The 56,900-nt window shown below is 69.1% G+C and carries 46 protein-coding genes, 1 tRNA gene and 2 pseudogenes (1 of these 49 running past the window's edge); 15 read left to right on the forward strand and 34 right to left on the reverse strand.

Going from position 1 to position 56,900, the window contains the following annotated elements:
• The 7 genes from AC3WXD_RS32115 to ugpB all read right to left on the reverse strand — a co-directional run.
• Positions 1-256: biotin/lipoyl-containing protein (locus AC3WXD_RS32115; protein WP_492325451.1), on the reverse strand; the 256-nt coding region annotated here is incomplete at its 3' end.
• A 153-nt stretch (positions 257-409) separates the two neighbouring features.
• Entirely contained in the window at positions 410-3,265 is a 2,856-nt protein-coding gene (locus AC3WXD_RS32120) for a 2-oxoglutarate dehydrogenase E1 component (protein ID WP_020206342.1), read from the reverse strand.
• A gap of 403 nt (positions 3,266-3,668) precedes the next feature.
• Complete coding sequence (gene ugpQ, locus AC3WXD_RS32125) at positions 3,669-4,439, reverse strand: glycerophosphodiester phosphodiesterase (RefSeq protein ID WP_454731747.1); 771 nt, start codon at positions 4,437-4,439, stop codon at positions 3,669-3,671.
• 13 nt (positions 4,440-4,452) lie between these two features.
• Entirely contained in the window at positions 4,453-5,556 is a 1,104-nt protein-coding gene (locus AC3WXD_RS32130) for a sn-glycerol-3-phosphate import ATP-binding protein UgpC (protein ID WP_020206344.1), read from the reverse strand.
• 117 nt (positions 5,557-5,673) lie between these two features.
• A complete protein-coding gene (gene ugpE, locus AC3WXD_RS32135) occupies positions 5,674-6,522 on the reverse strand; it encodes a sn-glycerol-3-phosphate ABC transporter permease UgpE (protein ID WP_029044306.1) in 849 nt (282 codons plus the stop codon).
• Positions 6,523-6,534: 12 nt separating this feature from the next.
• A complete protein-coding gene (gene ugpA / locus AC3WXD_RS32140) occupies positions 6,535-7,416 on the reverse strand; it encodes a sn-glycerol-3-phosphate ABC transporter permease UgpA (RefSeq protein ID WP_029044307.1) in 882 nt (293 codons plus the stop codon).
• A gap of 125 nt (positions 7,417-7,541) precedes the next feature.
• Complete coding sequence (gene ugpB, locus AC3WXD_RS32145) at positions 7,542-8,858, reverse strand: sn-glycerol-3-phosphate ABC transporter substrate-binding protein UgpB (protein WP_020206347.1); 1,317 nt, start codon at positions 8,856-8,858, stop codon at positions 7,542-7,544.
• 177 nt (positions 8,859-9,035) lie between these two features.
• Between ugpB and AC3WXD_RS32150 the strand changes: the two genes are divergently transcribed.
• Positions 9,036-9,827 carry an HAD-IIB family hydrolase gene (locus AC3WXD_RS32150; RefSeq protein WP_020206348.1) on the forward strand — a complete coding sequence of 264 codons (792 nt, stop codon included), beginning with the start codon at positions 9,036-9,038 and terminating at the stop codon, positions 9,825-9,827.
• Positions 9,828-9,982: 155 nt separating this feature from the next.
• On the opposite strand, the pseudogene AC3WXD_RS32155 reads toward AC3WXD_RS32150, so the two are convergent.
• The 5 genes and pseudogenes from AC3WXD_RS32155 to AC3WXD_RS32175 form a co-directional block, all read right to left on the reverse strand.
• Positions 9,983-10,225 (reverse strand): annotated as a pseudogene (locus AC3WXD_RS32155) (helix-turn-helix domain-containing protein); the annotation flags it as partial.
• Positions 10,226-10,383: 158 nt separating this feature from the next.
• Positions 10,384-11,521: pseudogene (gene ntrC, locus AC3WXD_RS32160) on the reverse strand (nitrogen regulation protein NR(I)); the annotation flags it as partial.
• Positions 11,522-11,631: 110 nt separating this feature from the next.
• A complete protein-coding gene (glnL, locus tag AC3WXD_RS32165) occupies positions 11,632-12,783 on the reverse strand; it encodes a nitrogen regulation protein NR(II) (RefSeq protein WP_020206350.1) in 1,152 nt (383 codons plus the stop codon).
• 4 nt (positions 12,784-12,787) lie between these two features.
• Positions 12,788-13,351, reverse strand: a complete 564-nt coding sequence (locus AC3WXD_RS32170; protein WP_020206351.1) for a hypothetical protein — start codon at positions 13,349-13,351, stop codon at positions 12,788-12,790.
• Positions 13,352-13,484: 133 nt separating this feature from the next.
• On the reverse strand, positions 13,485-14,900 hold the full coding sequence (locus AC3WXD_RS32175) for a 3-hydroxylaminophenol mutase (protein ID WP_029044310.1): 1,416 nt from the start codon (positions 14,898-14,900) through the stop codon (positions 13,485-13,487).
• Positions 14,901-15,449: 549 nt separating this feature from the next.
• Here AC3WXD_RS32175 and AC3WXD_RS32180 point away from each other — a divergent pair.
• A complete protein-coding gene (locus AC3WXD_RS32180) occupies positions 15,450-15,914 on the forward strand; it encodes a rhodanese-like domain-containing protein (protein WP_020206353.1) in 465 nt (154 codons plus the stop codon).
• Between the two features lie 135 nt (positions 15,915-16,049).
• On the opposite strand, the gene AC3WXD_RS32185 is transcribed toward AC3WXD_RS32180, so the two are convergent.
• The 6 genes from AC3WXD_RS32185 to hrpA form a co-directional block, all read right to left on the reverse strand.
• Positions 16,050-16,883 (reverse strand): competence/damage-inducible protein A, encoded by an 834-nt coding sequence (locus tag AC3WXD_RS32185; protein ID WP_492325452.1) that lies wholly within the window; start codon positions 16,881-16,883, stop codon positions 16,050-16,052.
• A 12-nt stretch (positions 16,884-16,895) separates the two neighbouring features.
• Positions 16,896-17,771 (reverse strand): EI24 domain-containing protein, encoded by an 876-nt coding sequence (locus AC3WXD_RS32190; RefSeq protein ID WP_492325453.1) that lies wholly within the window; start codon positions 17,769-17,771, stop codon positions 16,896-16,898.
• Positions 17,772-17,865: 94 nt separating this feature from the next.
• Positions 17,866-18,840 carry a sterol desaturase family protein gene (locus AC3WXD_RS32195; RefSeq protein ID WP_059413369.1) on the reverse strand — a complete coding sequence of 325 codons (975 nt, stop codon included), beginning with the start codon at positions 18,838-18,840 and terminating at the stop codon, positions 17,866-17,868.
• Positions 18,840-19,721: a polysaccharide deacetylase family protein gene (locus AC3WXD_RS32200; protein WP_492325454.1), complete on the reverse strand. Its 882-nt coding sequence runs from the start codon at positions 19,719-19,721 to the stop codon at positions 18,840-18,842. The genes AC3WXD_RS32195 and AC3WXD_RS32200 overlap by 1 nt, the downstream gene beginning before the upstream one ends.
• 91 nt (positions 19,722-19,812) lie before the next feature.
• Positions 19,813-20,799 carry a YVTN family beta-propeller repeat protein gene (locus AC3WXD_RS32205; protein WP_029044446.1) on the reverse strand — a complete coding sequence of 329 codons (987 nt, stop codon included), beginning with the start codon at positions 20,797-20,799 and terminating at the stop codon, positions 19,813-19,815.
• Between the two features lie 162 nt (positions 20,800-20,961).
• Entirely contained in the window at positions 20,962-24,942 is a 3,981-nt protein-coding gene (hrpA, locus tag AC3WXD_RS32210) for an ATP-dependent RNA helicase HrpA (RefSeq protein WP_492325455.1), read from the reverse strand.
• A 197-nt stretch (positions 24,943-25,139) separates the two neighbouring features.
• Here hrpA and argA point away from each other — a divergent pair, with 197 nt between their 5' ends.
• Both argA and AC3WXD_RS32220 read left to right on the forward strand, forming a co-directional pair.
• Positions 25,140-26,585, forward strand: coding sequence for an amino-acid N-acetyltransferase (argA, locus tag AC3WXD_RS32215; RefSeq protein WP_492325456.1), 1,446 nt, complete (start codon positions 25,140-25,142; stop codon positions 26,583-26,585).
• A gap of 111 nt (positions 26,586-26,696) precedes the next feature.
• Positions 26,697-26,972 (forward strand): oxidative damage protection protein, encoded by a 276-nt coding sequence (locus AC3WXD_RS32220; protein ID WP_020205310.1) that lies wholly within the window; start codon positions 26,697-26,699, stop codon positions 26,970-26,972.
• Positions 26,973-27,086: 114 nt separating this feature from the next.
• Here AC3WXD_RS32220 and rpiA read toward each other — a convergent pair whose 3' ends face one another.
• The gene (gene rpiA, locus AC3WXD_RS32225; RefSeq protein WP_059413365.1) at positions 27,087-27,773 is read right to left on the reverse strand and encodes a ribose-5-phosphate isomerase RpiA; all 687 of its coding nucleotides are present in this window, start codon (positions 27,771-27,773) and stop codon (positions 27,087-27,089) included.
• Positions 27,774-28,029: 256 nt separating this feature from the next.
• Between rpiA and tal the strand changes: the two genes are divergently transcribed.
• Entirely contained in the window at positions 28,030-28,968 is a 939-nt protein-coding gene (gene tal, locus AC3WXD_RS32230; RefSeq protein ID WP_020205307.1) for a transaldolase, read from the forward strand.
• 10 nt (positions 28,969-28,978) lie between these two features.
• Here tal and AC3WXD_RS32235 read toward each other — a convergent pair whose 3' ends face one another.
• From AC3WXD_RS32235 to AC3WXD_RS32250, 4 genes are all read right to left on the reverse strand, one after another.
• Positions 28,979-29,389, reverse strand: coding sequence for a type II toxin-antitoxin system VapC family toxin (locus AC3WXD_RS32235; RefSeq protein WP_059413364.1), 411 nt, complete (start codon positions 29,387-29,389; stop codon positions 28,979-28,981).
• Positions 29,389-29,625, reverse strand: a complete 237-nt coding sequence (vapB, locus tag AC3WXD_RS32240) for a type II toxin-antitoxin system VapB family antitoxin (RefSeq protein WP_492325457.1) — start codon at positions 29,623-29,625, stop codon at positions 29,389-29,391. Before vapB ends, AC3WXD_RS32235 begins: the two co-directional genes overlap by 1 nt.
• Before the next feature lie 77 nt (positions 29,626-29,702).
• The gene (locus AC3WXD_RS32245) at positions 29,703-31,025 is read right to left on the reverse strand and encodes an MFS transporter (protein ID WP_492325458.1); all 1,323 of its coding nucleotides are present in this window, start codon (positions 31,023-31,025) and stop codon (positions 29,703-29,705) included.
• A 53-nt stretch (positions 31,026-31,078) separates the two neighbouring features.
• Positions 31,079-32,161, reverse strand: coding sequence for a porin (locus AC3WXD_RS32250; RefSeq protein WP_492325459.1), 1,083 nt, complete (start codon positions 32,159-32,161; stop codon positions 31,079-31,081).
• 281 nt (positions 32,162-32,442) lie between these two features.
• Here AC3WXD_RS32250 and paaN point away from each other — a divergent pair, with 281 nt between their 5' ends.
• The 7 genes from paaN (at position 32,443) to AC3WXD_RS32285 (ending at position 41,678) form a co-directional block, all read left to right on the forward strand.
• Positions 32,443-34,230, forward strand: a complete 1,788-nt coding sequence (paaN, locus tag AC3WXD_RS32255) for a phenylacetic acid degradation protein PaaN (RefSeq protein WP_492325460.1) — start codon at positions 32,443-32,445, stop codon at positions 34,228-34,230.
• A 73-nt stretch (positions 34,231-34,303) separates the two neighbouring features.
• A complete protein-coding gene (locus AC3WXD_RS32260) occupies positions 34,304-35,749 on the forward strand; it encodes a carotenoid oxygenase family protein (protein ID WP_492325461.1) in 1,446 nt (481 codons plus the stop codon).
• 106 nt (positions 35,750-35,855) lie between these two features.
• Positions 35,856-37,577: a class I adenylate-forming enzyme family protein gene (locus AC3WXD_RS32265; protein ID WP_492325462.1), complete on the forward strand. Its 1,722-nt coding sequence runs from the start codon at positions 35,856-35,858 to the stop codon at positions 37,575-37,577.
• A complete protein-coding gene (locus tag AC3WXD_RS32270; protein ID WP_492325463.1) occupies positions 37,574-38,311 on the forward strand; it encodes an alpha/beta fold hydrolase in 738 nt (245 codons plus the stop codon). Before AC3WXD_RS32265 ends, AC3WXD_RS32270 begins: the two co-directional genes overlap by 4 nt.
• A gap of 23 nt (positions 38,312-38,334) precedes the next feature.
• Positions 38,335-39,354: a Bug family tripartite tricarboxylate transporter substrate binding protein gene (locus tag AC3WXD_RS32275; protein ID WP_492325464.1), complete on the forward strand. Its 1,020-nt coding sequence runs from the start codon at positions 38,335-38,337 to the stop codon at positions 39,352-39,354.
• Positions 39,355-39,411: 57 nt separating this feature from the next.
• The gene (locus tag AC3WXD_RS32280) at positions 39,412-40,443 is read left to right on the forward strand and encodes an NAD(P)H-dependent flavin oxidoreductase (RefSeq protein WP_492325465.1); all 1,032 of its coding nucleotides are present in this window, start codon (positions 39,412-39,414) and stop codon (positions 40,441-40,443) included.
• Positions 40,440-41,678 carry an acetyl-CoA acetyltransferase gene (locus tag AC3WXD_RS32285; RefSeq protein ID WP_492325466.1) on the forward strand — a complete coding sequence of 413 codons (1,239 nt, stop codon included), beginning with the start codon at positions 40,440-40,442 and terminating at the stop codon, positions 41,676-41,678. Before AC3WXD_RS32280 ends, AC3WXD_RS32285 begins: the two co-directional genes overlap by 4 nt.
• Positions 41,679-41,701: 23 nt before the next feature.
• On the opposite strand, the gene AC3WXD_RS32290 is transcribed toward AC3WXD_RS32285, so the two are convergent.
• From AC3WXD_RS32290 to rnr, 4 genes are all read right to left on the reverse strand, one after another.
• The gene (locus AC3WXD_RS32290) at positions 41,702-42,655 is read right to left on the reverse strand and encodes a winged helix-turn-helix transcriptional regulator (protein WP_492325467.1); all 954 of its coding nucleotides are present in this window, start codon (positions 42,653-42,655) and stop codon (positions 41,702-41,704) included.
• An 87-nt stretch (positions 42,656-42,742) separates the two neighbouring features.
• Entirely contained in the window at positions 42,743-43,498 is a 756-nt protein-coding gene (locus AC3WXD_RS32295; RefSeq protein WP_492325468.1) for an SIR2 family NAD-dependent protein deacylase, read from the reverse strand.
• Positions 43,499-43,502: 4 nt separating this feature from the next.
• Positions 43,503-44,246, reverse strand: coding sequence for a 23S rRNA (guanosine(2251)-2'-O)-methyltransferase RlmB (gene rlmB, locus AC3WXD_RS32300; protein ID WP_020205303.1), 744 nt, complete (start codon positions 44,244-44,246; stop codon positions 43,503-43,505).
• A gap of 73 nt (positions 44,247-44,319) precedes the next feature.
• Complete coding sequence (rnr, locus tag AC3WXD_RS32305) at positions 44,320-46,908, reverse strand: ribonuclease R (RefSeq protein ID WP_029044104.1); 2,589 nt, start codon at positions 46,906-46,908, stop codon at positions 44,320-44,322.
• 69 nt (positions 46,909-46,977) lie between these two features.
• On the opposite strand from rnr, the gene AC3WXD_RS32310 reads away from it, so the two are divergent.
• The 3 genes from AC3WXD_RS32310 to AC3WXD_RS32320 all read left to right on the forward strand — a co-directional run bounded on the left by AC3WXD_RS32310 (position 46,978) and on the right by AC3WXD_RS32320 (position 48,756).
• A tRNA-Leu gene (locus AC3WXD_RS32310) sits at positions 46,978-47,064 on the forward strand.
• A gap of 495 nt (positions 47,065-47,559) precedes the next feature.
• A complete protein-coding gene (locus AC3WXD_RS32315; protein WP_492325469.1) occupies positions 47,560-47,997 on the forward strand; it encodes an Rrf2 family transcriptional regulator in 438 nt (145 codons plus the stop codon).
• Positions 47,998-48,144: 147 nt separating this feature from the next.
• Complete coding sequence (locus AC3WXD_RS32320) at positions 48,145-48,756, forward strand: NAD(P)-dependent oxidoreductase (protein WP_020205300.1); 612 nt, start codon at positions 48,145-48,147, stop codon at positions 48,754-48,756.
• Between the two features lie 44 nt (positions 48,757-48,800).
• Here the strand turns inward: AC3WXD_RS32320 and oxlT are convergent, their stop codons facing one another.
• The 7 genes from oxlT to hflC form a co-directional block, all read right to left on the reverse strand.
• On the reverse strand, positions 48,801-50,093 hold the full coding sequence (gene oxlT, locus AC3WXD_RS32325) for an oxalate/formate MFS antiporter (protein WP_059413362.1): 1,293 nt from the start codon (positions 50,091-50,093) through the stop codon (positions 48,801-48,803).
• A 163-nt stretch (positions 50,094-50,256) separates the two neighbouring features.
• Positions 50,257-51,822: a gamma-glutamyltransferase family protein gene (locus AC3WXD_RS32330; RefSeq protein ID WP_059413361.1), complete on the reverse strand. Its 1,566-nt coding sequence runs from the start codon at positions 51,820-51,822 to the stop codon at positions 50,257-50,259.
• Positions 51,823-52,108: 286 nt separating this feature from the next.
• The gene (locus tag AC3WXD_RS32335; RefSeq protein ID WP_020205297.1) at positions 52,109-52,858 is read right to left on the reverse strand and encodes a GntR family transcriptional regulator; all 750 of its coding nucleotides are present in this window, start codon (positions 52,856-52,858) and stop codon (positions 52,109-52,111) included.
• 18 nt (positions 52,859-52,876) lie between these two features.
• Positions 52,877-53,440 carry a phosphoribosyltransferase gene (locus AC3WXD_RS32340; protein WP_059413359.1) on the reverse strand — a complete coding sequence of 188 codons (564 nt, stop codon included), beginning with the start codon at positions 53,438-53,440 and terminating at the stop codon, positions 52,877-52,879.
• A gap of 142 nt (positions 53,441-53,582) precedes the next feature.
• Complete coding sequence (locus AC3WXD_RS32345) at positions 53,583-54,923, reverse strand: adenylosuccinate synthase (protein WP_029044102.1); 1,341 nt, start codon at positions 54,921-54,923, stop codon at positions 53,583-53,585.
• 154 nt (positions 54,924-55,077) lie between these two features.
• Entirely contained in the window at positions 55,078-56,241 is a 1,164-nt protein-coding gene (locus AC3WXD_RS32350) for an ATP phosphoribosyltransferase regulatory subunit (RefSeq protein WP_020205294.1), read from the reverse strand.
• Between the two features lie 241 nt (positions 56,242-56,482).
• A protein-coding gene (gene hflC, locus AC3WXD_RS32355; RefSeq protein ID WP_059413358.1) for a protease modulator HflC crosses the window boundary here: on the reverse strand, positions 56,483-56,900 show its 3' portion. The gene runs 491 nt beyond the window's last position; the window shows 418 of its 909 coding nt (coding positions 492-909); its start codon lies beyond the right edge, outside the window — the gene reads right to left on this strand; its stop codon occupies positions 56,483-56,485.

A 56,900-nucleotide genomic window follows, 5' to 3' on the forward strand; every position in this document is an offset into this window, starting at 1 on the left:
GCGCGGCGGCGGGTGCCGGGGCGGCGGCCGGGGCGGGAGCGGCGGCGGCGGGCGCGGCGGCGCCGGCGGTGGCTTCGGTGTCGATCTTGGCGATCACTTCGTCGGCGACCACGGTGTCGCCGTCGTTGCGGATGATCTGCGACAGCACGCCGGCCGACGGGGCCGGCACTTCGAGCACGACCTTGTCGGTCTCGATTTCGATCAGGATTTCGTCCTGGGCAACGGCTTCGCCCGGCTTCTTCTTCCAGTTCAGCATGGTTGCTTCCGCAACCGATTCAGAAAGTTGGGGGACCTTGACGTCAACAATAGCCATGGTTTTTTATTTCCTTTGGTATTCGTATGTGCTTCACGCGTGCGGCAAAAACAAGGCGGCGCGCGCCCGATGCGCGCACCGCCATTCAGGCCACGATCATTTGGTCAGGACAAAGCCCTTGAGCTTGACGAAAGCGGCTTCGAGCAGTGCCTTCTGTTGCTCGTTGTGCTTGGCGTAGTAGCCCACTGCCGGCGAGGCCGAGGCCGGACGGCCGGCGTAGCCGAGCTTCTGGCCATCGGTCATGTTTTCCATGATGTAGTGCTGCACGAAGAACCAGGCGCCCTGGTTCTGCGGTTCGTCCTGGCACCACACGATCTCGTTGGCGTTGGGGTACTTCTTCAGCTCGGCGGCCACGGCCTTGTGCGGGAACGGATAGAGCTGTTCCAGGCGGATGATGGCCGTGTCGCTGGCGCCGCGTTCCTTGCGCGCGTTGACCAGGTCGTAGTAGACCTTGCCCGAGCACATGACGATGCGCTTGACCTTGCTGGCGTTGAGTTCTTCGTGGTCGGGGATGACCGTCTCGAAGTGACCCTTGGCCAGGTCGGACAGCGGCGAAACCGCATCCTTGTTGCGCAGCAGCGACTTCGGCGTCATGATCACCAGCGGCTTGCGGAACAGACGGATCATCTGGCGGCGCAGCAGGTGGAAGATCTGGGCCGGGGTGGTCGGCTGGCAGACCTGCATGTTGTGGTCCGCGCACAGCTGCAGGAAGCGCTCGATGCGCGCCGAGCTGTGTTCCGGACCCTGGCCTTCGTAGCCGTGCGGCAGCATCAGCGTCAGGCCCGAGGCGCGGCCCCACTTCACTTCGCCGGACGAGATGAACTGGTCGATCACGACCTGGGCGCCGTTGACGAAGTCGCCGAACTGGGCTTCCCAGATCACCAGCGCGTTCGGCTCGGCGGTCGAGAAGCCGTATTCGAAGCCGAGCACGGCTTCTTCGGACAGCACCGAGTCGATCACCGTGAACGGTGCCTGGTTTTCCGACACGTTCTGCAGCGGCACGTAGCTGCCGGCATCCCAGCGCTCGCGGTTCTGGTCATGCAGCACGGCGTGGCGGTGGGTGAAGGTGCCGCGGCCGGCGTCCTGGCCGGTGATGCGCACCGGATAGCCCGAGGCCACCAGCGAGGCGAAAGCCAGGTGCTCGCCCATGCCCCAGTCCAGCGACTGGTCGCCGCGGCCCATGTTGGCGCGGTCCTTGACGACCTTCTCGACCAGCGTGTGCAGCTTGAAGTGCTCGGGGATGGTGGTGATGCGTTCGGCCAGGCGCTTGAGCTCGGTCACCGGCACGGCGGTGTCGGCGGCGTCGGTCCACTTGCGGTTCAGGAACGGCATCCAGTCCACCGCGAACTTGTTCTTGAAGTTCGACAGGACCGGATCGACCGTGTGCTTGCCCGCGTCCATCGCGGCGCGGTATTCCTTGACCAGCTCGTCGCCGAAGTCGGCGCCGACCAGGTTCTGCGCGGCCAGCTTGTCGGCGTACAGCTTGCGCGTGCCCGGATGCTGGCTGATCTTCTTGTACATCAGCGGCTGGGTGACGGCCGGGGTGTCCTGCTCGTTGTGGCCCAGCTTGCGGAAGCAGATGATGTCGACCACGACGTCGCGCTTGAACTCCATGCGGAAGTCCACGGCGAGCTGCATGGCGAACACCACGGCTTCGGGATCGTCGCCGTTGACGTGCAGCACCGGCGCTTCGATCATCTTGACCACGTCCGTGCAGTACAGCGTCGAACGCGCGTCGCGCGGGTCGGAGGTGGTGAAGCCGATCTGGTTGTTGATCACGATGTGCATCGTGCCGCCCGTGCCGTAGCCGCGGGTCTGCGCCAGGTTCAGCGTTTCCATCACCACGCCCTGGCCGGCGAAGGCCGCGTCGCCGTGCACCTGCACCGGCAGCACTTCGGCATGGCCGGCGGGCTCGCCGCGGCGTTCCTGGCGGGCCTTGACCGAGCCTTCCACGACCGGGTTGACGATTTCCAGGTGCGACGGGTTGAACGCCAGCGACAGGTGGACCGGGCCGCCTTCGGTGGAGACGTCGCTGGAGAAGCCCTTGTGGTACTTCACGTCGCCGGCCGGCAGGTCGTCGACGTGCTTGCCTTCGAACTCGGCGAACAGGTCCGCCGGCATCTTGCCCAGCGTGTTGACCAGCACGTTCAGGCGGCCGCGGTGGGCCATGCCGATGACGATTTCCTGCACGCCCTTGCTGCCGGCGCGCTGGATCAGTTCGTCCATCGCGGCGATGAACGATTCGCCGCCTTCCAGCGAGAAGCGCTTCTGGCCGACGAACTTGGTATGGAGGAAGCGTTCCAGGCCTTCGGCCGCGGTCAGGCGGTCAAGCACGTGCTTCTTCTTCTCGAGCGTGAACACCGGCTTGGAGCGCGTCGTTTCCAGGCGCTCCTGCCACCAGCGCTTCTGCGCCTGGTCGCTGATGTACATGAACTCGGCGCCGATGCTGCTGCAGTACGTTTCGCGCAGGTTGTTGAGCAGCTCGCGCAGGCTCATCGATTCCTTGCCGAAATAGGTATTGCTGGCGTTGAAGACGATGTCGAGGTCGCTTTCGGAGAAGCCGTAGAAAGCGGGGTCGAGATCCGGCAGGGGCGGACGCTCCTGGCGCTTGAGCGGGTCGAGGTCGGCCCAGTGCGAACCGATGTTGCGGTAGGCGGCGATCAGCTGCGTGGCAGCGACGCGCTTGCGCCCCATGTCCGAATCGGCGGACGCGACGATGGTCCTGATGGGACCGGCCTTGGCGCGCTCGGCGAACGAGGCGACGATCGGCGCATGCGGAATGTCGCGCGCGCTGGAGCCGTCGACGGCAGGCACGTTCTGCATCGCGTCGAAATACGCGCGCCAGTTGTCGGGGACCGAGGTGGGATTCTGGAGGTAGGCCTCGTACAGCTCTTCCACATAGGGCGCGTTGCCGCCGAAGAGGTACGAATTGCTTTGATACTGCTGCATCATGGGGCGCTCACTATTCTCCGGGAATGCCGGAGTAAAGCGGGTTCATCAACCTTCCGCGACACGGCTTGACCGGTTAGCGGATTGCAAACAACTCTTCAGGTCAACCGGAACACCTTATGCAAACGGCACCGCGATGGGTGCCGGTTCTTTCAGCGCTGCGATTGCCCTGCAAGGGCAAGTTGTGCGGGGAAGGACCTAAGTCTTCACTGCGCATAAGAATAGCACGTTTGCCGGAAGCCGCCGGGGTCTTTTCGTATTGCGGAACGCATTTGCAACAACGCCCGCGCCGGGGCCGGCGCGGGCGCATTGGCGCGCCTCGCGGGGCCGCGCGCGCGATGCGCCGGCCCCCTGCCGCGGCGGGCGCCAGGGCGCATCGCGCCGCATCAAGTCGCATCAAGTCGCATCAGGCCGGGTCGGGCGCGATCCGGTCGACCGCGTCGGTGATCAGCGAATCGAGCCCCCAGCCCAGCAGCTCGGCCGCGCGTGCCGGATCGTTGACCGTGTAGCAGGCCACGCGAAATCCGGCCGCGTGCGCCGTCTCAATCACTTCCGCGGTGAGCTCGCGATGGTTCGCATCGAGCGCCACGCAGTCCAGCCGGCGCAGCCGCGCCAGCCAGTCGGGCGGCAGCTTGTCCAGCAGCAGCGCGCGCGGCAGCGCCGGCGCGGCTTCGCGGGCGGCTTCCAGCGCGGTCTCGGAGAACGACGACAGCAGCGGCGGCACCTCGCTGCCGGCCCACAGCGCCAGCGCGTCCAGCGCCACCGCCGCGCCGGTGCGCCATTCCGCGCCGGGCACCGGCTTGATCTCGATGTTGGCGTGCAGGCCGTTGGCGCGCGTATAGCGCGCGATGGCGGCCAGCGTGGGAATCGGCTCGCCGGCGTACACCGGGCTGTGCCAGCTGCCGGCGTCGAGCGTGGCCAGCTCGCCCAGCGTGAGCGCGTCGATGCGGCCGTGGCCGCTGGTGGTGCGCTCCAGCATGGCGTCGTGCAGCAGCACGGCGCGGCCGTCGCCGGACAGCTTCACGTCGAACTCGAACATGCGGTAGCCGAACCCGGCGCCGTGGCGGAATGCCGCCAGCGTGTTCTCGGGCGCCAGTTTGCCGGCGCCGCGGTGGGCGACGTGGCGCGGATAGGGCCAGGCGGCGAGGGCTGCGGGCGCGGGCGTGGTCTGGGTCATGGCGCGGGCTCCTTCAGGCGTCGATGCGCTTGCCGGTCTCGGTATCGAAGAAATGCAGGTGATCGGCCGAGGCCGTGACCGGCAGGCGGTCGCCGCCGCGCACCTGCATGCTGCTGTCCAGCCGCACCACCACCGGCTGGCCGCCGAGCGTGCCGTAGGCGAACGAGTCCGCGCCGAGCGCCTCGACCAGGCGCACGTCGATCTCGGCGATGGCCTCGGCCGCCGCGCACGGCTCGATGTGCTCCGGGCGCAGGCCCAGCAGCGCGCGCTGCGGCAGGTGCAGGCCCATCGGCAGGTGGCCGAGCGTGGCCTCGGGCTGCGCCGGGGCGCCCTCCTTCGGCTCCACGCGCATCTGCGCCTCGCCGCCGCCGTTGAGGCGCGCCACCGGCACCAGGTTCATCGGCGGCGAGCCGATGAAGCCCGCCACGAAGGTGCTGGCCGGGCGCGCGTAGACTTCCAACGGCGTGCCGATCTGCTCCACGCGGCCGCCGTTGAGCACCATCATGCGGTCGGCCAGCGTCATGGCCTCGACCTGGTCGTGCGTCACGTACATGCTGGTGGTGCGCAGGCGGCGGTGCAGCTCCTTGAGCTCCAGCCGCATCTGCACGCGCAGCTTGGCGTCGAGGTTGGAGAGCGGCTCGTCGAACAGGAACACCGCCGGCTCGCGCACGATGGCGCGGCCCATCGCCACGCGCTGGCGCTGGCCGCCCGACAACTGGCGCGGCTTGCGCTCGAGCAGCGGCGCCAGCTCCAGGATGCCGGCGGCATGGCGCACGCGCTGCTCGATCTCGGCCTTGGCCATGCCGCGGATCTTGAGCCCGTAGGCCATGTTGTCGTAGACGCTCATGTGCGGATAGAGCGCGTAGTTCTGGAACACCATCGCGATGTCCCGCTCGGCCGGCTCGAGCTTGTTGACGACCTTGTCGCCGATGTGGACCTCGCCGCCGCTGATGGCCTCGAGCCCGGCCACCATGCGCAGCAGGGTGGACTTGCCGCAGCCCGAGGGGCCGACGATGACGATGAACTCGCCGTCGGCGATCTCCATGTCGATGCCGTGCACGACCTTGACGTTGCCGGCGTAGGTTTTCTGTACGTTGCGAAGCGACAGTTTTGCCATTGCGATTCTTTCCTGCTGCGTGTGCGCTGCTTGTTCGCGGCGGCGCGCCGGTTGCGCGCCGCTCGTCCGCTATCGGGCATGGCTGGCGCGTTCCCGCGCCCCGCCCTGCCCGCCCGCTTATTTCTCGGTCTCGACCAGGCCCTTGACGAACCACTTCTGCATCAGCATCACCACCAGCGCCGGCGGGATCATGGCCAGCATCACGGTGGCCATCACCAGGTTCCAGTCGGTGGCGGCGTCGCCCGAGCGCGAGATCATCTGCGTCACGCCCACCACCACCGGCGTCATCGACTTCTGCGTGGTGATCAGCAGCGGCCACAGGTACTGGTTCCAGCCGTAGATGAACTGGATCACGAACAGCGCCGCGATGCTGGTCCGGGACAGCGGCAGCACCACGTCCCGGAAGAAGCGCAGCGGCCCGGCGCCGTCGATGCGCGCGGCCTCGGCCAGTTCGTCCGGGATGGTCAGGAAGAACTGGCGGAACAGGAAGGTCGCGGTGGCCGAGGCGATGATCGGGATGGTCAGGCCGAAGTAGCTGTCGAGCATGCCGAGGTCCGACACCACCTTGTAGGTCGGCAGGATGCGCACCTCCACCGGCAGCATCAGCGTCATGAAGATCATCCAGAAGAACAGCTTGCGCAGCGGGAAGCGGAAGTACACCACCGCGAAGGCCGAGATGATGGAGATCGCGATCTTGCCCAGCGCGATGCCCAGCGCCATGATCAGGCTGTTGAGCATCATCGTCGAGACCGGCGAGGCGGCATTGCCCACGCCATCGGCCAGCACCGTGCGGTAGTTCTCCAGCAGGTGGCTGCCCGGCAGCAGCGTCATGGGTGCCTGCAGCACCTCGTCGGCGGTCAGCGTCGAGGCGACGAAGGTCACGTAGACCGGAAAGGCCACCACCAGCACGCCGAGCACCAGCACGAGATGCGAAAGAAAATCGAGAAAAGGGCGTCGTTCTACCATGTCAGCAATCCCTCAGTACTGCACCTTGCGTTCCACATAGTGGAACTGCACCACCGTGAGGACCATCACGATCCCCATCAGCACGACGGACTGCGCGGCCGAGCCGCCGATGTCGAGCCCGCGGAAGCCGTCCTGGTAGACCTTGTACACCAGCGTGTTGGTGGCGTTCACGGGGCCGCCGTGCGTCACCGCGTCGATGATGGCGAAGGTGTCGAAGAACGCGTAGACCACGTTGATGACCATCAGGAAGAACGTGGTCGGCGACAGCAGCGGGAACACGATCGACCAGAAGCGCCGCCACGGGCCCGCGCCGTCGATGGCGGCGGCCTCGATCAGCGGCTTGGGGATGCTCTGCAGCCCCGCCAGGAAGAACAGGAAGTTGTAGCTGATCTGCTTCCACGCCGCGATCAGCACCACCAGCAGCATGGCCTGGTTGCTGTTGAGCAGGAAGTCCCAGTTCACGCCGAACGCGTGCAGGGCATAGGACACCACGCCCAGCGTCGGATTGAACAGGAACATCCACAGCACCCCCGCCACCGCCGGCGCCACCGCATACGGCCAGATCAGCAGCAGCTTGTAGCCGCTCGCGCCGCGCACCACGCGGTCGGCGAAATACGCGAGCAGCAGCGACACCGAGAGCCCGACCAGCGTCACGCCGACGGCGAACACCGCCGTCACGCGGAAGGAATTCAGGTACTGCGCGTCGCCGAACAGGTCCCTGAAGTTCTCCAGGCCGACGAACTGCAGGTCGATGCCGAACGCATCCTGCCGCAGCACCGACTGGTACAGGGCCTGCCCCGCGGGCCAGAAGAAGAACACCAGCGTGATCGCCATCTGCGGCAGCACCAGCAGATAAGGCAACCATGAAGATTGGAATACGACCCGTTTTTCCATCACGTATCCAGACCGCCGCCACGGGCGGGGAGTCATCCGTCGGGAACACCGCGGCCCTGGCGGGCCGCCCAAACCAAAGACGGAGGCAATGCCTCCGCCGTCCATCCACCCGATACCTCAGGCGCTCACTCGCGGGCCGTCTTCTGGAAGCGCTCGAGCAGTTCGTTGCCGCGCGCCACGGCCGAGTCCAGCGCCTCCTTGGGCTGCTTCTTGCCGGTCCACACGGCTTCGAGCTCTTCGTCGATCACGGTGCGGATCTGCGGGAAGTTGCCCAGGCGGATGCCGCGCGACTTGTCGGTGGTCTTGACGATCATCTGCTTGACCGCGACGTCGGCGCCCGGGTTCTTGTCGTAGAAGCCGGACTTCTTGGTCAGCTCGTAGGCCGCCGTGGTCACGGGCAGGTAGCCGGTCGACTGGTGCCAGTCGGCCTGCACCTCGGGGCGCGACAGGAACGTGAAGAACTTGGCCACGCCCTTGTATTCCGCGGGCTTCTTGCCGCCCATCACCCACAGCGACGCGCCGCCGATGATGGTGTTCTGCGGCGCGCCGGGCACGCCCTGCTCGTAGGGCAGCTGCGCCGCGGCGAAGTCGAACTTGGCGTTCTTGCGGATGTTGGCCAGCGCCGCCGAGGAGGCGGTCAGCATCGCGCACTGGCCGGCGATGAACTTGGCCTTGGGCTCGTCCTTGCGGCCGCCGTAGACGAAGTAGCCCTTCTGCTGCATGTCGAGCAGGTTGGCGATGTGCTTGACGTGCAGCGGCGAGTTGAACGTCAGGCGCGCGCCGGGGCCGCCGAAGCCGTTGTTCTCGGTGGCGAACAGCGTGTTGTGCCAGGCCGAGAAGCTCTCCAGGTGCACCCACGACTGCCAGTCGGTGGTGTAGCCGCAGGAGACGCCGGCGGCCTTGAGCTTGGCGGAGTCGGTCGCCACTTCCTGCCACGTCAGGGGCGGCTTGTTCGGATCCAGCCCGGCCTTCTTGAAGGCGTCCTTGTTATAGAACATGATCGTGGTCGAGCTGTTGAACGGGAACGACAGCATCTCGCCCTTGTTCGACGTGTAGTAGCCGGCCACCGCGGGGATGTAGATCTTGGGGTCGAACTTCTCGCCGGCGTCCTTCATGACCGCCGCCACCGGCTTGATGGCACCCTTGGCGCTCATCATGGTGGCCGTGCCCACCTCGAACACCTGCAGGATCGCCGGCGCGTTGCCCGAGCGGTAGGCCGCGATGCCCGCCGCCAGCGACTCGTCGTACTGGCCCTTGTAGACCGGCACGACCTTGTAGTCGGACTGGCTGTTGTTGAACTCGGTGGCGATCGCGTTCACCTTGTCGTTGAGCGCACCTTCCATCGAATGCCACCACTGGATCTCCACGGCAGCATGGGCGGAGCCCGCCACGGCCAGCATGGCGAAGGTGGCGAGGGTCAGCGCGGTACGTTTGATGGTCATGGGAAACTCTCCTGTTGTTCTATCGCGACGTGGGACAAAAATCGTCCGACTGTATGCAGTTTTTATGACAGCCGGATGTTACCCCGCCGGCCGCGATTGGAGAACCGGGCAATTCCACTAAATGACAATAATATGACAACGATTTGCCAATGCCTTGACAGGGTAGAATCCGGCACCATGCAAGCCATCCAGACCCTCTCCGCCCCGGCGCTGCGCCGGGTTCGCGGCGTGCTGACCGACATCGACGGCACCCTCACCACCGACGGCAGGCTGCCGGCGGCGACTTACCTGACACTGGACCGCCTCCGGCAGGCCGGCCTGCACGTGATCCCGGTCACGGGCCGCTGCATCGCCTGGGCCGAGATCCTCACGCGCCTGTGGCCGGTGGACGCCATCATCGGCGAGAACGGCGCGTTCTATTCCCACCTGCGCGCCGGCAAGCTGGCGACGCGCTACCTGGACGACGCCGCCACGCGCGCCGCCAACCTCGCGCGCATCCACGCGCTCGGCCAGCACATCGTGCAGGCGGTGCCGGGCTGCGCGCTGGCCTCCGACCAGGCCTGGCACGCCGCCGACCTTGCCATCGACCACGCCGAGGACGTCGCGCCGCTGCCCGCCTCGGAAGTGGCGCGGATCGTGGCGCTGATGCGCGCGGCCGGCATGACGGCCACGGTCAGCTCGATCCACGTCAACGGCTGGTTCGGCGCGCACGACAAGCTCAGCATGAGCCGGCTGTGCGCGGCCGAGCTGCTGGGCGCGGACCTCGACGCCGAGCGCGACCAGTGGCTGTTCATCGGCGACTCGGCCAACGACGCCACCATGTTCGCGCACTTCCCGCTGTCGGTCGGCGTGGCCAATATCCGCGACATCCTGCCGCAGCTGCCCGCCCTGCCCGCCTACGTGACCGCCGCCGCCGGCGGGGAAGGCTTCGCCGAGATGGCGGAGCTGCTGCTGGCCGCGCGCGGCTGACGCGCCGGCGCGGCAGACGAGACAAGCCGGGCGAAACAAGCCAGGCGAAACAAGCAAGACAAGCGAAACGGGCGGGCCGGAGGCCGATCCTGTCGGATCGGCGCCCGGCCCGCCCGCCTCTTTTCCCGCGGCCCGGCGCGCAGCCGGCCCGCGGCTCAGTCGAAGCCCAGCTCCTGCAGCTTGCGCGTGATCGTATTGCGCCCGATGCCCAGGCGCGTGGCCGCCTCGACCCGGCGCCCGCGCGTCACGCCCAGCGCCGCCTCCAGCACCGCCTTCTCGAAGCGGCGCGTGAGCGCGTCCATCACCTCCGGCTGGCCCGATTCGAGCATCGCGCGCGCCTCGCCGGCCAGCAGGTTTTCCCAGCCCGCCATCGCGCCGGCCGACGCGACGCGGCCGGCAAAGGACAGCGCGCCGTCCGGCTCGGTGGTGATGACGCTCGGCGCGGCGCCGTAGTCCACCGCGTCGTGACCGTCGGTGTCGTCGCGCGCCTCCGGCGCCCGCGCGATGCCGCTCGCCGTGCCGGTGCCGTTGCTGCCCGAGCCGCCGCCGATCATCTCGCGCGGCAGGTCCTTGACCTCGATGGTCTGGGCCGGCGCCATCACGGTCAGCCAGTTGCACAGGTTCTCGAGCTGGCGCACGTTGCCGGGGAACGGCAGCGTGCTGACGTAGGCCAGCGCCTCGTCCGACATGCGCTTGGGCTCCACGCCCAGTTCCTTGGCGCTCTTCTGCAGGAAATGGCGCGCCAGCAGCGTGATGTCCTCGGGCCGCTCGCGCAGCGGCGGCAGGCGCAGGCGGATCACGTTGAGGCGGTGGAACAAGTCCTCGCGGAACAGCCCTTCCTTGACGCGCGTCTCCAGGTTCTGGTGGGTAGCGGCGATCACGCGCACGTTGGCGCGCAGCGGATTGTGGCCGCCCACGCGGTAGAAATTGCCGTCGGACAGCACGCGCAGCAGGCGCGTCTGCAGGTCGAACGGCATGTCGCCGATTTCGTCGAGGAACAGCGTGCCGCCCTCGGCCTGCTCGAAGCGGCCGCGGCGCATGGTCTGCGCGCCGGTGAAGGCGCCGCGCTCGTGGCCGAACAGCTCGGATTCGAGCAGGTCCTTGGGGATGGCCGCGGTGTTCAGCGCGATGAACGGGCCGTTGGCGCGCGGGCTGTGCTTGTGCAGCGCCTGCGCCACCAGTTCCTTGCCGGTGCCGGACTCGCCGGTGATCAGCACGGTCACGTTGGACTGCGACAGGCGGCCGATGGCGCGGAACACGTCCTGCATGGCCGGCGCCTGGCCGAGAATCTCGGGCGCGTCGACCAGGCGGTCTTCCATCTCCTCCTCGCGCAGGCTTTCCTGCAGCGCGCGGCGGATCAGCTCGACCGCCTTGTCCACGTCGAACGGCTTGGCCAGGTATTCGAAGGCGCCGCCCTGGAACGCCGCCACCGCGCTGTCGAGGTCGGAGTAGGCCGTCATCACGATGACGGGCAGCCCCGGATGGCGCGCCTTGAGCGCCTGCAGCAGATCCAGGCCGGAACCGCCGGGCATGCGGATATCGGAGATCAGGACTTGCGGCTCGTCGTCTTCCAGCGCGGCGAGAACATCGCGCACGTTGGTAAAGCTGCGCGAGAGCAGGCTTTCACGGGCAAGGGCTTTCTCAAGAACCCAGCGGATTGATTGATCGTCGTCGACTATCCAGATCGGCTTCATGTGCGTCGCTTGTCTGCTCGGTGTCATTTGGTCTTCCGATCCTGCGTGCGCGCCGCCGGCGGGGCCGGTCGGCAGCAATCGTTGTGGCAAGGCCGCTTGCCGGCGCCGGGTCAATGCAGGGGCAGCAGGATACGGAAGTCGGTACAGCCAGGCCGGCTCTCGCATTCGATCAAGCCCTCGTGCTGCTGCACGAAGGTTTGAGCGAGTGTGAGACCGAGGCCGCTGCCGCCGTCCCTACCCGACACCAGCGGATAGAAGATGCGTTCGCGAATATCCTCGGGGATGCCCGGACCGTTATCGATGACATGCAAGTCCAATGCCAGCTTGAACAAACGCTTGGCAATCGTCACCTGGCGGGCCACCCGCGTGCGCAGCACGATCTGCGCGTCGCCGCGCGCGATGCGCTCGGCGAGCGCCTGCGCGGCGTTGTGGACGATGTTGAGCACGGCCTGGATCAACTGCTCCATGTCGCCGCGCAGGTCGGGCAGGCTGGCGTCGTAGTCGCGCACGATGTCCAGCCCCGTGGGGAATTCGGCCAGCACCACCGAGCGCACGCGCTCCAGCACCTCGTGGATGTTGAGGTCGGACACGATGTGCGGGTGGCGGTGCGGCTCCAGCAGCCGGTCCACCAGCGTCTGCAGGCGGTCCGACTCCTTGATGATGACCTGGGTGTACTCGCGCAGCGAGCGGTCCGGCAGCTCGAACTCCAGCAACTGCGCCGCGCCGCGGATGCCGCCGAGCGGGTTCTTGATCTCGTGGGCGAGATTGCGGATCAGCTCCTTGTTGGCCGAGGTCAGGTCGAGGATGCGCTCCTCGCGGTCGCTGCGCACCTTCTGCTCGTTGGGCAGCATCTCCACCAGCACGGTGTCGGGATTGGCTTCGAGCGCGCCGATCACCACGTGCACGTGCATCGGCTCCTGCAGCGGCGGGTGCAGCACCACGTCCTGCCGGCGCGCGTCGAACTGGCGCGACAGCACCGTGTCGATCATGCTGTCGAGCTCCTCCGAGGCGCCGAACAGGTCGCCCAGCGACAGCTCCAGCATCGCCTTGCGCGACAGCGCGAAGCTGGCCTCGGCGGCCGGATTGGCGTAGACCACGCGCATGCCCGGCTGGCGCACCAGCAACACCGGGTTGGCGATGACGTCGAGGCCCTGGTGGTAGGACACGTCGCCCAGGGGCAGCACCACGGCTTCGCCCTCGGGCGGGTTGCCGGCTCCGGCCGAAGCCACTTTGCGGGAGACGCTGCGGATCAGGCGACGCATGAGACTAGTCCTTCAGGTTGGAGAGTTCGCGCCGCAGCGATGCGGCGTTGGCCTCGCCGCGCGCGATGTCGTCGCGCAGCGTGGCGGTGCGGTCGAGATACTTCTGGTAGTTGCGCTCGTTGCCCTGGCGCTCCGGCTGGCCGTCGTTGTACTCGGCGCGCAGCGCGGCCAGCTTGGCTTCCTCGCTCTGCAGCTCCTGCTCGAGCACGGCGCGGCGCTCGCCGTCGCGGCTCTTCTGCGTGGCGCTGTCCACGCGCGGGAACGCCGCCGGCGCGGCGGCCGGCGCGCCGCCCCTGGCGCCGCCGCCGGACACGCGCGTGCCCGGCACGGTAGTGACCTCGGGCAGGCTGAGCCGCTTGCAGTTCTTGCCGCCGCTGCCGTTGCGGTACTCCGGCACGCCGTTGGCGCCGGTGCACAGGTAGATGTCACCCGACTGCGCCGGCGCCGGCCGGCTCCAGCCGAGCAGCGCCAGCGCCAACATGGCGCACAACGCCGCCGATGCGTGCCAGCGGGCACCGAAGCGGGGCACGGACCGGAGCGAGGAAAGCAGGGAATCGAGCGCGTCCATTGATTTCAGCAAGGGAGGTGGGAAAGGAGCCTCATTCTAGCCATCAATGCAGGCATCAAAACAAAAAGGGACAGCCGAGGCCGCCCCTTCCTGGTGCAACTGTTGCCCGGTCACAACCTGGCAACGTCCCGCCTTACAGCGAGTAGTACATCTCGAACTCGACCGGGTGCGTGGTCATGCGGAAGCGGGTGACTTCTTCCATCTTCAGCTCGATGTAGGCATCGATCATGGAGTTGGAGAACACGCCGCCGCGCGTCAGGAACTCGCGGTCGTTGTCGAGGTATTCCAGGGCCTGGTCGAGGCTCGAGCAGACGGTCGGGATCTTTGCATCCTCTTCCGGCGGCAGGTCGTACAGGTTCTTGTCGGCGGCTTCGCCCGGGTGGATCTTGTTCTGCACGCCGTCCAGGCCGGCCATCAGCAGCGCCGAGAAGCCCAGGTACGGGTTGCACAGGGGATCGGGGAAGCGCGTTTCGATGCGGCGGCCCTTCGGGTTCGCGACATACGGAATGCGGATCGAGGCCGAGCGGTTGCGGGCCGAGTAGGCCAGCTTCACCGGGGCTTCGAAGCCCGGCACCAGGCGCTTGTACGAGTTCGTGCCCGGGTTGGTGATGGCGTTCAGCGCGCGTGCGTGCTTGATGATGCCGCCGATGTAGTACAGCGCGAATTCCGACAGGCCGGCGTAGCCGTTGCCCGCGAACAGGTTCTGGCCGTCCTTCCACACGGACTGGTGCACGTGCATGCCCGAGCCGTTGTCGCCGACGACCGGCTTCGGCATGAAGGTGGCGGTCTTGCCGTAGGTGTGGGCGACGTTCTGGATCACGTACTTCTGCAGCTGGGTCCAGTCGGCGCGCTGCACCAGCGTGCTGAACCTGGTGCCGATCTCGTTCTGGCCCTGGCCGGCCACTTCGTGGTGGTGGACTTCCACGGGGATGCCGAGCGATTCGAGGATCAGGCACATTTCCGAACGGATGTCCTGGAAGGTGTCGATCGGGGCGACCGGGAAGTAGCCGCCCTTCTTGCCCGGACGGTGGCCGCTGTTGCCGTGCTCGAATTCCTTGCCCGACGACCACGGTGCTTCTTCCGAGTTGATCTTGACCGAGCAACCCTGCATGTCGACGTTCCACGTCACGCCGTCGAAGATGAAGAATTCGGGTTCCGGACCGAAGTAGGCGGCGTCGCCCAGGCCGGTGCTCTTCAGGTAGGCCTCGGCGCGCTTGGCGATCGAACGCGGGTCGCGGTCGTAGCCCTTGCCGTCCGACGGCTCGATCACGTCGCAGGTCAGCACCAGCGTCGGCTCTTCGTAGAACGGATCGATGTTGGCGGTAACCGGATCCGGCATCAGCAGCATGTCCGAAGCCTCGATACCCTTCCAGCCGGCGATCGACGAGCCGTCGAAAGCGTGGCCGCTTTCGAACTTGTCTTCGTCAAAGTGCGACACGGGCACCGACACGTGTTGCTCCTTGCCTTTGGTATCGGTGAAGCGGAAATCGACGAACTTGACGTCGTTTTCCTTCACCAGCTTCATCACATCTGCAACGCTGTGGGCCATGCCTATCTCCTGGAAATTCGGCTGAAGTCTAGAAAGCCATTCTTGCGTCGATCTCCGCGCCGGCCGCCTTGCTCGGGGGCATCGGCGCGGCACGAGGATCGCCGCGAAAGGGACGAGGAATGTTAGCAGAAAGCATGCCAAGGGAAGACCCCAATTCCACCCCCGTTCCCGAAAAAAGTGCAGCCCGGCAGCCGCATGCGTCTCTTCCGCCCGGCGATGGGTGCCGCATGTGGCATATGCGGAACGGCACCGCGGCGAACGGCGCGCACGCGCCCCGCGACTGCGCATGCGGGCCGCGCGCCGGAAACACCAAAACGGTGCCGCGCCTTTTCATTGCGCACTATTTTCGTGCCAATGCGGTGTCATGCATATTTTTGGTGCATGCGCGCCCGCACCACCTCTCCGCCCGCCCTGGTTCGCCGGCAGCACCGTCCGAACGCACCGGCGCCGGGCCGCGGCGCGCTAGAATAGCCGATGGCGTCCCCGCTGCGCGATGGGCGGACAGACGGACGCCATTCCCATCCCCCAAGATCCTGCCACCCACCCCCGATGACCACCCGAGACGATCTCCTCCAGGCCGCGCGCCAGCGCCAGCAGCAAGACCAGCTTCCCTATTTCGGCGCCCTCTCCCCGCAGGAAGCGTTCGCGCTGCTGCAGAACGACCCCCGCGCCGTGATGGTCGACGTGCGCACGCAGGCGGAGCTGGACTGGATCGGCGGCCCGGACCTGCCGGAAGCGCAGTCCGCGCACGTGGAATGGATGAGCTACCCGGGCGGCGCGCAGAACGCGGCCTTCCTCGAACAGCTCAAGGCGCGCGTGGCGCCCGACGTGCCGGTGCTGTTCCTGTGCCGCAGCGCGGCGCGCTCCAAGCATGCCGCGCGCGTGGCCACCCAGGCCGGCTACCAGTTCGCCATCGACGTGCTCGAAGGCTTCGAGGGCAACCGCGACGAGCACCATCACCGCAAGACGGTCGAAGGCTGGTGCGTGCGCGGCCTGCCGTGGCACGGCGCGTGATGGTGGCGGGATAGCCCCGGACCGGCGCCGGCCGGGCCAGTGAAAACGGGACAGCCGCGCTGTCCCGTGAAGTTGCCGACAGGACAGTTCCGCTGTCCTGTTTTTTCGTTGCGCGAACGCGCCGCGGCCGGCGCCCTAGTCCCCCGCCGGATCCCCGGGCCGCCGCGAGCCCACTTCCACCAGCTCGAACCCCATCGCGCGCACGCCGTCGCGCAGCATCGCGTAGGCCGGCTCGACCAGATCGACCGCGCCTTTCACGCCGAGGTCGATGTGCCGCCGCGCATAGAGCTCGCCGCGCGTGGCGTCGCCCACCGACGGCAGGCTGAACACGCGCACGCCGTCGAACGCCGCCTCGACCCGCTCCATCAGCGGGGTCAGCGTCGACTCGGGCGCCTCGAACACCAGGAACGAGCGCTCTTCCTGCACCGACATATGGAACAGGTGCGGGTAGTAGTGGTCGAGCACCCATTCCATCATCGGCCACGCCATCACCGGGAAGCCGGGCATGAAGTGGTGGTCGGCCACGGAGAAGCCGGGAATGCGGTTGTAGCTGTTGGGGATGATGCGCGCGCCGGCCGGGAATTCGCCCATCTTGAAGCGGTGCTGGTTCTCGGGCAGGTTCAGGTCGCCCTTGACCGGGTCGCCGGCGGCGGTCTCGGCGATGCGCTGGGCGATCAGCTCGCGCGCCTCGGGATGCAGTTCCAGCGGCACGCCGAGCGCGGCCGCCGCGCACTGGCGGGTGTGGTCGTCCGGCGTGGCGCCGATGCCGCCGGTGCAGAACACCACGTCGCTGCCGGCAAGCGTGCGGCGCAGCGTGGCGGTGATGCGCGCGCGCTCGTCGCCGACGTACTCGGCCCAGTCCAGCGCCAGCCCGCGCGCCGCCAGCAGCTCGATGGCGCGGCGCATGTGCTTGTCCTCGCGCCGCCCAGACAGAATCTCGTCGCCAATGACGATCAGGCCGAAACCCATGATGCCCTCGCTTCAGGAATGTTCAATGCGCCGCACGTCGGACGGCGCGAGATCGATGACGTCCAGCGCCGGCGCTGCCGCCGCGGCGGCGGCGGCGCGCTCGGCGCGCAATTGCTCCAGCGCGCGCAGGCAGAAATGCCCGAACCACAGCGCCGAGAAGATGAAGATCAGCACGTACAGCCACAGCGTGCCCGCCAGCACGAACGGGAACAGGAAGATCAGCGCCGCGGAGGAAACCCAGATCAGCGTCGGCGCCGAGCCCAGCAGGCCGACCACCACGCCGATGGCGAGCAGCGGCATGCGGTGGCGCTTCATCAGGGTCCGGCGCTCCTCGGCGGTGGCATGCTCGGCGAGCGCGTCGTAGGTCATGACGCGATAGGTCAGCCAGCCCCACAGCAGCGGCGGGATCAGCGCGAAGAACAGCGGGAACAGCCACAGCGGCAGGGTCACGATCACCAGCACCAGGAACAGGCAGGTGCTGCCCAGCGTCTGCAGCACGCTGCCGGCCACGCTGCCGCCCCGGGCCCGCTCCAGGCCGGGATAGCTGCGCTCGAGGTGCCGCACCACCGCCGGCACCGAGAACAGGCTGATGAAGATCAGCATGGAGGCGATCACCAGCGGCACCATCAGCGCGATCACGAACAGCGGCGCCACCACCGCGTGCAGCGACTGCATGCCCAGCCACGCCAGCCCGGCGTAGATCCAGCTGGTCAGCACCGAGGTTTCGAGCATGCCGCGCGCGGTCGCCATGATGGGTTCCCAGCCCCACAGCAGCAGGCCGCCCCACAGCGCCGTGGCGAGCACGAAGGGGATGACGGTGAGCATCAGCATGCGCGGATGCAGCTGGCTCATCAGGGCACGGGCGAGCGCGCGGAAAATGTCGTTCATGCAGGCAAGAGGAGGATCGCGCGGCTACCGCGCAAACGGGGACGGATAGACTAGCACACGTCACCGGAACGGGCTGCCGGGCCCGCGCGGGCGCTCACCCGCGCCGCAGCAGCCGCCGGATGCCGTACCACTGCTGCGACAGGAAGCCGGCGCCGTAGTCGCGCCCCTTGCCCGCCGGGGGCGGCATCTGGTCGCGGATGCCGGTGGGATGGTAGGCATCGGTAAACACGGCGGTGCGGAACAGCATGTCCCACCAGGGGAAGATCACGCCGTAGTTGCAGCCGCCGAGCCGGCCCGGGCGGCCCTGCGTCTCGTGCCCCACGCCCACCGCGTGATGGGTGCGGTGAAAGCGCGGCGACACCAGCAGGCGCTCGCCGAGCGCGCCGAAATGCAGGCGCAGGTTGGCGTGCTGCAGGCTCTGCAGCAGTTGCGACAGCGCCACCAGCAGCACGTACTGCGACGGCTCCACGCCGACCGCCAGCGCGGCGGTGGCGAACACCAGGTCGCGCAGCATGTCGTCGAGCAGGTGGTTGCGGTTGTCGCTCCACAGCGTCATCTGGCGCTGGCTGTGATGCAGCGCATGCAGGCTCCACCACCAGCGGTAGCTGTGCGACAGCCGGTGGTACCAGTAGTCGAGCAGGTCGAACAGCAGCAGGTAGACCACGAAGCTCACCAGCGGGATCGAGGTCACGCCGGGCCACCAGTCCTCCACGTTGACGCGCTGCCAGCCGAGCAGCCGGAGGTGCCCTTCCAGCGCGTCCATGACCGGGTCGAGCAGGAAGAACATGGCCAGGCGGAACAGGCCGAGCCGGTGGATGACCGTGTAGAGGATGTCGGTGCGGATCGCGGCGCGGTCGGTCACGGCCTCGACCGGGCGCAGCTTTTCCAGCGGGCCGAGGATCAGCACCATCACCACGATCTGCACCAGCCCCACCAGCAGCCATTCGGTGCCGGTGAAGGCGTCCTCGGCGTAGCCGCCCAGGCCGAGCTGGTACACCACCGGCAGGATCACGTCCTGGAACAGCGTCGCCTCGACCTGGCCGACCCAGGCATTGAAGGTGTCCAGCATCACGGCCTCCCCGCACCCCCGGCCGCGGCCGTGGCCGCCTGCGCGCGGAACCACTCGCGGTAGGCCGGATGCTCGCGCAGCGTGGCGAAGCAGAAGCCCTTGCGCTCCAGGCCGCTGATGAGCGGCTCGAGCACGGCCGGCGCCCACGGGTCCTTGCGCGACCAGATGCCGAGGTGCGCCATCGTGATGTCGCCGTCGCGCAGGTCGCGCAGCGCGCGTGCCAGCAGCGCCTTGTTCGGGAAGCGCTCGGACGACAGCTCGTCGCCGAGGAAACCGGCCGGCGCCCAGCCCACATGCTTGAAGCCGCACTGCTCGGCCCATTGCAGCGTCTGCGGCGCGGTATGGCCGCCCGGCGCGCGCCACAGCGGCGACATGGTGGCGCCGCTCAGGCTATGCAGCGCCTGCGCGCTGCGCTTGAGTTCGGCGCAGAAGCCCTGCTGGTCCATCGCCACGTCCTGCCCGGCCTGCGCGCCGAACTGCGGGCGCATCGTCACCTTGCCGTCGCGCGTGCCGCGCAGGTAGACGTGGTCGAAGGTATGGCTGCCGAACACGTGGCCGTCCGCCGCCAGCGTCTTCCAGTACGGCGCCCAGCCCGGGTCGAGCGAGCTGTCCTTGTTGACGGTGGGCTCGTTGGCGAGGAAGAAGGTGGCCTTGACGTGGTGGCGGCGCAGCGTGTCGGCGATCAGCGCGGCCTGGCTCATGCTGCCGGTGTCGAAGGTCAGGTAGAGCGTGCCGGCGCGGCACGACTGCGCGCCGGCACCGGCGGCGGCGGGCGCGGCGGCGCCGGCCAGCCCCGCGGCGAGCGCCAGCCCGGCCGCGGCAAGCCCCGCCGCCGCGCGGATCGCCGCGCGGGCCGGGCGGGGCCGCGAAATCTTGCTCATGATGCCTGTCCTGTTGACCTGTGACTGCATTGGAGTAGCGACAGCCATGCTAGTTCGATTGCCCTGCCCGCCGCGGCGTTCCGCGCCGCGCTCAGTACAGCGGCGCGCGCGTGCGGAAGTAGATGCCGTGCGGCGAGCGGCCCACGCGGATGGTCTTGACCAGCTTGCGGCTGGCCACGTCGATCAGGCCGACCGAGCGCGCCCAGCGGAAGCTCACCCACAGCGTCTTGCCGTCGGCGGTCAGTTCCATGTCGTCCGGGCCGGGCGGCAGGCCGGTGATGTCGCCGACCTTGGTCAGGGTCTGCTGGTCGACGATGCTGATGGTGCCGGACACGCGGTTGGACAGGAACAGGTGGCGCTTGTCGCCCACCGCGCGGAAATTGTGCGCGCCCTTGCCGGTCGGGATCTGCTTGACCACGGTGCGGGTATGCCAGTCGATCACGGCAACGTAGTCGGCGCCGGTCATGCCCACCAGCAGGTACTTCTGGTCGGGCGTGACCCACACGCCGGCCGGCGCCGAGCCGGCGTCCATGCGCCACATCACGCTCTGCGTGGGCAGGTCGATGGCGACCACCTCGTTGGAGTCCTGCAGCGTGACGAAGGCCACGCGGCTGTCCGCGGTGAAGGCGATGTGGCTCGGTGTCTTGGCCAGCGGCAGCTGCTTGGCCAGCTTGAGCGCCTTGCCGTCCCAGCGGTACAGGTCGACGCGGTCGAGGCGGTTGCCGGTGGTGACGAACCACTTCTGGTCGGGCGAGAAGCCGATCTGGTAGGGATCGTCGATGTTGGGAACGCGCTGCTGGACCTTGCCGGTGACGGGGTCGAGGAAGACCAGGTCGTTGCCCACCGCGTTGGCGACGATCAGCGATTTGTCGTCGGGCGTGGCGATCAGGTGATGGGGTTCCTTGCCGATCGGGAAGGTCTCCAGCACCTTCTGCGTGTCCTTGTCGATCAGGGTGACGGTAGCATCACCCGAATTGAGGACCACCACGACTTCCGCCGAGGCCGGCGCCGCTGCCATCCCCAGGGCCAGGGTGCCGAGCATGGCAAACCCGGAAACTACACGACGCAATGCGAGCATAAGACCGTTAGGCAAAAGACTGAATCGGGCATTCTAACGTTTCAGGGCCGCGATCCGATGACCTGAAGCAACAAACTAACACTTCGTCACAATGTCGCAAGGTGCACCGGCCCGCACACGGAAAGCCGCGGGAAAGCGCGGGCTCCCCGCGCCGCGCGGCGCTCACCGCTGCATGGATTCCCACACCTTCTGCAGCCGCTTCACCGACATCGGCACCGGCGTGCGCAGCTCCTGCGCGAACAGCGCCACGCGCAGTTCCTCAAGCATCCAGCGGAACTCGTCCAGGCGCGCGTCCTCCACGCCCCGGCCCTGCTGGCGCAACTGTTTCTCGGCGCGCTGCCACTGCTGCAGCAGCGGCGTCATGTCCTGCAGGCGCTGGGCGTCGCGCGCGGGATCGCCCTTGATCTTGTCGATGCGCATGGCGATGCCCTTCAGGTAGCGCGGGAAATGCACCAGTTGCTGGTAAGGCGTGTCCGTCACGAACTGCTTGCCCATCAGCCGCGCCAGCTGCGCTTCCATGTCGGCGTGCGCGGCGGCGAACGGCTTGGCCTGCACCAGCTTGCGCGGCAGCGTGGCGTACTCGGCCAGCACCGCACCCACCAGCCGGGCGATTTCCTGCGCCAGCAGGTTCAGGCGCGAGCGCCCTTCTTCCTTGCGCGCGGCGAACTCGGCCTCGTTGCGCGGCAGCGGCGCCTGCAGGCAGGCCCGCTCCAGCGCCACCGTGACGATCTGGTCGCGCAGCATTTCCTGCGTGCCCAGCGTCATGTACTGCATGGCCATCTGCTGCAGGCCGGGAATGTTCTTTTCCAGGAACTTCACCTGCTCGCGCAATTGCAGCGCGAACAGGCGGCGCAGCCCGGCGTGGTGCACGCGCACCGCTTCCTGCGGGTCGTCGAACACCTCCACGTCGCAATGCGCGCCGTGGTCGACCAGCGCCGGATAACCGAACAACGTCTGGTTGCCCTTGCGGATCTCCAGCAGTTCCGGCAGCTCGCCGAACGACCAGCTGGTCAGGCCTTCGTACTGGCCCGGCTCGGCCGCCGGCGCCTGCGAGGCGGACTGCGCGGCGATGCTCTGGAACGACTGCTGCGCCTGCCCGCCCAGCTCGGCGCGCAGCTGCGCCAGGTTGCGGCCCATGTCGAGCTGGCGGCCGTGCTCGTCGATGACCTTGAAGTTCATCGCGTGGTGGGCCGGCAGCGTCTCCAGCTTGAAGTCCGCGCGCCTGACCAGCGTGCCGGTCTGCGCGCGGATGTCGGCGATCAGCACGTCGAGCAGCTCGCCCTCGCCGAACGGGTTGCGCTCGACGAAGCCGGCCGCGTAGTCGGGCAGCGGCACGCAATGCCGGCGCAGCTTCTGCGGCAGCGACTTGAGCAGCAGGTGCACCTTCTCCTTGACCATGCCCGGCACCAGCCAGTCGGCCCGCTCGGGGCGCACCTGGTTGAGCGCGTACAGCGGCACGGTCAGCGTCACGCCGTCGCGGTGGCTGCCGGGCTCGAAGTGGTAGGTCAGCGCCATGTCCACGCCGGCCACCGGCAGGATCTTGGGGAACAGGTCGGTGGTGATGCCGGCCGCCTCGTGGCGCATCAGCTCCTCGCGGTTCAGGTAGAGCAGCTTGCGGTCGCGCGCGCTCTCGGCCTGATACCACTGCTCGAAGGTGGCCTGCTGGTGGATGTCGGCCGGGATCAGGCGGTCGTAGAACGCGAAGATCAGCTCGTCGTCGACCAGCACGTCCTGGCGGCGCGACTTGTGCTCGAGATTCTCGATCTCGCGCGTGAGGCGCTGGTTGTGCGCGAAGAACGGCAGCCGGGTGTCGAACTCGCCTTCCACCAGCGCGCGCCGGATGAACAGCTCGCGCGCCTCGGCCGGATTCATCGGCCCGTAGTGCACGCGGCGGTGCTGGTAGACGACCAGCCCGTACAGCGTGGCGCGCTCCATCGCCATCACCTGGCCCGACTTCTTCTCCCAGTGCGGATCGCTCCAGCTCACCTTGAGCAGGTGGCGGCCCACCTGCTCCAGCCATTCCGGCTCGATGCGCGCGAGCGTGCGCGCGAACAGGCGGCTGGTCTCGATCAGCTCGGCGGCGATGATCCAGCGGCCCACCTTGCGCGCGATCAGCGAGCCGGGCCACAGGTGGAACTTGATGCCGCGCGCGCCCAGGTATTCGCGCCCGCGGCCGTCGGCCTCGTCGAGCTTGCAGCCGACGTTGCCGAGCAGGCCGGTCAGCAGCGCCTTGTGCACCTGCTCGTAGGTCGGCTCGCTCTCGTTGAGGCGCCAGCCCTGCTCGGTCACGGTGGTCAGCAGCTGCGAATGCACGTCGCGCCATTCGCGCAGGCGCACGTGCGAGAGGAAGCTGGCGCGGCACTGGTCCTGCAACTGGCGGTTGGTCTTCTTGTGCGCCACCGCTTCCTCGAACCACTTCCACAGCTTGACCCAGCCGAGGAACTCGGACTTCTCGTCCATGAACTTGCGGTGCGCCTGGTCGGCGGCTTCCTGCGCCTCCTGCGGGCGATCGCGCGGGTCCTGCACCGACAGCGCGCTGGCGATGATCAGCACCTCGCGCAGGCAGTGATGCTCGCGCGCGGCCAGGATCATGCGCGCCACGCGCGGGTCCAGCGGCAGGCGCGCGAGCTGGCGGCCGGTCTGGGTCAGCGCGTTGGCGTCGTCGCCCGCGCTCTCGACCGCGCCGAGCTCCTGCAGCAACTGGTAGCCATCGGCGATGGCGCGGCCCAGCGGCGGCTCGATGAACGGGAACTGCTCGATCGCCGTCAGCCTGAGCGCCTTCATGCGCAGGATCACCGCGGCCAGCGAGGAGCGCAGGATTTCCGGATCGGTGAAGCGCGCGCGGCCGATGAAATCCGATTCCTCATAGAGCCGGATGCAGACGCCGTCCGCCACCCGGCCGCAGCGCCCGGCGCGCTGGTTGGCGGCGGCCTGCGAGATCGCCTCGATCTGCAGCTGCTCGACCTTGTTGCGGTACGAGTAGCGCTTGACGCGCGCCAGCCCGGTATCGACCACGTAGCGGATGCCGGGCACGGTCAGCGAGGTCTCGGCCACGTTGGTGGCCAGCACGATGCGGCGCGCATTGGACGGGCGGAACACGCGCTCCTGCTCCTGCACCGACAGCCGCGCGAACAGCGGCAATATCTCCGTGTGCGGCGGATGGTGCTTGCGCAGCGCCTCGGCCGCCTCGCGGATCTCGCGCTCGCCGGGCAGGAACACCAGCACGTCGCCGGGGCCGAGCCGGCACAGCTCGTCCACGGCCTCGACGATGCCGTCGAACAGGTCGCGGTCCTTGCTCTGCGCCGACTTGGGCGCGCCGTCGGCCGGCGCGTCCTTCTCGATCGGGCGGTAGCGGATCTCCACCGGGTACAGCCGCCCGCTCACCTCGATCACCGGCGCCGGCTTGCCGCGCTGCGCGAAATGCTCGGCGAAGCGGTTGGCGTCGATGGTGGCCGAGGTGATGATGAGCTTGAGGTCCGGGCGCTTCGGCAGGATCTCCTTGAGGTAGCCGATCAGGAAATCGATGTTGAGGCTGCGCTCGTGCGCCTCGTCGATGATGATGGTGTCGTAGGCGCGCAGCAGCGGGTCGGTCTGGGTTTCCGCCAGCAGGATGCCGTCGGTCATCAGCTTGACCGAGGCGCCCGGCGACATGGTGTCGTTGAAGCGCACCTGGTAGCCCACGTGCTCGCCCAGCGGCGTGCCGATCTCCTGCGCGATGCGCTTGGCCGTGGAAGTGGCGGCGATGCGGCGCGGCTGGGTATGGCCGATCAGCCCGCCGCTGCCGTCCGTGCCGGGGCCGCGCCCGATCGACAGGCAGATCTTGGGCAGCTGGGTGGTCTTGCCGGAGCCGGTCTCGCCCGAGACGATCACCACCTGGTGGTCGCGCAGCGCCTGCGCGATCTCCTCGCGGCGCGCCGATACCGGCAGCGCCTCGGGAAACGTCAGCGGCGGCAGCGGCGTGGCGACGCGGCGCGGGCGGGCGGCGGCTTCCGCGCGCGGCCGGCCCTCGCGCGGCGGCCTGGGCGGGCGCGGCCCGGCCGGCGCGGCGGCGTCCACCGGCTTTGGCCGGCGCCCGTCCCCGCGCGCCGGCGCGCGGCCTTCCGGCGCGCCGGCGGGCATGGCGGCGGACGCGGCGGCGGACATAGCAGCGCCCGCGCGCGCGCCGCCGGGCGGCCCGGCATGACCGGGCCGCCGCCCCTGCTGGGCGGCAGGCCGGGCGGGCGTCTGGACGGGTGCGGGAGCGGCCTTGGGCGCGGGCTGGCCGGCCTCGGTTTTCCGATCCGGCGGCAAAGGTTTGGCGGGGCGTTGTGCTGACATTGGCCGGGATTATAATCCGCGGCATGAATGCAAGAACCGACTCGCTAGCCGACGCGCCCGCGCCGTCCGAAAAGGACGAGCCCCTGCCCGTCCCCGCCCCCTCCGCGCCCCCGGCCGCGCCGCTTTCCGCCCCCGCCTCCGAGGCGACCGAGCGCGGCGCGCCGGACCACCAGCAGTTCGTCGACTGGCTGCGCGCGGTAGCCCCCTACATCCACGCGTTCCGCGGCAAGACCTTCGTGATCGCCTTCGCCGGCGAGCTGGTCAAGGCCGGCACGCTCAATGCGCTGGTCAACGACGTCGCGCTGCTGCACGCGATGGGCATGCAGATCGTGCTGGTGCACGGCTCGCGCCCGCAGGTGGAAGAGCAACTGGCGCTGCGCCACGTCGAGTCGCAGTTCGCCGATGGCGTGCGCATCACCGACAACGCCGCGCTCGAATGCGCCAAGGAAGCCGCCGGCGAGCTGCGCCTGGACATCGAGGCCGCCTTCAGCCAGGGCCTGCCCAACACGCCGATGGCCGGCGCCCAGCTGTCGGTGATTTCCGGCAACTTCGTCACCGCGCGCCCGGTCGGCATCGTCGAAGGCGTGGACTACCAGCACACCGGCCTGGTGCGCAAGATCGACGGCGAGTCGATCCGCATGTCGCTCTCGCACGGCAAGGTCGTGCTGCTCTCGCCGCTCGGCTTCTCGCCCACCGGCCAGGCCTTCAACCTGTCGATGGAAGACGTGGCCAGCGCCACCGCCACCGCCATCAAGGCCGACAAGCTGGTCTTCATCACCGAGGTGTCCGGCGTGCAGGACGCCACCGGCCGGCTGATGCCGGAAATGTCGCTGCGCACCGCCGTCGAGCGGCTGCAGAACAACCACCTGCCGCCCGAAGTGGCCTATTACCTGGAACACCTGGTCAAGGCCCTCAAGGGCGGCGTGCCGCGCGCCCACCTGATCCCGTTCGAGCTGGACGGCTCGGTGCTGCTGGAGCTGTTCCTGCACGACGGCGTCGGCACCATGATCTCGGACACCGACCTCGAAAGCCTGCGCGAGGCCACGCTCGACGACGTCGGCGGCATCGTCCAGCTGATCGCCCCGCTCGAGCAGGACGGCACGCTGGTGCCGCGCGGGCGCCACCTGATCGAGCGCGACATCGCCAACTTCTCGGTGATCGAGCACGACGGCGTGCTGTTCGGCTGCGCCGCGCTCTACCCCTACCCGCGCGAAGGCATGGCCGAGATGGCCTGCCTGACCGTGTCGGCCGAGGCGCAGGGCACCGGCGACGGCGAGCGCCTGCTCAAGCGCATCGAGCGCCGCGCGCGCAGCCTCGGGCTGGACCGCCTGTTCGTGCTCACCACGCGCACCGAACACTGGTTCCTCAAGCGCGGCTTCGTCCATGCCAACGTGGACGACCTGCCCGAAGACAAGCGCAAGCTCTACAACTGGCAGCGCAAGTCGATGGTGCTGATGAAAAAACTGTGACGACCGTGGGGGTAGCCGGAAGGCTGGCCCCCGCTTCGCTACAATAGCGCCCTGCAATGGCGCGGCGCGCCCGCCGCGCCGGCCACATCACACGACTACAAGGAGTTCCCCATGGCCCGCATGGTCCAATGCGTCAAGCTCAACAAGGAAGCCGAAGGGCTCGACCTGCCGCCGCTGCCTGGCGAACTCGGCAAGAAGATCTGGCAAAGCGTGTCCAAGGAAGCCTGGGCCGGCTGGCTCAAGCACCAGACCATGCTGATCAACGAAAACCGCCTCAACATGGCCGACACGCGCGCGCGCCAGTACCTGCTCAAGCAGACCGAGAAGTATTTCTTCGGCGACGGCGCCGACCAGGCCCAGGGCTACGTGCCGCCGCCGCAGGCGTGATGGCGGCTGCCCGCGGCCAGGTGCCGCGGCAGTGAAGCGCAAAAAAAGGGTGCCGCGAGAGGCACCCTTTTTGTCGGCCGGACATCCTGTCGGCCGGAAATCCTGGCGCGCGGCTCAGAAATCGCTGCGCTTGACCCCTTCCGGCGTGCCCAGCAGCAGCACGTCCGCGCCGCGCAGCGCGAACAGGCCCACCGTCACCACGCCGGGCACGTGGTTGATGGCCTCTTCCAGGCCCTTCGGGTCGGCGATCTTCAGGCCGGCCACGTCGAGGATCACGTTGCCGTTGTCGGTCTTGTAGATGCCGCCTTCCTTCGTCATGCGCAGGCGCGGCTGGCCGCCCAGCGCGGCCAGCTTGCGCGCCACCGCGGCGCGTGCCATCGGAATCACTTCCACGGGCAGCGGGAACGCGCCCATCACTTCCACCAGCTTGCTGCCGTCGGCGATGCAGACGAAGCGCTGCGCCACCGAGGCCACGATCTTCTCGCGCGTGAGCGCGCCGCCGCCGCCCTTGATCATGGCGCCGCTGGCGTCGATCTCGTCGGCGCCGTCCACGTAGACGGGGATTTCGTCGACCTCGTTGAGGTCCAGCACGTTGAAGCCATGCTGCTGCAGGCGGCGGGTGGATGCCTCCGAGCTGGAGACCGCGCCGGCGAAGCGGCCCTTGAACGCCGCCACCGCATCGATAAAGAGGTTGGCCGTGGAGCCCGTGCCCACGCCGAGCACCGCGCCGGCCGGCACTTCCTTCTCGACATAGTCGGCCGCGGCTTGCGCCACCAGCGCCTTGAGTTCATCCTGAGTCATGACAACAGCCCGTCTGCTTGGGGGAAACCGCATAGTGTACCGGAATGCCGTGGCATCGCCGGAGGCGGCGCGGGGCGGCGGTACAATGGCTGCGAGGCCGGCGCCCGGCCCCCGCACGACGGCTCCGGGCACCGGCCAAGGCATTGCGCCTTGCACCGCCCTCCCCTGCCGGGAGCGCAACGATGTACGGCGGCGCGCGCGGCCCGGCATGCCGGCCGCGGCGCCATCCACCCTCTCTAACAGCGACTCACCGACCATGAACCAGCTCGATCAGCTCAAGCAGTTCACCACCGTCGTGGCGGACACCGGCGATTTCCAGTTGATGAAGCAGTACACGCCGCAGGACGCCACCACCAATCCCTCACTGATCCTCAAGGCCGTGCAGAAGGCCGAGTACCGCCCGCTGCTGGACCAGGCCGTGCGCGACAACGAAGGCCGCGACGCCGTCATGGACGCGCTGCTGATCGGCTTCGGCTGCGAGATCCTCGCGATCGTGCCGGGCCGCGTCTCCACCGAGGTCGACGCGCGCCTGTCCTTCGACACCGAGGCCACCGTGGCCAAGGCGCGCCACCTGATCGCCCTCTACGAGCAGCGCGGCATCGCGCGCGAGCGCGTGCTGATCAAGATCGCCTCCACCTGGGAAGGCATCCGCGCCGCCGAGGTGCTGCAGCGCGAAGGCATCCGCTGCAACATGACGCTGCTGTTCTCGCTGGCCCAGGCGGTGGCCTGCGCCGAAGCCGGCGCGCAGCTCATCTCGCCCTTCGTCGGCCGCATCCTCGACTGGCACAAGCAGAAGGCCGGCGACAAATGGGACGCCGCCGCCAACGCCGGCGACGACGATCCCGGCGTGCGCTCGGTGCGCCAGATCTACGACTACTACAAGAAATTCGGCTACGCGACCGAAGTGATGGGCGCCAGCTTCCGCAGCACCGGACAGATCCTCTCGCTGGCCGGCTGCGACCTGCTGACCATCAGCCCCGACCTGCTCGAAAAGCTCGCCGCCACCGAAGGCCAGGTCGAGCGCAGGCTGTCGGTGGACCAGGCCCAGGCCGCCAACATCGCGCGCATCGAATGCGGCGAAGCGGCCTTCCGCTGGCAACTCAACGAAGACCAGATGGCCACCGAGAAGCTGTCCGACGGCATCCGCCTGTTCGCGGCGGATGCGGTCAAGCTGGAGGCGCTGATCGCGCGCTGAGCGTGGCGGCTCAGGCGGCCGGCGGCACCGACCAGTCTTCCACGCTGACACCCGGGTAGGCGGCGAAATCGCGCACGTTGTTGGTCACGACGATGGCGCCCTCGGCCAGCGCGTGCGCCGCGATCAGCTTGTCCAGCGCGTCGGCCTTGCGCTCGCGCGTGGCCGCGCGGATCGGACCATAGGCGCGCGCCGCCGCGCTCGTCAGCGGCAGCACCGGCACGCGCGCCACCAGCGCCGCCAGCGCGCGGCGGGCCGCTTCCGGCTCCCGCGACATGGCGATGCCGTATTCCAGTTCCGCCAGCGTCACCGCCGACAGCACCACATCCCCTTCGAAGCACGCTTCCAGCCGCTGCGCCACGTGCGGCGGCTGGTTCTTCATCAGGTAGATGCACATATTGGTGTCGAGCATATACCTGGCCATCAAAGCCCTTCCCGTTCGGCCTGCTCCTGCCGTTCGCGCCCGCCGGCGAGAAAATCCTCGGGAAACGCCGCGAACACGTCCAGCAGCCCGGTCAGGCGCTTGCGCGCCGGGCGGATGCGCAGCTCGTCGCCAACCCGCTCGATCTCGAGCGGCATGTCGCTGTCCGGATAGGCAAGGTCGGCGGGAATCCGTATCGCTTGCGAATTCCCGTTGCGGAAGATGCGGGTGTGGTGCATGGCAGCCCCCTGATAAGCACTGGATGCAGGAAGTCTAGCACGGCGGCGGGCGATGTACATCCGGGATGTACATCGCCTTACGCGAACCCGATCGGCTTGCGGCAGCGCCACGCCGCCGGCACGACCGCCACGGCCAGCACCGCGAACGCCGCTGGCACGTACACCATCGCCCAGCGGTCGAAATGGGCGAGCGATGCCATCGCCACCGGCAGCAGGCCGCCTACCACGGCCTGCGCCACGTTATAGGTCAGCGCGATGCCGGTCACGCGCACCGGCGCGGCGAAGCTGCGCACCAGCAGGTTGTACATCATTGGTGTCAGGCCGGTGCCGAGGCCGATCACGGCGAAACCGTAGCGCAGCGTGGCGGGATCGGGCGCAATATAGGTAAGCAGCAGGCCCGCGACCAGGATCGCCGCGAACAGCGCGACGGCCTTGCTCCAGCCGAGCACGTCGAGCAGGCAGCCGCCGGCCAGCGTGCCGGCGGCCATGCTGGCCAGCAGCCACAGTTGCGCCTGGTTGACCACCGCGCGCGTGAAGCCCAGTTCCACCTGCAGGTAGGTCATCGGATAAAGCGCCGAGCTGGCCAGCACGCCGGCGGTGGCCGTGCTGGCCAGCAGGCACAGCACCACTTCGCGCGGATGGCGCCGGAACAGCGCGCGGAACGGCATGGTTTCCGAGAGCTGTTTGCGCTGGCGCATCTCTTCGAACACCGGCGTTTCGCTGACATAGCGCCGCAAATAGGCCGACAGGAAACCGAACAACCCGCCGAACAGGAACGGCAGGCGCCAGCCGGACTCCTGCAATGCCGCACCGGGAAAATAGCCGCTCACTGCGATCACGGCCAGCAGCCCGCCGAGCGAGCCCACGGTGAACGCCGCCCCCAGCGAGCCGGTGGCAAGGCCCAGCCGGCGCGGCGGCACATGCTCGGCGATGAAGGTCAAGGCAATGGGCAGTTCCCCTCCCATTGCCAACCCCTGGCACATGCGCAGCGCCAGCAGCAGCAGCGGCGCGGCAGCACCGATCTGCGCATATCCCGGCAACAGACCGATGGCGAAGGTCGGCGCGGCCATCAGCAACAGGCTGACGGCGAACAGACGCTTGCGCCCGAGCCTGTCGCCCAGCATCGACAGCAGGATGCCGCCGAAAGGCCGCACCAGATAACCCGCGGCGAAGATGCCGAGCGTCTGCAGTTGTCGGATCCAGGCCGGGACCTCAGCCGGGAACATCACCGCGCCCAGGACCGGCGCCAGATAGATGAAGATGATGAATTCGTAGAACTCGAGCGCGCCACCGAGGGTGGACAACCCGAGCACGCGGTAGTGCTCGCCATCGAGCCGGGGCAGCGCGCCGTCCCCGGCCGGCGCGGCGGCACTTTCCGCTTGCGCTGGAATATCGTTCATGCTGGTGTCTCCGAATGAGAATGGCCAGGCGCGCACGCGCCGGCCCGGACGGTTCAGAACTGGTGCTTCATGCCCAGGTAGACCATGCGGCTGCGCGCGCCGGCGTCCTGCGCCGGCAGCTGGAGCGAGCCGTTGAGCGAGCCGCCCCAGAAGTTGTAGCGGCCCTTGCGCTGGTTGCGCAATTCGACGAAAGACAGGTCCATCGACGTGCGCTTGCTGAGCCGGTACTGGTAGCTCACCGACAACATGCGTGCGCCGGTGCCGTCGACGGTCTGGCCGTTGTCCTTCATCGATAGCGCCTGCCCGTAGGTCATCGCCATGCCGTGCGGCCCGGTGTTGTAGTTGAGCGGCACGGCGAACGCATAGCGCCGCTGCCCCCGCCCGCTGGCACGGTCGCGCACGCGATTGTGGTCCACCAGCAGGCCGAAACCGAAGCCGCGCCAGGTGTAGCCCAGCGCCAGCCGGTCGGCGGTCTGGTCCAACTGGCCGACCGTCTGCGCCGGCAACGCGCCCTGGCTGTCGCGCTGCATGTGGAACAGGCCGGCCTTGAACGCGCCGCGCGTGTAGGTGGGCGCCAGATACCAGGTGTGGTTGCGCCCGGCGCCTGGCTGCTCGGCGTCGAAGGAAAACGACACCATGCCGGAAAAGCCGTTGAGGTCCGGGGCCTCGTAGCGGACCGTGTTGTTGAGGAAGCTGCCGGCGAAGTGCGCGCCGTTGATGGAGCCCAGCACGTTCAGCGAGTTCGCCGCCAGCGGCGCCGCATCGAAGGCGCCGTGCGGATCGTTGATGAACCAGTGGTGGCTGAAGTACACCGACTGCCGGCCAAGCAGCAACCGCCCCCAGTCCGCCTGGTCCAGCCCCATGTAGATGCCCCGGCCCGCGCCGCGCACGCCGGTGTCGGCGCCGAAGTTCCACTCCAGGTGATAGAGCGCCTTGAGGCCCTTGCCAAGGTCCTCCCTGCCGTCGAAAAAGAAGAAGCTGGTGTTGTCGGCAAGGCGCGCGGCGCGGCCCTGGCCGCCGGTCGAAGTCGAATCGAGGCCCAGCTTGATCTGCCCGCCAAGCAGGACATTCTGGGCTGCGCCACGCCCGGGGATGCACGCCGCCAGTACCAGCACGGCCGGAATCAGAACTCTCATCTTGTCTACCTCCTTTTGTCGTTGTCTTTGCCGTTCCCCATTTCCCGACGTCGACCACCCCCTCAATTTACTTTCTAATTTAGACTTCAAAATTCATGCTATAACAAAGCACCATCTTGATATGTGGTTGGAAACCCTAGGTTTCACGGCGAAAATTAACCGAGATGCCACGCAAGAAGTGCTTGAAGTCTGCCTACATCACAACTAATATAAGTTCGAATTACAAAGTAAATTGCCGCCATCACCCAAACCAGGCATGCGCGGCGGACAAGGAGACATCCGTGACCACCACCCCTCCCCCATGCGGAGATGCCGCTGCCGCGCCGGACCTGCAGACGCAGTACAGCGGCGGCACGGCGGCACCCCGCCCCGTCGCGGATGCCCTGTTCGCGCGCCACCTCGCCCGCCTGGAGAACGCATGGCTGGCCTGCCGCATACGACATTGCTGGAGCGCGTTTCCCGAAATGCCGGGGCACTACCCCGACAGCGAGGCCGCGCAAGCGGCTGCCGCAGCGGCCTTCGACGCCATGCTGGGGCGGCCCTTCGCGCTGGAACAGCCCGGCATCACGGGCTGGCTCGGCCACCCGGAATTGCCCGAAGCCTCGCCCTACACACGCCGCCCGCTCGGCATCCGCTACCCGCAGTCGGACCTGGACACCTTGTTCCCGGCGGCCGAGACCGCGATCTCCGCTGGCTGGCGCCAGGCCTCGCCGCAGCAGCGCGTCGGCGTGCTGATGGAGATCGTGGAGCAGCTCTATCGACGCTTGTTCGAGTCGGTGCAGGCGGTCTTCCACACCACAGGGCAGAGTTTCAACATGAGCTACGCCGGCTCCGGCGTGAACGCGCTGGACCGCGCCATCGAGGCGATCGCCCACGCCTGGGACGCCATGCGCCAGGTGCCGGACACCGCCACCTGGGAGCGCCGGTTCGGCGCCTCACGTGTTGCGCTGGACAAGCGCTACCGGCTGATGCCGCGCGGCGTGGCGGTGTGCTTTTGCTGCGCCAGCTTTCCCACCTGGAATGCCTGGCCGTCCATCATGGCGAGCCTGGCCACCGGCAACGCCGTGATCGTCAAACCCCACCCCACCGCCGTGCTGCCGATGGCGCTGACGGTGAAGCTGATGCGCGCGCAACTGGCTGCGGCCGGGTTCGACCCCAATCTGGTGACGCTGGCGCTCGACACGCCTGCCGCGCCGCTGGGCAAGGCGCTGGTCAACCATCCGCGCACCGCCATCGTGGACTTCACCGGCAGCGCCCGCTTCGGCCAGTGGGTCGAGCGCAACGCCCACCCGGCGCTTTGCTACACGGAGACCAGCGGCTGCAATACGGTGGTGCTCGAATCCTGCGACGACCTCGATGTGGTGCTGCGCAGCCTCGCCACATCGCTGTGCCTGTTCTCGGCGCAGATGTGCACCAGCCCGCAGAACATCTACGTGCCGCGCCACGGCGTGCGCACGCGCGCCGGCACGGTGCCGCTCACCGACGTGACGCAGCGCCTGGCGCAAGCCATCCGCGCGCTGGCGGGAGATCCGGCGAGAGCGGCAACGATCCTGGCAGCGATCCAGTCCGACCAAACGCTGGACCTGCTCGCCGACCTGGCGGCACAGGGCGCGGCGCGCGGCAAGGTGCTGCTCGCCTCCACACCCTATTCCCATCCGCAGTTCCCGCAGGCGCGTACCGCCACGCCGCTCATGCTGCAAGTCACCACCGCGCAGCGCGATCTGTACGCGCAGGAGCGCTTCGGGCCGGTCTCGTTCGTCATCGCCTGCGACGATGCCGACGACGCGCTGGCCCATGCCACGGCGGACGCGCGCGCCGCCGGCGGCCTGACGGCCTTCCTCTACTCGACCGCCCCCGCCTTCGTGGCGCGCGCGGAAGACGCCTACGCGCTGGCCGGCGCGCAACTGACCATCAACATGAGCGGGCCGATGCCGCTGAATTTCGCCGCGGCCTACAGCGACTACCACGTCAGCGGGCTCAACCCGGCCGGCAACGCCAGCCTGACGGACCATGCCTTCGTCGCCGCGCGCTTCCGCATCGCGCAGGCGCGCGAGCCCCAGGCCGCCTGAAGCCGACGCCGGCACGAAGGCACCGCGCATGGCGCGGCAGAACAATGCAGTACCCCAACAAGGAGACATCATCATGGGCATCAACGACATTGCCGTGCTGCAAGGCGGCTACGGGCCGATCGGACAGGAGGTGGTACGCGACGACCTGGAGGTGATCGGCGAGATCCCGGCCGACCTCAACGGCCTCTACGTGCGCAACGGCCCCAACCGCCGTTTCGAAGCCGCGGGCCGCTATCACTGGTTCGACGGCGACGGCATGCTGCATGCGGTGCGCTTCGAGCGCGGCCGCGCGCAGTACCGCAACCGCTGGGTCATGACCGATGCGCTCAAGGAGGAACTCGCCGCCGGGCAGGCACTGTGGAAAGGGGTGAAGGAGCCGCCGCGCCGCGACCGGCCCGACATGCCGCTGAAGAACACGTCCAATACCGACGTCAAGTACCACAACGGCAAGCTGGTCTCGATGTGGTACCTCGGCGGCGCGGTCTACCAGTGCGACGCGGGCACGCTCGACACGCTCGGCAAACTGGAGCCGGACGCGCGCCTGGCCGGCCTGCCGATCTCGGCCCATTCGCGCGTGGATGAACGCACCGGCGAATTCATCTTCTTCGCCTACGGCAAGGCGCCGCCCTACATGCACTATGGCGTGATCGGGGCCGATGGCGCGCTCAGGCATCTCATCCCGGTGGAACTGCCCGGACCGCGCCTGCCCCACGACATGGCCATCACGCCCAACTACACCGTCCTGCACGACTTCCCGCTGTTCTACGACATGGACGCGCTGGCCGCCGGCCGCCACAAGCTGAAGTTCCATCAGGGGCTGCCCAGCCGCTTCGCCGTGGTGCCACGCCACGGCGACGCCAGCCAGATCCGCTGGTTCGAAGCACAGCCCGCCTACATGTATCACGTGTCGAATGCGTGGGAGGAAGTCAATGCCAGGGGCGAGACCGAGATCGTCATGACCGGCACGCCGTTCCGGCTGCCGCGCGACCGTGACGGCCGCCTCGAAGCCGAGCGCATTCCCCTGATGCCCGCCAGCCTGGAACATGATTTCCTGTTCTACGAATGGCGCTTCAACCTGGCCACGGGCCAAACCAAGGAGCGCCTGCTCGACGACGTCGTCAACAGCGAGTTCCCGGTCATCAATTCGTGGATGCAGGGCTACCGCACCCGCTATTCGTGGAACGTGCTGATGGGACGCAACCGCATGCCCGAGCAGCCGCGCTTCTGCGGCCTGACCCGCTTCGACCTGGAAACCGGCTCGGTGCAGGCATATTCCGGCGGCGCCGACTACTGGTACAGCGAGGCCCCCTTCGCGCCGCGCGACAATTGGCAAGCCGAGGACGACGGCTATCTGGTCGGCTTTGTCTGGAACGGCCGCGACCAGCGTTCGGAGGTACACGTGTCCGATGCCCGCGACGTGGCGCAAGGACCGGTGGCGCGCATCCTGCTGCCGCAGCGCGTGCCGCATGGCTTCCATGCCACATGGGTGAGCCAGGCGCGCCTGGCAAGCGGACGCTGAGCGCAAGCCCGACACGCAACGAAAAACGGAAACCAGCACGACAACAAAAAAAGGCACGCCACCGCCGCCGGTCCGGGCGGATGGCGCCGCCAACCAGGAGACAAGCGTGATACTCGTACCGCAAGACAAGATCGCCCTTTTTACCGAACGCGGCTGGTGGGGTACCCAGACCCTGTGGGACCTGTTCCAGCGCAACCTGGCCGCGCACCCGCAACGCGAGGCGGTGGCCGATGCCCCCAATCGCGAAGCGCTCATGGACGGCGCGCCGCGCCGGCTGACCTATGCCGGGCTGGCCGAGGAAGCGCTGCGCATGGCGGCCGTGCTGTGCAACACCGGCCTGCGCAAGGATGACGTGCTGGCGGTCCAGCTCGCCAACGGCATCGAACAGTTCACCATCTATCTGGCCTGCGCCCGGCTTGGCATCATCGTCACGCCGGTGCCCGTGCAGTACCGCGAACACGAACTCGGCTACATCCTGAACCATGTGCGGGCGCGCGCCATCGTCACGGCCACGCGGATCGGCAGGCACGCCCATGCGGAGATGGCGCTGGGACTGCAACCGGCCACACCCTCGCTGACGCATGTGCTCGCCTACGGCAGCGCGGTACCGACCGGCGCGCTGGCGCTGGACCGCCTGCTGCCGCGCCCGGCCGACGCCGCGCGCGTCGAGCAGGCCGCGCGCGATGCCGCGGTCAGCGCCAACGACGTCTTTACCATCTGCTGGACTTCCGGCACGGAAGCGCGCCCCAAGGGCGTGCCGCGCAGCCACAACGAATGGCTGATCATCGCGCCGTCGATCATTGAAGCGGCGGGCCTCGCGCCGGGCGCGCGCCTGCTCAACCCGTTCCCGCTCGTCAACATGGCCGGCCTGTCCACCAACTTCGCGGCATGGGCATGGCTCGGCGCGTCGGTGGTGCAGCATCATCCGTTCGACCTGCAGGTGTTCCTGCGGCAACTGCGCGAAGAGCGCATCGACTACACCGTCGCGCCGCCCGCGGTGCTCAACATGCTGCTGCAGGAGCCGCAACTGCTCGACGGCATCGACTTCGGCCGGCTGCGCAGCATCGGCTCCGGCTCCGCCCCGCTGTCGGCCTGGATGGTGGAGACCTTCCATCGCCGCTTCGGCGTGCAGATCGTCAACTACTTCGGATCGAACGAAGGCGCCGCGCTGTCCGGCAATGCCGCCGACATCCCCGATCCGGCCCAGCGCGCAGCCTACTTCCCGCGCGCCGGCGTCAAGCGCTTCACCTGGTCGATCTCCACCGCGCAGAAGATCGAGACCCGCCTGGTCGATCCGGCCAGCGGCGCGGCCATCGAGGAAAACGGCGTGCCGGGCGAGTTGCGTTTCCGCGGACCGACCATCTTCAACTGCTACTGGAACGCGCCGGAACTGACGCGCAACGCCTTCGACGGCGACGGGTTCTACAAGACCGGCGACCTGTTCGAGATCGCCGGCGAGCGCCAGCAGTTCTACCGCTACGTGGGCCGCTCCAAGGACCTGGTGATTCGCGGCGGCATGAACATTTCGCCCGAGGAAATCGAAGGCCTGATCGTGGGCCATCCCAAGGTGCGCGAGGTGGCGGTGGTCGGCTACCCCGACGCCGTGCTCGGCGAACGCCTGTGCGCCTGCGTGGCGCTGCGCCCCGGCGCGGCGCTGACGCTGCAGGAACTCGGCGAGCATCTGCGCCGGCAGCACCGCATCGCCACCTTCAAGCTGCCGGAACGCCTGCTGCTGCTCGATGCCCTGCCGCGCAACCCCGTCGGCAAGATCCTCAAGCACGACCTGCGCGCCATGCTGGCCGAGGCGGCCGCCAGGGAGGCCGCATGACCGCCCCCTCGACACGCCCCACGCTGTTGCTGGTGCCCGGGCTGCTCAACGATGCGCGGGTCTGGGACGCGGTGCGGCCCGCGCTGGCGCCGCTGGCCGACATCCAGGTCGCCGCGGTGGACCGCCACGACAGCATCGGCGCGATGGCCGCCGCCGCTGCGGCCGGCCTGCCGACGCGCTTTGCCGTGGCGGGCTTCTCGATGGGCGGCTACGTCGCGCTGGAACTGGCGCGGCGGTTCCCCACGCGCGTCGCCGGCCTGGCGCTGATCGGCAGCGCGGGGCGCGCCGAGCACCCCGACGCCGCACCGCGCCGCCGTGCGCTGCTGGCACAGGCGCGGCAGGACATGCCGCGCGCCGTCGACGACATCCTCCCGTTCGCGCTCCATCCGGCCCGCCTGGGCGACACCAGGCTTACCGGCGCACTGCGCGCGATGATGGGCTCGATCGGCATCGACGCCTATGCGCGCCAGGTGGAGGCCGTGATCCATCGCGGCGACCAGCGCGACACGGCGCGCGGTTTCTCCGCGCCGGCGTGCGTGATCCACGGCCGCGACGACCGCGTGGTGCCACTGGCGCTGGGCGAGGAAATGGCGCGGCTGCTGCCGCGCGCGCAGGCGACCTGGATACCCGACTGCGGCCACATGGCGCCGCTTGAGCAGCCGGAAGCCGTGACCGCCGCGCTGGCCGACTGGCTCGCCGGCCTGGCCCCGGAAACCGGGCGGGGAAGACCATGAGGACCAGCGCAACGAGGACGGCCATGAAGACGATGACACCATCCCCCGGGCGCCGCCGCCTGCTGGCCGGCCTGGCGGGGCTGCCGCTGGCCGCGCTGGGCGCATTGCCGGCCCCGCTGCCGGCGCGCGCCACGGCCCTGGCATTCCCCGCCAGGCCGGTGCGCGTGATCGTGCCGTTCGCCGCCGGCAACACGCTCGACGCAGCGCTGCGCCTGGCCGGCGAGCACTACCGCGAGCGCACCGGCTGGCCGCTGGTGATCGAGGCGCGCCCAGGCGGCAGCGGCATCATCGCCGCGCGCGCCGGCGCCGGCGCGGCCCCCGACGGCTACACGCTGCTGCTGGCCAACACCGGCATGCTGGCCATCAACCCGCATACGTTCGCCAGCCTGCCCTACGATCCCGTGCTCGACTTCAAGCCGGTCACCGGATTCCTTGGCTCGTCGCTGGTCTTCGCCGTGCATCCCTCGGTACCCGCCGATACCCTGCCGGCCTTCGTCGCCTGGGCGCGCGCGCATCCCGGCAAGCTGTCGTTCGCCTCATTCACCGCCGGCAACAGTTCGCACCTGGCCGGCGTGCTGCTCAATCAGCGCGCCGGCCTCGACCTGGTCCACGTGCCGTACAACGGCACGCCGGCCGCGGTGCAGAACCTCGTCGGCGGGCAGGTGCAGGCGGCCTTCCTCCCTCTGCTGGCGGTGCAGCCGCACCTCGACACCGGCCGGCTCAAGGTGCTTGCCACCACCAGCGCCACGCGCTCGCCGCTGATCGCGTCCGTGCCGACCTTCCGCGAACTCGGCTACCCGGACCTGGAATTCGACGTCTGGGCCGCGCTGGTGGCGCCGTCGCGCACGCCGGACGAGGTGATCGGCAAGCTGCACGCCGATTTCGACGCGATCCTGCGCGACGCGGCGCTCGCGCAGCGCTGGCAAGCCTGGGACTTCGTCCCGCAACCGGGCACGCCGCGGTCACTGTCGGCCCGCATCCGCGCGGAATCGCTGCGCTGGGGCGAAGCCGTGCGGCTGTCCGGCTTCCGCGCCAGCCAGTAGCCGCATCCTCGTCTGCGCTTTCCCCTGCCTTCGTTCACCTGACGGACAAGCCATCAAATGAAACGCAACGCCCTTCCCCATCTGCTGCGCCTGCCGGTGTTCGCCGCGCCGATGTTCCTGATTTCGGGTCCGGAACTGGTGATGGCGGCATGTCGCGCCGGCATCGTCGGCGCCTTCCCCACGCCCAACGCCCGCCCGATCGAAATGCTGGACGACTGGATGCGCACCATCACCGAGGGTCTGGCCGCGGCACGCGCCGCCGCTCCCGGCGCGCAGATCGCGCCGTGGGCCGCCAACCTCGTCACGCACTCCTCCAATCAGCGCCTGCCACAAGACCTGGCGCTGGTCGCGCGCTACCAGCCGCCCATCGTCATCACCGCGCTAGGCAGCCCGAAGCCGGCACTGGAAATCGTGCACGGCTACGGCGGCCTCGTCTTCGCTGACGTGGTCAGTCTTGGCCTGGCCAGGAAGGCCGCGGCCGCAGGCGTCGACGGCCTGGCCTGCGTGTCCGCGGGCGCGGGCGGGCATACCGGCGCCCTGTCGCCGTTCGCGTTCGTCTCGGCGGTGCGCGAATTCTTCGATGGCTACCTGGTGATCGGCGGCGGCATCGCCGACGGCTGGGGCGTGGCGGGCGCGCTCGCGGCCGGCGCCGACTTCGTCTACATGGGCACGCGCCTCATCGCCACCGGCGAAAGCATGGCACCCGATGCCTACAAGCGCATGCTCGTGGAGAGCAACGCCGACGACGTGCTGGTCAGCGACTGCATCACCGGCACGCCCGCGAGCTGGCTCAAGCCCAGCCTGGTCGCCAACGGCCTGGACCCGGCCAACCTGCCGCCGCCGCCCGGGCGCAACTACGACAGCAGCCAGTCGTTCGCCGGCAAGCGCTGGACCGAGGTCTGGGCTGCCGGCCAGGGCGTGGGCGCCATCCGCGCGGTCGAGCCGGTGGCCACCGTGGTGGACCGGCTCGCGCTGGAATACCGGGAAGCGGCGCGGCGCTTCGCGGGCACGCGCTATGGAACGGATCCCGCCAGCGCCCGCGCCGGCATTGCAGACACCATCGACAGCCCTTCCGGAGTCACGGCATGAACCAGCACATCTATATCCTCGGTGGCAGCCAGACCGACTTCGCACGCGCGTGGTCGCGCGAGGGACTCGACATCAGCGACATGATGCGCGACGCCACGCTCGGCGCGCTGGCCGACTGCCGGCTGGACGCCGCGGCCATCGAATCGGTCCATGTGGGCAATGCGTTCGGCGAGATGCAGCGCCAGCAGGCGCACCTCGGCGCGATGGTCGCGCAGGTGGTGCCGGAACTGTGGGGCGTCCCCGCCATGCGGCACGAGGGCGCGTGCGCCTCGTCCTCGCTGGCGACGCTGGCCGCCATGACCGAGATCGAAGCCGGCCGCTACGACTGCGTGCTGGTGCTGGGCGCCGAGGAATTCAAGAACCTGCCCGGCGACGCGGCCTCGCGCAACCAGAATGCCGCGGCCTGGCAAGGCCGCGAAGACATCGACTGCCGCTTCATGTGGCCGGCCGTGTTTGGCCGCGTGGCCGGCGAATATGCGCGCCGCTACGGACTCGACCGGCGCTACCTGAACCGCATCGCCGAGATCAACTACGGCAACGCCCGCCGCAATCCGCTGGCGCAGACCCGCCACTGGGAATTCGCGGCGGACAGCTTCACCGACGACGACCAGGCCAACCCGCTCATCGAACCCGGCACCCGCCGCCAGGACTGCGGGCAGATCACCGACGGCGCGTGCGCCATCGTGCTGGCCTCGGCGCGCTTCGCCCAGGCCTACGCGGCGCGACGCGGTTCCAGCCTGGCGGACCTGCCGCGCATCCTCGGCTGGGGACACCGCAATGCCGGCATCCGTTTCCTCGACAAGCTCGACCGCAGCCGCGACGCCGCCTACGTCTTCCCCCACGTGCGCGACACCATCACCGACGCATGGCGGCGCGCGGGCATCGACGGGCCGGCTCAACTCGACGGCATCGAGACCCACGACTGCTTCACCACCACCGAGTACATGGCCATCGACCACTTCGGCCTGACGCCGCCCGGACAGAGCTGGCAGGCCATCGAGTCCGGCCTCATCGAGCGCGGCGGCAAGCTGCCGATCAACCCATCGGGCGGCCTGATCGGATGCGGCCATCCGGTGGGCGCCACCGGCGCGCGCATGCTGCTGGATGCCGCGCGCCAGGTCGGCGGCCGCGCCGGCGAGTGCCAGGTCGACGGCGCGCGCACCTTTGCCACGCTCAACATCGGCGGCTCGTGCGCCACCGTGGCGAGCTTCGTGGTCGGCGTGCGGGAAGCATGACGCGGCGGAGCCGCCCTCCTGCTTCAGCCGCGCCCCGGATACGTCACGTCGCGCGGCAGCAGCGGCTGCTCGCAGCGGTCGCAGACCACTTCCGGCACCAGCACCGCGCCACAGGTCCGGTGCGTCAACTGGAGGCTGTCCGGGCAGCCGGGCAGGTGCTGCCGGCCCCAGTAGCCAAGCGTGGCGATATAGGAAAACAGGTCGCGGCTGCGTGGGGTCAGCCGGTAGACGAAGCGGCGCGCATCGTCGCGCGAGGCCTCGCGCGTAAGCATGCCGGTGTTGGACAGCATTTTCAGCCGCGCCGCCAGCACGCTGGAACCGATGCCGAGCGCCTCCTGCAAGGCATCGTAGGTGTGGCATCCCACCATCACCGCCGCCAGCAGCAGCAGCACCCAGCGGTCGTTGAGCAGCTCCACCATGTTTTCCTGCGAGCGCCCGGCCTTGCCTTCGCTCAGCGCCTGGCCGGCCCAGCGCCGCGCACGCGGCGGCTGCGGGACCTGCGTATCGGGCAGGCCGCGCAGGTTGAAGGCCGGCGTCACGTCTTCGACCAGCACTTCGGCCCGGCAGTGCGAGCAGACCATCAGCGGCGTCATCTCGTGGCCGCACGCGCGGTGCGTCAGCCGGTCCGGCAGTGCCGCGCTGGGCCGCCCCCAGCGCTTTTCCCAGCGCCAGCTCATCAGCACGCAGGGATACATGGACAAACCCCTCGGCGTCAGGCAGTACTCGAGGCGCAGCGCCTGCTCCTGGTACGGCCGGGTCCGCAGCATGCCGAGCTCGACCAGGGCCTTCAGCCGCACGCTCAGCGTCTGCCGCGGAATGCCCAGTTGCTGATGGAAGTCATCGAAGCGCCGGGTGCCCAGGAACGCATGCAGCAAGATCGACAAGGTCCATCTGTCGCCCACATGCTCCATGACGTAGCCGATCGAACTATGCGTCAGCACGCGATGAAGGACGGCGGTATCGATTGGTTGTGGCATCGTGGCATCGAGTGACGAAGACCGCTCTATATTAATGCTTCCACGGTATTTCACTTCGATATCTGGATCGCCCCGCCGCCGGCGCGCTCAGGCCGGTGCCGCGGCCTCGTCCCACAAGCGCGGCAGCACCACCCCGGCCAGTCCGCGCAGCACGATGTCGGCGGTCTGGTCCAGCGCCGAGGGCTGGGGGTTGACCACGATGACGTGCGCGCCGTGGTCCCTGGCGACGCCGGGCAGGCCGGCGGCCGGGTAGACCAGGCCGGAGGTGCCCACCACCAGGCACAGATCGCAGGTTTCGGCGGCGTGCTCGGCGCGATAGCGCGCCACGCGCGGCAGTTCTTCGCCGAACCACACCACGCCGGGCCGCATCATGGCGTTGCACAGCCCGCAGCGCGGCGGCGTGCCGGGGATGGCGGTGGCCGGGTCGCAGCGGCCGCAGCCGTCCAGCCATCTGTCGGCGAACAGGTTGCCGTGCAGCTCGATCACGTCGCGGCTGCCGGCGCGCTGGTGCAGGCCGTCCACGTTCTGCGTGACCAGCGTGACCTTCTTGCGCTCGGCGAGCGCGGCCAGCGCGAGATGGGCGGGGTTGGGATGGGTGGCGGCGACCAGTTCGCGCCGGTGCAGGTACCACGCCCAGACCAGCGCGGGCTGGCGCCGGTAGGCGTCTTCCTGCGCGAGTTCCTCGGGGTCGAAGCGCGACCAGAGGCCGGTCATGGCGTCGCGGAACGTCGGCACGCCGGACTCCGCCGATACGCCGGCACCGGTCAGCACCATGATGCTGGCGGCATCGGCGACCAGGCCGCGCGCGGCCGCCAGCGACTGCGCGTCGAGTTCCGCCGTCATGGCGTCAGCGCGGCAGGCGGCGCTGGCGCACCGCTTCATACAGGCACACGCCGCTGGCCACCGAGACGTTGAGGCTTTCCACGCCGCCGGCCATCGGGATGCCGACCAGTTCGTCGCAGGTCTCGCGCGTGAGGCGGCGCATGCCTTCGCCTTCGGCGCCCATTACCAGGGCGATGGGGCCCTTGAGGTCGGCGTCGTAGACGGTCTTGTCGGTGCCGTCGGCGGTGCCGACCACCCAGATGCCGCGTTCCTGCAGTTCGCGCAGGGTGCGGGCGAGGTTGGTGACGGTGATGTAGGGCACGGTCTCGGCCGCGCCGCTGGCGACCTTGGCCACGGTGGTGTTGAGGCCGACGCTGCGGTCCTTGGGCGCGATCACGGCGTGCGCGCCGGCGCCGTCGGCCACGCGCAGGCAGGCGCCGAGGTTGTGCGGGTCGGTGACGCCGTCGAGCACCAGCAGCAGCGGCGTGCCTTCGATGCCGTCGAGCAGTTCGTCGAGGTTGAGCGCGAGCGCCACGTCTTCGGCGCGGGCCACCACGCCCTGGTGGCGGTCGGTGCCGGCCATGCCGCGCAGGCGCTCGGCATCGACCGGATGCAGGCGCACCTTGAGGCTCTCGGCCAGGCGGATGAAGTCCTGCATGCGGCGGTCGCGCCGCGCGGATTCTACGTAGACATCGGTGACGCCGGCGGCGTCCTGGCGCAGGCGCGCGGTGACGGCGTGAAAGCCGATCAGGAGTTTTTGTTTAGCCATGACGGGATTGTACCCGCCGGCACCCGCCGGGCGTTCGCGGCGGGGGCGCCGGTGATGGCGCCCCCGCCGTGCATCAGCGCTTGCGCGCCGCGCGGCTGCTCTTGCCGGCCGGCTTGCCGCCGCCCTTGGGGCCCGAGCCGAGATGCGCGGGCTTGGGCTTGGCGGCACGCTTGGCCGGCTTGCCGGCGGGCTTGGCGCCCTGCCCGGGGCGCGCCTTGACCGGCGTGATGACGGCCTCGAACACCGGCTGCTCCTCGATCACGCGGTCGAGCGTCTCGTCGAACGATTCTTCCGGCTTGGAGGTGCCGCCGAGCAGCGCCGCCAGCTGGCGGCCCTTCTTGCGCGCCGGCACGGCGTGCGCGGCGGGCACGCGCGGCTGGGCTTCGGTGACCGGCGCGCGGGCGCGCAGGTTCTTGGCCGACGGCTCCTGCACCAGGCGGAAGTCGATCTTGCGCGCGTCCAGGTCCACGCGCGAGACCTGCACGCGCACGCGGTCGGTCAGGCGGTAGCGGATGCCGGTGCGTTCGCCGCGCAGTTCGTTGCGCGCCTCGTCGTACTGGAAGTAGTCGCTGCCCAGTTCGGTGACGTGCACCAGGCCTTCGACGTAGAGCTCGTCGAGCTGCACGAAGATGCCGAACGACGTGACCGAGCTGACCGTGCCCGAGAACTCGCTGCCGAGCTTGTCGCGCATGAAGTAGCACTTGAGCCAGGCTTCGACGTCGCGCGAGGCTTCGTCGGCGCGGCGCTCGTTGGCCGAGCAGTGCAGGCCGAGCTCGTCCCAGATGGCTTCGTTGCGCTTGGCGCGCGCGGCGCTCAGCTCGGCCTTGGCGGCGGCGTCCTTGGCCTGCAGGCGGCGCGCCTTGGGCGCGATGGCGGTGTTCAGCGTCGTGCCGGGGGCGAACGCCGGCTGGTACTTGGTGTGCGCCAGCACGGCCTTGATCGCGCGGTGGACCAGCAGGTCGGGGTAGCGGCGGATCGGGCTGGTGAAGTGGGCGTAGGCCTCGTACGACAAGCCGAAGTGGCCGATGTTGTCCGGGCTGTAGACCGCCTGCTGCATCGAGCGCAGCAGCATGGTCTGCAGCATGGGCGCGTCGGGACGGCTCTTGATCTTGTCCATCACGTCGGCGTAGTCGGCCGCCTGCGGCTTGTCGCCGCCGGCCAGCGACAGCCCCACGGTCTTGAGGAACTCGCGCAGGTTCTTGAGCTTTTCCTCGCTCGGGCCGGCGTGGATGCGGTACAGCGTGGGATGCTTGAAACGCTCGAGGAAGTCGGCCGCGCACACGTTGGCGGCCAGCATGCATTCCTCGATCAGGCGGTGCGCGTCGTTGCGGGTGCGCGGCAGGATCTGCTCGATCTTGCCCTGCGCATTGCAGACGATGTAGGTCTCGGTGGTGTCGAAGTCGATCGCGCCGCGCTCGCGGCGGGACTTGAGCAGGACCTGGAACAGCTCGTACAGGTTCTGCAGGTGCGGCACCAGGTCGGCGCGCTTGTGCGCCTCCGGACCCTTGGTGTTCGACAGCACGGCCCAGACCTCGTTGTAGGTCAGGCGCGCGGCCGAATGCATCACGGCCGGATAGAACTGGTAGGCCTTGAGTTCGCCCTTGGCGGTGATGACCGCGTCGCACACCATGCACAGGCGGTCCACCTGCGGGTTGAGCGAGCACAGGCCGTTGGAGAGCTTCTCCGGTAGCATCGGGATCACGCGGCGCGGGAAATACACCGAGGTGGCGCGGTCGAGCGCGTCGGCGTCGAGCGGCGTGCCGGGACGCACGTAGTGCGACACGTCGGCGATCGCCACCACCAGGCGCCAGCCCTTGGCGCGGCCGATCTTGACCGGCTCGCAGTAGACCGCGTCGTCGAAGTCGCGCGCGTCCTCGCCGTCGATGGTGACCAGCGGCACGTCGCGCAGGTCGATGCGGTGGTCGAGGTCGGACTCGCGCACCACGTCGGGCAGCGCGGCGGCTTCCTTGGCGCAGGCATCGGAGAACTCGTGCGGCACGCCGTACTTGCGCACCGCGATCTCGATCTCCATGCCGGGGTCGTCGATGTCGCCCAGCACTTCCACCACGCGGCCGACCGGCTGCACGTAGCGGTCGGGATAGTCGATGATCTCGACGCTGACCACCTGCCCCACGCGCGCCTTGCCCTGCGACTTGGGCGGGATCAGGATGTCCTGGCTGATGCGCTTGTCTTCCGGCGCCACCACCAGCACGCCGCCTTCGCTGAGCAGGCGGCCGATCACGTAGCGGTTGGCGCGCTCGATGATCTCGACGATCTGGCCTTCGGGCCGGCCGCGCCGGTCGTAGCCGATCACGCGCACCTGGGCGCGGTCGTTGTGCATCGCCTTCTGCAGCTCGCGCTCGGGCAGGAAGATGTCGTCGTCGCCGTCGTCGCGGATCAGGAAGCCGAAGCCGTCGCGGTGGCCCTGCACGCGCCCGGTCACGAAGTTGGGCTGGTGGGCCAGCTCGTAGCGGCCCTTGCGGTTGAGTTCGATCTGGCCGTCGCGCTCCATCGCGGCGAGGCGTTTCTGGAATCCGTCGTGCTCCTTGCGCGTGACGGCCAGCGCCTTGGCGATGTCGCCTGCCGACAGGGGCGACCCGGACGTCCTCAGGACGCCGAGGATTTCTTCCCGGCTAGGGATCGGATAGTTATTTTGATTCAATTTTTATGGATAGTATTTGACAAACGTATTGCGGTCGCTATAATGAGCGCTTCGGTTGTTTCGACGCCCGCCCAGGTGGCGAAATTGGTAGACGCACTAGGTTCAGGTCCTAGCGGTGGCAACACTGTGGAGGTTCGAGTCCTCTCCTGGGCACCAGATCAAACGGAAAACCCGCAGCGCTTTCGAGCCTTGCGGGTTTTTTGTTTTCCGTCCTGTTCTCCGGCATCTGATCCGACAACTTGCTGCTCCCGATTCGATTTTTTCGATTTTCTTCGCGACCGCGCGACTGAATAAAAAGATAAGCACGGCGGCGGTTCCGGCCTGCGCTGCGCCGCCCTCGGGCGGCCCTTCCTGGGGACTGCCGTTCACATGAACGGCAGCGCGCGGCCCGGATCACCCGCTACCTGGCGCCGACTGCTGCGCTGCGGGTGAGTGTATCAGTTTCAGTGCCGATACCGGCATTCTTCCGCTGCCTGCGGGCCAGAATGTCGCGTTTTGCGCAGGTTTCCCGCGATTTTTCAATATGAACGCCACTGTCGCGGCACGCGGCCGGCCTGCCTCGCCACCCGCGCGCCGGCGACCCGCGGCTTGACAGCCGCCCGCATCTGTAACTATGATGGTTTCACATCGCGCTTCGGATTGCGCTCCCCCATGACCACCAGCAGCCGCTTCGCCGTCGCCGTCCATATCCTCACCTTGCTGGCCAGCGCCGACGCGCCGCTGCCGTCGTCGCTGATCGCCGGCAGCGTGGGCACCAACCCGGCGCTGATCCGGCGGCTGGTCGGCCAGCTGGCCGAAGCGGGGCTGGTGAGCACCGCGATGGGCAGCACCGGCGGCGCCTCGCTGGCGCGCGCGGCGGCGTCGATCACGCTGCTCGACGTGTTCCGCGCGGTGGAGTCGACCGCCCTGATCGCCCTGCACCACAGCGCGCCCAACCCGGCGTGCATGGTGGGCCGGGAAATCACCGGCGCGCTGAAGCACGCCGCCGACCGCGCGCAGGCGGCGATGGACGGCGCGCTGGCGGAGATCACCATCGCCGGCATGCTGGCGGACGTGGAGCGCGCCGCCGGGGAGCGCCGCAAGCGCTGATTTTTTTTTGCGCCGATATGTAACTGAACTAGTTTCATATCGACGATTGGCGCCCGCGCCTTGCGCGGGCATGACTATGCTGTGAGACACACAGCGGTGCAGCAGTCCCGAGCCACAAACAGCAGGCAACCAAGCCAGGAGTTGAACATGAAGATCGCAATCATCGGCGCCACCGGCCGCGTCGGCACCCGCCTCGTCGACGAAGCGCTGCGCCGCGGCCACACCGTGACCGCCGTCGCGCGCCAGGCCGGCAAGCTGCCGGCGCAGCCGAACCTGACCACGCGCGACGCCGACGCGGCGGATACCAAAGCGCTCGCTGCCGCCATCGCCGGCAGCGACGTGGCCATCAGCACGGTGCGCTTCGAACACACCAGGGCCGCGCAGATCGTCGGCGCGGTCAAGGCCGCGGGCGTGCCGCGCCTGCTGGTGGTGGGCGGCGCCGGCAGCCTCTACGTGGCGCCCGGCGTGCAACTGGTGGATACGCCGGGATTCCCCGACGCCTACAAGCCGGAGGCGCTGGCCGGGCGCGATTTCCTCGATGCCCTGCGCGCCGAGACCGCGCTCGACTGGACCTTCCTGTCGCCGGCCGCGCTGTTCGAGCCGGGCACGCGCACCGGCACGTGGCGCACGGGCGGCGACACGCTGCTGTCCGACGCCGCGGGCAAGAGCTGGATCTCGATGGAGGACTACGCCATCGCCATGCTCGACGAGGTGGAAAAGCCGGCGCACCCGCGCCAGCGCTATTCGGTGGCTTACTGAGCGATGCCTCGGGGCGGCGCGCTGCCGCCCCGCCCGCCCGCTTCTCAGCCGGCCGGCCGCGCGAGGTAACTGCGCCGCGCCGGCTTGAGCACCGCGATGGCCAGCAGCGCGGTCGCGATGTCGAGCGTGATCGCCACGCCGAAGACCGGCATCCAGCTGCCCAGCCGCTCGTGCATCAGCGCGGCCAGCGGGCCGCCGAAGATCGAGCCGATGCCCTGCGAGATGTACAGCCAGCCGTAGTTGGTGGTGGCGAAGCGCGTGCCGAAGGTATCGGTCAGCGTGGAGGGAAACAGCGAGAAGATCTCGCCCCAGCCCAGGAACACCACGCCCGACAGCAGCACGAACAGCACCGCGTTCTCGCGCGTCAGCAGCCACAGCGCCATCGCCACGCCTTCCAGCGCGAAGGCCAGGCACATGGTGTTCTCGCGTCCCCAGCGGTCGGAGACCCAGCCGAACAGCGGGCGCGTGAGCCCGTTGGTGAAGCGGTCGAGCGTCAGCGCCAGCGGCAGCGCCGCCATGCCGAGCACGGTGGCGCCGGTGACGCCGAAATCCTTGGCGAAGGCCGCCATCTGCGACGTCACCATCAGGCCCGAGGTGGACATCATGGTCATCATGCCGAACAGCAGCCAGAACAGCGGCGTGCGCAGCATCTGGCGCGTCGGCACGTCGGCCACGGCGCGCGCGGCGCTGCCTTCCCGGCCGTGCGCCGGCGCCGCCGCCGCGTGCGCCGCGGGCGCGCGCAGCCCCTGCGAGGCGATGAAGCCGATCACCGCGAACAGCAGGCCGAACTGCCACAGCGTGGTTTCCAGCCCCTTGCCGGCCAGCGCCGAGGCGATCGGGAAGGTGGTGACGATCGCGCCCATGCCGTAGCCGGCCGCGACCATGCCCACGGCGAAGCCGCGGCGGTCCGGGAACCAGCGCACCATCTGGCCCACCACGCCGACGTAGACGATGCCGGTGCCCAGGCCGCCCACCACGCCGTAGCACAGGTAGAGCATGCCCAGGCTCTGCACCTGCGACGCCAGCACCCAGCTCAGCCCCGACAGCACCGTGCCGAGCGCGATCAGCCGGCGCGGCCCGAAGCGCTCGATCAGCGCGCCCTGGAACGGCGAGAAAAAGGTCTGCAGCACGATCAGCAGCGAGAAAGTGACCTGCAGCTCGGACAGCGGCACGCCGAGCTTGGTGGCGAGCGGCTTGGTAAACAGGGTCCAGACGTATTGCGGGCTGGAGATCGCCATCATGCACGCCACGCCCAGCGCGAGCTGGATCCAGCGCGTGCGCGCCAGTGGCAAGGCGGGCGCCAGGCCGAGTACTGCGTCATCTGCAACGGAACGCATCGAACCACTCCTTGAACGGACTTCGGGGAAAACCGGCGCGCGCGCAAGGCGCGCCGCCGGTGCGCAGGCCCCGGGACGGCCGGCGCGGCCGGCGCGCCGTGCGGCCGGGAGCCGCGAAAAAACGGGCGGCGCCGCGGCGCGCGCCCCATGCCTTGCGCCGTGCCTACCAGCCGGCCACGCTGCCGTCGCTGCGCGGATCGGAGCCGCCCTCGTAGAGGCCGTTCGGGTGCAGCAGGATGGCGCCCGCGTGTCCCATCGTCTCGTCGTAAGGCCTGAGGATTTCCACGTCGTGGCCGAGCTGGCGCAGCGCGTCGCTGGTGGCGGCGGGAAAGCGCGCCTCGAGCTTCAGGGTGTCGCTGGTCTGGCCCCAGGTCCGGCCCAGTAGCCAGCGCGGCGCGTCGATGGCGGCCTGCGGGTTCATGCCGAAATGCGCGATGCGCGAGAACACCGCGCTCTGCGACTGCGGCTGGCCGTCGCCGCCCATGTTGCCGTAGACCAGCGTGCGGCCGTCGGCCAGGCGCGCCAGCGCCGGGTTGAGCGTGTGGAACGGCTTGCGTCCCGGCGCCAGCGGATTGCGCGCGGCGGGGTCGAGCGAGAAGCTGCAGCCGCGGTTCTGCCAGTTGACGCCCGAGGCCGGCAGCACCACGCCGCTGCCGAACTCGTGATAGATGCTCTGGATGAAGCTGACCGCCACGCCGTCGCCGTCGATCACGCCCATCCACACGGTGTCGGCGGGCCCCAGGCCATTGCCCCACGGCAGCGCGGCGTCCGGGCGGATGCGCGCCGCGGCCGTGTCCAGCCAGTCCGGCGTCAGCAGGTCGCGCGGATCGATGTCCATGTGGAGCGGATCGGTGATGTGGCGGTCGCGCACGCCGAAGGCCTGCTTGGTCGCCTCCACGCAGGCGTGGACGAAGGGCGCGCCGAGCGGGTCCATGCCGCTGTCCAGCAGGCGGTCGAGCTGGCCCAGGATCAGCAGCGAGACCAGACCCTGCGTGGGCGGCGGCATGTTGTAGACGGTGCCGCGCGAATGCGCCAGCGCCAGCGGGGTCTTCCACACGGCGCGGTGCGCGCGCAGGTCGTCGAGCGTCAGCGGGCTGCCCACGGCGGCGAGGTCGCGCGCCATGCTGTGCGCGAGGTCGCCCTGGTAGAAATCGTCCAGCCCGACGCGCGCGAGCTGTTCCAGCGTCGCGGCCAGGCGCGGCTGGCGGAAGCGGCTGCCGGTCGCCGGCACGCCCTCGGCAAGGAAGGTCTCGGCAAAACCCGCGATGCCGGCCAGTTCGGCCTGCTTGGCCGCCACGCAGGCCGACTGGCTTTGCGTGACGGGCACGCCGTCGCGCGCATAGGCGATGGCGTCGGCCAGCAGGCGCGACAGCGGCAGGCGCCCGCCCAGCGCTTCCTGCGACCACGCCCGCGCGGCGTTCCAGCCGGAGACGGTGCCGGCCACGGTGTTGGCCGCCAGGCCGCCGCGGAACGGGATCGTGGCCAGGCCGGCCTCGCGGTAGCGTTCGATGGTGGCCGCGCCGGCCGCCGCGCCGCAGGCCTCCAGGCCGCGCGGCGCCTCGCCGGGCCGGGCGATCAGCCAGAAGCTGTCGCCGCCGATGCTGTTCATGTGGGGATAGGCCACCGCAATGGTGGCCGCCGCGGCGATCATCGCCTCGACGGCATTGCCGCCTTCGCGCAATACCGCCAGCGCGCTCTGCGAAGCCAGCGCGTGCGGCGCGACGGCCATGCCGCGGCTGCCGCGGATCGGATTCAGGTGAGAACTCATCGTGTCCTGCAATTTATGTATACATAAACGGATTCGCAGGAGACGTTGCAACATGCGTGCCACGGCGGACAGAACGCAGGCCCTGATGCACAAACATGGCGCGAGCGCGGCAATGGCGCGGCCCGCAAAGCGTCAGCGGGCGCGCCAAGGCCGCGTGGCGGGCGTGTTGGGAGAGGTCTAGGGGGAGGTGCCGGGCGGCAGGCCCGGGCGTAGCCGCCGTCCGGCGACCGGCAAGGAAAGCCCGGCGTCAGCCGAAGCGCCTGCGCCGCGGCGGTGCGCCCGGCGGCACCGGCAGCACAAGGCTGGTGCGGATCCGCTCGAGGCGCTCGGTGGTCAGGCGGCTCACTTCGGTGCGGCCGTCCTCGATATGCGAGGCCAGCAGCGCGACGGCGCGCGCGCTGTCGCGCGCGGCCACGGCATCGAGAATGCCGGCGTGCTCGTCATAGGTCAGTTCGACGCGGTCGCCGTAGGCGAAGTCCAGCCGGCGGATGATGCGGATGCGGTCGGTCACCTGCTGGTGGACCGCGGCGGCCTCCGGGTTGCCGGCCGCGTGCATCAGCGCGAGGTGGAAACCCTCGTCGAGCCGCGCCACCTCGTTGCCGTCGGCCAGGCGCTGCGCGCGCGGCACGCGCCAGATGGCGTCCTGCCGCGCCAGGCTGGCGAGGTCGACATGGCGCGCGGCGGGCTGCTGGCACAGCCGCGTCACCGCGTGGGTTTCCAGCACGGTGCGCAGTTCGTAGAGCGCTTCGAAGCGGCCCAGGTCGAGCGGCACCACTTCCCAGCCGTTGCGGTAGTGGCCGCGCACCAGGCCGTCGCCCTGCAGACGCTGCAGCGCCTCGCGCACGGGCGTGCGCGAGATGCCGAGCCGCTCGGCGACGTCGTTCTCGGTAAAGCGGTCGCCGGGCAGCAGGCGGAAGGCGAAGATGTCGTCGCGCAGGCTGTGATAGGCAGCCTGCGAGCGCGAGGCCCGCGTGGCGACGCCGCCCTGCCCGCTCATGTGCGCGCGCCCCGCGGATCAGGCCTGCGGGCCGCCGTCGGCCGCGCGCTTGCCGCGCTTGAGCCAGGCCGCGAGGTTGTGCGGGCGCAGCGTGTCGTACTCTTCGAACGGCTGGTGAATCCAGGGATTGGTCGGCAGGAAGGTCACGTGGTAATCCGGCTTGACCTTGGAGCACGCTTTGTACCAGAGCACCGCCGAGCGGACTTCCGTCACCGCCGGATAGCGCTCCTTCAGGTGGCGGCCCACGCGCTCGAGCGTGACGCCGGAATCCACCAGGTCGTCGACCAGCAGGATCTTGCCCGACAGCTCGCCGCGGGTCATGGTGATGTACTGCGCGATGTCGAGCTCGCCCTGCTGCGTGCCGGCCGCCTCGCGGTAGCTGCTGGTGGCGAGGATGGCCAGCGGCACGTCGAAGATGCGCGACATCTGGTCGCCCACGCGCAGGCCGCCGCGCGCCAGGCACAGGATCTTGTCGAACTGCCAGCCCGATTCGTGGACGTTCAGTGACAGGCGTGCGATCAGGCTGTGGTAGTCATCCCAGGAAATCCACAGGTTCTCGTCGTCGTTCGATGGCAGGTTCATGGTTCTTGTCGCCTATTCCGGCGCTTCGGCTTGTGGTCTGTCGACCGGGAATGCTTCGGCCCGCTTGCGCGGGCCGATTTGCTATTGTGCTGCGGACGCCTTGCCGGCGCCATGCCGTGCGCGCCCTCGCGGGCGCCCGGCGTCACGCCACGTACGGGTGGCGCAGCAGGATGGTTTCGTCGCGGTCCGGGCCGGTCGAGATCATGTCGATCGGGATGCCGACCACTTCCTCGATGCGCTTGAGGTAGACGCGCGCCTGCTCGGGCAGCGCGTCCCAGGCCTTCACGCCGAAGGTGGACTCGTTCCAGCCCGGGAATTCCTCGTACACCGGCACGCAGCGCGCCACCGCATCCGAGCCGCGCGGCAGGATGTCGACGGTCTTGCCGTCGAGCTGGTAGCCCACGCACAGCTTGATGGTCTCGAGGCCGTCGAGCACGTCGAGCTTGGTCATGCACAGGCCCGACACGCCGTTGATCTGCACCGAGCGCTTGAGCGCGGCGGCGTCGAGCCAGCCGGTGCGGCGCGGACGGCCCGTGACCGAGCCGAATTCCTTGCCGACGTTGGCCAGGCGCACGCCGACCGCGTCCTGGCGGGCGGGGTTGTCGTTGTCGTACAGCTCGCTGGGGAACGGGCCCGAACCCACGCGGGTGCAGTAGGCCTTGGTGATGCCCAGGATGTAGTTCAGGCGGCCCGGGCCGACGCCGGCGCCGGCGGCGGCCGCGCCGGCCACGCAGTTGCTCGAGGTGACGAACGGATAGGTGCCGTGGTCGACGTCGAGCAGCGTGCCTTGCGCGCCTTCGAACATCAGGTTGTCGCCGGCGGCGTTGACCGCGTACAGCTCGGCGGACACGTCGGCCACCATCGGCGCCAGGCGCGGCGCGTAGGCCAGCATTTCGTCCAGGGTCTGCTGGAAGTCCACCGCTTCGGCACCCAGGTACTGGGTCAGCATGAAGTTGTGCAGGTCCAGGTTCTCGCGCAGGCGCTCGGCGAAGGTCTTGGGATCGAACAGGTCCTGCACGCGCAGCGCGCGGCGGGCCACCTTGTCTTCGTAGGCCGGGCCGATGCCGCGGCCGGTGGTACCGATCTTGCCGGCGCCGCGGCGCGCTTCGCGCGCCTTGTCGATGGCGATGTGGTACGGCAGGATCAGCGTGGTCGCTTCGGAGATGCGCAGGCGGTTCTGCACCTGCAGGCCGGCGCCTTCCAGTTCCTCGATCTCGCGGAACAGCGCCTCGGGCGACAGCACCACGCCGTTGCCGATGTAGCAGACCGTGCCGGCGCGCATGATGCCCGAGGGAATCAGCCGCAGGATGGTCTTCTTGCCGCCGATGATGAGGGTGTGGCCCGCATTGTGGCCACCCTGGAACCGCACCACGCCCTTTGCATGATCGGTAAGCCAATCGACGATTTTCCCTTTGCCTTCGTCACCCCACTGGGTGCCGATCACGACGACATTGCGTCCCTGGCTTACTGCAGAAGCGGACATGTTGATTTGGTCAGAAGGTTAAAAACGTATTTTACTCTCGTTGCCGGACAACACCCCGTTTTTGGGAAGCCGGCCGGCAACGGGCCAAAAGCGGGCGCGGCAGGCGCCGCGGCGCTGCCGGCCCGTGCGCGCGAGCCGCGCGAAAAAAGGGCGCCTACGCCCCGGCGCCGCGCGGCACCACCACCCAGCCGCCGTCCTGGCGCACCAGCTGGCGGTCGCAGTTGAATTCGTCGAGCTGGTGCGTGTGGCCCGGCAGCGACTGGATCACGATCTCGCCGTCGGCGCGCAGCGCGGCGATCGCGGCGCGCAGCTCGGGATCCGCATCCCACGGCGCGAAGATGGCGAAAGCCCGCACTTCCAGCGGCGACAGCGCGGCAACCTCGCGCAGATCGAGCGAGAAGCCGGTGGCCGGCCGCGCGCGGCCGAAGGCTTCGCCGACCTTGTCGTAGCGCCCGCCGCGGGCCACGTAGTTGGGCAGGCCGGCGACGTAGGCGGTAAACATCACGCCGCTGTGGTAGTGGTAGCCGCGCAGGTCGGACAGGTCGATGTTGACGCTCGCCCCGCTCACCGCAGCCGCCAGCGCGGCCAGCTCGTCGAGCGCGCGCGCGATGGCCGGGCTGGCCGGCAGCGTGGCGCGGGCGCGCTCCAGCACGTCCACCCCGCCGTACAGCGTGGGCAGCGCCAGCAGCGCCTCGCGCTCGGCCTGCGGCATGCCTTCGGTCAGCTCGCGCAGCGCCGGCACGTCCTTGGTCTCGAGCGCGGCGAACAGCGCGTCCTCGATCTTGCGGCTCGACGGCAGGCCATCGAGCAGCGCCTCCAGGATGCCCGCGTGGCACAGGTCCAGGCGCACGTCGGTCAGCCCCGCGACCTGCAGCGCGGCCAGCATCAGCGACTGGATCTCGACGTCGGCCTCGAGGCCGGCGTGGCCGTAGATCTCGGCGCCGACCTGGATCGGCTCGCGCGTGGCGCGAAAGCCCGCCGGGCGCGCGTGCAGCACGTTGCCGGCGTAGCACAGGCGGGTCACGCCGGAGCGGTTGAGCAGGTGCGCGTCGATGCGGGCGACCTGGGGCGTGATGTCGGCGCGCAGGCCCAGCGTGCGGCCGGAGAGCTGGTCGACCAGCTTGAGCGTGCGCAGGTCGAGGTCATGGCCGGTGCCGGTCAGCAGGGACTCTAGGTATTCCAGCATCGGCGGCATGACGAGCTCGTAGCCGTAGGTGCGGAACAGGTCCAGCATGCGGCGGCGCAGCTCTTCGATCTTGCGGGCCTCCGACGGCAGCACGTCGGCGATGTTTTCAGGCAGAAGCCAGTGGTTGGACATGGTAAATCTCTTCACGTCGGTTGCCGGGCATCCGCGGGATGCCCGTTGAATTGGGTTCGCGCCGGCGGCGGGCGGACCGGCAGCACCGCGCCGCCGTCACCCGGCGCGCCCGCCGTGCGGCGGCCGAGGCGCCCGGCCGGCGCGCGCATCGCGCCGCCCCAGCCGGACAAAACCCCGGCAAGCCGGGGTTTTGTCCTGGCGCCCGGCGGCCGTGGCCGCCGGGCGTGGCGCTTGGTGGCGCTCAGCGGCGTCCCGCCGCGGGCGCCGGCGCCGGGGCCGGCGCGCCGTTCGGCGAGCGCATGTAGCGGAAGAAGTCCGAGTTGGGCTCCAGCACCAGCACGTCGCGCTTGTCGCGGAAGGTATTGCGGTAGGCCTCCATGCTGCGCCAGAACTGCGCGAACTGCGGATCGCGGCCGAACGCGTCGGCGTAGATCTGCGAAGCCTGGGCATCGCCGTCGCCCTTGATCTTCTGCGCGTCGCGGTAGGCCTCGGCCAGCACCACCTCGCGCTGGCGGTCGGCGTCGGCACGGATCTTCTCGCCCTCGGCCGCGCCGGTGGAGCGCAGCTCGTTGGCCACGCGCTTGCGCTCGGCCTCCATGCGGCGGTACACCGATTCGCTGATCGCGGGCAGCAGGTCCACGCGCTTGAGGCGCACGTCG

The sequence above is a fragment of the Cupriavidus sp. FW216-B1 genome, assembly GCF_058789195.1.

What these genes read in the sequence shown, in the direction of transcription:
- ugpA (WP_029044307.1), bottom strand. Translation starts at nt 7,416, where the DNA reads ATGGAAAAACGGGTCGTATTCCAATCTTCATGGTTGCCTTATCTGCTG.
- AC3WXD_RS32295 (WP_492325468.1), bottom strand. Translation starts at nt 43,498, where the DNA reads ATGACGGCGGAACTCGACGCGCAGTCGCTGGCGGCCGCGCGCGGCCTG.
- AC3WXD_RS32275 (WP_492325464.1), top strand. Translation starts at nt 38,335, where the DNA reads ATGAAGACGATGACACCATCCCCCGGGCGCCGCCGCCTGCTGGCCGGC.
- ugpE (WP_029044306.1), bottom strand. Translation starts at nt 6,522, where the DNA reads ATGGTAGAACGACGCCCTTTTCTCGATTTTCTTTCGCATCTCGTGCTG.
- hrpA (WP_492325455.1), bottom strand. Translation starts at nt 24,942, where the DNA reads ATGTCCGCCGCCGCGTCCGCCGCCATGCCCGCCGGCGCGCCGGAAGGC.
- AC3WXD_RS32195 (WP_059413369.1), bottom strand. Translation starts at nt 18,840, where the DNA reads ATGCTGGACACCTTCAATGCCTGGGTCGGCCAGGTCGAGGCGACGCTG.
- AC3WXD_RS32175 (WP_029044310.1), bottom strand. Translation starts at nt 14,900, where the DNA reads ATGGCCCACAGCGTTGCAGATGTGATGAAGCTGGTGAAGGAAAACGAC.
- AC3WXD_RS32315 (WP_492325469.1), top strand. Translation starts at nt 47,560, where the DNA reads ATGACCACCAGCAGCCGCTTCGCCGTCGCCGTCCATATCCTCACCTTG.
- AC3WXD_RS32130 (WP_020206344.1), bottom strand. Translation starts at nt 5,556, where the DNA reads ATGGCAAAACTGTCGCTTCGCAACGTACAGAAAACCTACGCCGGCAAC.
- AC3WXD_RS32280 (WP_492325465.1), top strand. Translation starts at nt 39,412, where the DNA reads ATGAAACGCAACGCCCTTCCCCATCTGCTGCGCCTGCCGGTGTTCGCC.
- AC3WXD_RS32350 (WP_020205294.1), bottom strand. Translation starts at nt 56,241, where the DNA reads ATGTCCAACCACTGGCTTCTGCCTGAAAACATCGCCGACGTGCTGCCG.
- AC3WXD_RS32270 (WP_492325463.1), top strand. Translation starts at nt 37,574, where the DNA reads ATGACCGCCCCCTCGACACGCCCCACGCTGTTGCTGGTGCCCGGGCTG.
- rlmB (WP_020205303.1), bottom strand. Translation starts at nt 44,246, where the DNA reads ATGGCTAAACAAAAACTCCTGATCGGCTTTCACGCCGTCACCGCGCGC.
- AC3WXD_RS32205 (WP_029044446.1), bottom strand. Translation starts at nt 20,799, where the DNA reads ATGCTCGCATTGCGTCGTGTAGTTTCCGGGTTTGCCATGCTCGGCACC.
- AC3WXD_RS32290 (WP_492325467.1), bottom strand. Translation starts at nt 42,655, where the DNA reads ATGCCACAACCAATCGATACCGCCGTCCTTCATCGCGTGCTGACGCAT.
- AC3WXD_RS32245 (WP_492325458.1), bottom strand. Translation starts at nt 31,025, where the DNA reads ATGAACGATATTCCAGCGCAAGCGGAAAGTGCCGCCGCGCCGGCCGGG.
- argA (WP_492325456.1), top strand. Translation starts at nt 25,140, where the DNA reads ATGAATGCAAGAACCGACTCGCTAGCCGACGCGCCCGCGCCGTCCGAA.
- AC3WXD_RS32285 (WP_492325466.1), top strand. Translation starts at nt 40,440, where the DNA reads ATGAACCAGCACATCTATATCCTCGGTGGCAGCCAGACCGACTTCGCA.
- AC3WXD_RS32120 (WP_020206342.1), bottom strand. Translation starts at nt 3,265, where the DNA reads ATGATGCAGCAGTATCAAAGCAATTCGTACCTCTTCGGCGGCAACGCG.
- AC3WXD_RS32220 (WP_020205310.1), top strand. Translation starts at nt 26,697, where the DNA reads ATGGCCCGCATGGTCCAATGCGTCAAGCTCAACAAGGAAGCCGAAGGG.
- AC3WXD_RS32200 (WP_492325454.1), bottom strand. Translation starts at nt 19,721, where the DNA reads ATGAGCAAGATTTCGCGGCCCCGCCCGGCCCGCGCGGCGATCCGCGCG.
- AC3WXD_RS32340 (WP_059413359.1), bottom strand. Translation starts at nt 53,440, where the DNA reads ATGAACCTGCCATCGAACGACGACGAGAACCTGTGGATTTCCTGGGAT.
- ugpQ (WP_454731747.1), bottom strand. Translation starts at nt 4,439, where the DNA reads ATGACCCAGACCACGCCCGCGCCCGCAGCCCTCGCCGCCTGGCCCTAT.
- AC3WXD_RS32190 (WP_492325453.1), bottom strand. Translation starts at nt 17,771, where the DNA reads ATGAACGACATTTTCCGCGCGCTCGCCCGTGCCCTGATGAGCCAGCTG.
- glnL (WP_020206350.1), bottom strand. Translation starts at nt 12,783, where the DNA reads ATGCGTCGCCTGATCCGCAGCGTCTCCCGCAAAGTGGCTTCGGCCGGA.
- AC3WXD_RS32260 (WP_492325461.1), top strand. Translation starts at nt 34,304, where the DNA reads ATGGGCATCAACGACATTGCCGTGCTGCAAGGCGGCTACGGGCCGATC.
- AC3WXD_RS32320 (WP_020205300.1), top strand. Translation starts at nt 48,145, where the DNA reads ATGAAGATCGCAATCATCGGCGCCACCGGCCGCGTCGGCACCCGCCTC.
- tal (WP_020205307.1), top strand. Translation starts at nt 28,030, where the DNA reads ATGAACCAGCTCGATCAGCTCAAGCAGTTCACCACCGTCGTGGCGGAC.
- oxlT (WP_059413362.1), bottom strand. Translation starts at nt 50,093, where the DNA reads ATGCGTTCCGTTGCAGATGACGCAGTACTCGGCCTGGCGCCCGCCTTG.
- ugpB (WP_020206347.1), bottom strand. Translation starts at nt 8,858, where the DNA reads ATGACCATCAAACGTACCGCGCTGACCCTCGCCACCTTCGCCATGCTG.
- vapB (WP_492325457.1), bottom strand. Translation starts at nt 29,625, where the DNA reads ATGCACCACACCCGCATCTTCCGCAACGGGAATTCGCAAGCGATACGG.
- AC3WXD_RS32235 (WP_059413364.1), bottom strand. Translation starts at nt 29,389, where the DNA reads ATGGCCAGGTATATGCTCGACACCAATATGTGCATCTACCTGATGAAG.
- AC3WXD_RS32250 (WP_492325459.1), bottom strand. Translation starts at nt 32,161, where the DNA reads ATGAGAGTTCTGATTCCGGCCGTGCTGGTACTGGCGGCGTGCATCCCC.
- AC3WXD_RS32185 (WP_492325452.1), bottom strand. Translation starts at nt 16,883, where the DNA reads ATGGGTTTCGGCCTGATCGTCATTGGCGACGAGATTCTGTCTGGGCGG.
- AC3WXD_RS32345 (WP_029044102.1), bottom strand. Translation starts at nt 54,923, where the DNA reads ATGTCCGCTTCTGCAGTAAGCCAGGGACGCAATGTCGTCGTGATCGGC.
- AC3WXD_RS32150 (WP_020206348.1), top strand. Translation starts at nt 9,036, where the DNA reads ATGCAAGCCATCCAGACCCTCTCCGCCCCGGCGCTGCGCCGGGTTCGC.
- AC3WXD_RS32335 (WP_020205297.1), bottom strand. Translation starts at nt 52,858, where the DNA reads ATGAGCGGGCAGGGCGGCGTCGCCACGCGGGCCTCGCGCTCGCAGGCT.
- AC3WXD_RS32180 (WP_020206353.1), top strand. Translation starts at nt 15,450, where the DNA reads ATGACCACCCGAGACGATCTCCTCCAGGCCGCGCGCCAGCGCCAGCAG.
- AC3WXD_RS32170 (WP_020206351.1), bottom strand. Translation starts at nt 13,351, where the DNA reads ATGGACGCGCTCGATTCCCTGCTTTCCTCGCTCCGGTCCGTGCCCCGC.
- AC3WXD_RS32330 (WP_059413361.1), bottom strand. Translation starts at nt 51,822, where the DNA reads ATGGCCGTCGCGCCGCACGCGCTGGCTTCGCAGAGCGCGCTGGCGGTA.
- rpiA (WP_059413365.1), bottom strand. Translation starts at nt 27,773, where the DNA reads ATGACTCAGGATGAACTCAAGGCGCTGGTGGCGCAAGCCGCGGCCGAC.